Origin of the sequence: Candidatus Hecatella orcuttiae (assembly GCF_002009985.1) — an archaeon.
Classification (GTDB): Archaea; Thermoproteota; Bathyarchaeia; order Hecatellales; family Hecatellaceae; genus Hecatella; species Hecatella orcuttiae.
On record NZ_MTLX02000002.1, the window covers coordinates 390261 to 445101 of the forward strand.

At 56.9% G+C, this 54841-nt stretch carries 67 protein-coding genes and 1 tRNA gene (2 of these 68 only partly in view); 44 read left to right on the forward strand and 24 right to left on the reverse strand.

The window, feature by feature from the left end; translation table 11 throughout:
• The 10 genes from BWM17_RS02270 to BWM17_RS02315 all read left to right on the forward strand — a co-directional run.
• Nucleotides 1-656, forward strand: partial view of an ABC transporter ATP-binding protein gene (locus BWM17_RS02270; protein WP_309492267.1) — the 3' portion only. Its footprint begins 79 nt before the window's first position; 656 of the gene's 735 nt are visible here — the last part of the coding sequence; its start codon lies off the left edge, out of view; it ends in the stop codon at nucleotides 654-656.
• Complete coding sequence (locus BWM17_RS02275; protein WP_414641312.1) at nucleotides 646-1353, forward strand: ABC transporter ATP-binding protein; 708 nt, start codon at nucleotides 646-648, stop codon at nucleotides 1351-1353. Before BWM17_RS02270 ends, BWM17_RS02275 begins: the two co-directional genes overlap by 11 nt.
• 177 nt (nucleotides 1354-1530) lie before the next feature.
• Complete coding sequence (locus BWM17_RS02280; protein WP_309492269.1) at nucleotides 1531-3876, forward strand: xanthine dehydrogenase family protein molybdopterin-binding subunit; 2346 nt, start codon at nucleotides 1531-1533, stop codon at nucleotides 3874-3876.
• A gap of 7 nt (nucleotides 3877-3883) precedes the next feature.
• On the forward strand, nucleotides 3884-4750 hold the full coding sequence (locus BWM17_RS02285) for a xanthine dehydrogenase family protein subunit M (RefSeq protein ID WP_309492270.1): 867 nt from the start codon (nucleotides 3884-3886) through the stop codon (nucleotides 4748-4750).
• Nucleotides 4747-5205, forward strand: coding sequence for a (2Fe-2S)-binding protein (locus BWM17_RS02290; RefSeq protein ID WP_414641313.1), 459 nt, complete (start codon nucleotides 4747-4749; stop codon nucleotides 5203-5205). The genes BWM17_RS02285 and BWM17_RS02290 overlap by 4 nt, the downstream gene beginning before the upstream one ends.
• Before the next feature lie 209 nt (nucleotides 5206-5414).
• Nucleotides 5415-5807: a biotin/lipoyl-containing protein gene (locus BWM17_RS02295; protein WP_309492272.1), complete on the forward strand. Its 393-nt coding sequence runs from the start codon at nucleotides 5415-5417 to the stop codon at nucleotides 5805-5807.
• Between the two features lie 44 nt (nucleotides 5808-5851).
• Nucleotides 5852-6109 carry an OadG-related small transporter subunit gene (locus BWM17_RS02300; protein WP_309492273.1) on the forward strand — a complete coding sequence of 86 codons (258 nt, stop codon included), beginning with the start codon at nucleotides 5852-5854 and terminating at the stop codon, nucleotides 6107-6109.
• Nucleotides 6110-6259: 150 nt separating this feature from the next.
• Nucleotides 6260-7306, forward strand: coding sequence for a sodium ion-translocating decarboxylase subunit beta (locus BWM17_RS02305; RefSeq protein ID WP_342766488.1), 1047 nt, complete (start codon nucleotides 6260-6262; stop codon nucleotides 7304-7306).
• A gap of 143 nt (nucleotides 7307-7449) precedes the next feature.
• Nucleotides 7450-8853: an ABC transporter substrate-binding protein gene (locus tag BWM17_RS02310; protein ID WP_309492275.1), complete on the forward strand. Its 1404-nt coding sequence runs from the start codon at nucleotides 7450-7452 to the stop codon at nucleotides 8851-8853.
• Nucleotides 8854-8942: 89 nt separating this feature from the next.
• A complete protein-coding gene (locus BWM17_RS02315) occupies nucleotides 8943-9977 on the forward strand; it encodes a type II glyceraldehyde-3-phosphate dehydrogenase (protein WP_309492276.1) in 1035 nt (344 codons plus the stop codon).
• Between the two features lie 56 nt (nucleotides 9978-10033).
• On the opposite strand, the gene BWM17_RS02320 is transcribed toward BWM17_RS02315, so the two are convergent.
• The 6 genes from BWM17_RS02320 to BWM17_RS02345 form a co-directional block, all read right to left on the reverse strand.
• Nucleotides 10034-11296 (reverse strand): phosphoglycerate kinase, encoded by a 1263-nt coding sequence (locus BWM17_RS02320; protein WP_309492277.1) that lies wholly within the window; start codon nucleotides 11294-11296, stop codon nucleotides 10034-10036.
• 184 nt (nucleotides 11297-11480) lie between these two features.
• The gene (locus tag BWM17_RS02325; RefSeq protein ID WP_309492278.1) at nucleotides 11481-11807 is read right to left on the reverse strand and encodes a MoaD/ThiS family protein; all 327 of its coding nucleotides are present in this window, start codon (nucleotides 11805-11807) and stop codon (nucleotides 11481-11483) included.
• Between the two features lie 79 nt (nucleotides 11808-11886).
• Nucleotides 11887-12198 carry a Rieske 2Fe-2S domain-containing protein gene (locus BWM17_RS02330; RefSeq protein ID WP_309492279.1) on the reverse strand — a complete coding sequence of 104 codons (312 nt, stop codon included), beginning with the start codon at nucleotides 12196-12198 and terminating at the stop codon, nucleotides 11887-11889.
• Nucleotides 12199-12262: 64 nt separating this feature from the next.
• Entirely contained in the window at nucleotides 12263-12874 is a 612-nt protein-coding gene (locus tag BWM17_RS02335) for a LysE family transporter (protein WP_414641314.1), read from the reverse strand.
• Between the two features lie 67 nt (nucleotides 12875-12941).
• Nucleotides 12942-13718, reverse strand: a complete 777-nt coding sequence (locus BWM17_RS02340) for a 5-oxoprolinase subunit PxpA (RefSeq protein WP_309492281.1) — start codon at nucleotides 13716-13718, stop codon at nucleotides 12942-12944.
• A 103-nt stretch (nucleotides 13719-13821) separates the two neighbouring features.
• Nucleotides 13822-15090, reverse strand: a complete 1269-nt coding sequence (locus BWM17_RS02345; RefSeq protein WP_309492282.1) for a hypothetical protein — start codon at nucleotides 15088-15090, stop codon at nucleotides 13822-13824.
• 158 nt (nucleotides 15091-15248) lie between these two features.
• Here BWM17_RS02345 and BWM17_RS02350 point away from each other — a divergent pair, with 158 nt between their 5' ends.
• Nucleotides 15249-16370: a DegT/DnrJ/EryC1/StrS family aminotransferase gene (locus BWM17_RS02350; protein WP_309492283.1), complete on the forward strand. Its 1122-nt coding sequence runs from the start codon at nucleotides 15249-15251 to the stop codon at nucleotides 16368-16370.
• Here BWM17_RS02350 and larC read toward each other — a convergent pair.
• Complete coding sequence (larC, locus tag BWM17_RS02355) at nucleotides 16363-17637, reverse strand: nickel pincer cofactor biosynthesis protein LarC (RefSeq protein WP_309492390.1); 1275 nt, start codon at nucleotides 17635-17637, stop codon at nucleotides 16363-16365. The genes BWM17_RS02350 and larC overlap by 8 nt on opposite strands.
• Before the next feature lie 58 nt (nucleotides 17638-17695).
• Between larC and larB the strand changes: the two genes are divergently transcribed.
• Nucleotides 17696-18505, forward strand: a complete 810-nt coding sequence (gene larB, locus BWM17_RS02360) for a nickel pincer cofactor biosynthesis protein LarB (RefSeq protein ID WP_309492284.1) — start codon at nucleotides 17696-17698, stop codon at nucleotides 18503-18505.
• A gap of 35 nt (nucleotides 18506-18540) precedes the next feature.
• Here larB and BWM17_RS02365 read toward each other — a convergent pair whose 3' ends face one another.
• The 3 genes from BWM17_RS02365 to BWM17_RS02375 are packed head-to-tail and all read right to left on the reverse strand — an operon-like array spanning nucleotide 18541 to nucleotide 19344.
• On the reverse strand, nucleotides 18541-18939 hold the full coding sequence (locus BWM17_RS02365; RefSeq protein WP_309492285.1) for a type II toxin-antitoxin system VapC family toxin: 399 nt from the start codon (nucleotides 18937-18939) through the stop codon (nucleotides 18541-18543).
• Complete coding sequence (locus BWM17_RS02370; protein ID WP_309492286.1) at nucleotides 18932-19195, reverse strand: hypothetical protein; 264 nt, start codon at nucleotides 19193-19195, stop codon at nucleotides 18932-18934. The genes BWM17_RS02365 and BWM17_RS02370 overlap by 8 nt, the downstream gene beginning before the upstream one ends.
• On the reverse strand, nucleotides 19174-19344 hold the full coding sequence (locus BWM17_RS02375) for a hypothetical protein (RefSeq protein ID WP_309492287.1): 171 nt from the start codon (nucleotides 19342-19344) through the stop codon (nucleotides 19174-19176). Before BWM17_RS02375 ends, BWM17_RS02370 begins: the two co-directional genes overlap by 22 nt.
• Nucleotides 19345-19485: 141 nt before the next feature.
• Between BWM17_RS02375 and BWM17_RS02380 the strand changes: the two genes are divergently transcribed.
• From BWM17_RS02380 to BWM17_RS02390, 3 genes are read left to right on the forward strand one after another with little or no spacing between them, the layout of a single operon-like run.
• Nucleotides 19486-20946, forward strand: coding sequence for a B12-binding domain-containing radical SAM protein (locus tag BWM17_RS02380; RefSeq protein ID WP_309492288.1), 1461 nt, complete (start codon nucleotides 19486-19488; stop codon nucleotides 20944-20946).
• Between the two features lie 58 nt (nucleotides 20947-21004).
• Nucleotides 21005-21595 carry a hypothetical protein gene (locus BWM17_RS02385; RefSeq protein ID WP_309492289.1) on the forward strand — a complete coding sequence of 197 codons (591 nt, stop codon included), beginning with the start codon at nucleotides 21005-21007 and terminating at the stop codon, nucleotides 21593-21595.
• Between the two features lie 44 nt (nucleotides 21596-21639).
• Entirely contained in the window at nucleotides 21640-23172 is a 1533-nt protein-coding gene (locus BWM17_RS02390; protein ID WP_309492290.1) for a radical SAM protein, read from the forward strand.
• On the opposite strand, the gene BWM17_RS02395 is transcribed toward BWM17_RS02390, so the two are convergent.
• The 4 genes from BWM17_RS02395 to BWM17_RS02410 all read right to left on the reverse strand — a co-directional run bounded on the left by BWM17_RS02395 (nucleotide 23169) and on the right by BWM17_RS02410 (nucleotide 24579).
• Nucleotides 23169-23750, reverse strand: a complete 582-nt coding sequence (locus tag BWM17_RS02395; protein ID WP_309492291.1) for an NTPase — start codon at nucleotides 23748-23750, stop codon at nucleotides 23169-23171. The two genes, BWM17_RS02390 and BWM17_RS02395, sit on opposite strands and share 4 nt — an antisense overlap.
• An 83-nt stretch (nucleotides 23751-23833) precedes the next feature.
• Entirely contained in the window at nucleotides 23834-24079 is a 246-nt protein-coding gene (locus tag BWM17_RS02400) for a type II toxin-antitoxin system RelE/ParE family toxin (protein ID WP_309492391.1), read from the reverse strand.
• Between the two features lies 1 nt (nucleotide 24080).
• Nucleotides 24081-24299, reverse strand: a complete 219-nt coding sequence (locus BWM17_RS02405) for a hypothetical protein (protein WP_309492292.1) — start codon at nucleotides 24297-24299, stop codon at nucleotides 24081-24083.
• A 25-nt stretch (nucleotides 24300-24324) separates the two neighbouring features.
• Entirely contained in the window at nucleotides 24325-24579 is a 255-nt protein-coding gene (locus BWM17_RS02410; protein ID WP_309492293.1) for a DUF2283 domain-containing protein, read from the reverse strand.
• 103 nt (nucleotides 24580-24682) lie between these two features.
• On the opposite strand from BWM17_RS02410, the gene BWM17_RS02415 reads away from it, so the two are divergent.
• Nucleotides 24683-24817 (forward strand): hypothetical protein, encoded by a 135-nt coding sequence (locus BWM17_RS02415; protein ID WP_309492294.1) that lies wholly within the window; start codon nucleotides 24683-24685, stop codon nucleotides 24815-24817.
• Here the strand turns inward: BWM17_RS02415 and BWM17_RS02420 are convergent.
• On the reverse strand, nucleotides 24804-25775 hold the full coding sequence (locus BWM17_RS02420; RefSeq protein WP_309492295.1) for an MEDS domain-containing protein: 972 nt from the start codon (nucleotides 25773-25775) through the stop codon (nucleotides 24804-24806). The genes BWM17_RS02415 and BWM17_RS02420 overlap by 14 nt on opposite strands.
• A gap of 17 nt (nucleotides 25776-25792) precedes the next feature.
• Nucleotides 25793-27208, reverse strand: a complete 1416-nt coding sequence (locus tag BWM17_RS02425) for an ATPase domain-containing protein (protein ID WP_309492297.1) — start codon at nucleotides 27206-27208, stop codon at nucleotides 25793-25795.
• A 133-nt stretch (nucleotides 27209-27341) separates the two neighbouring features.
• Between BWM17_RS02425 and BWM17_RS02430 the strand changes: the two genes are divergently transcribed.
• From BWM17_RS02430 to BWM17_RS02515, 18 genes are all read left to right on the forward strand, one after another.
• Nucleotides 27342-27551, forward strand: coding sequence for a hypothetical protein (locus BWM17_RS02430; protein ID WP_309492298.1), 210 nt, complete (start codon nucleotides 27342-27344; stop codon nucleotides 27549-27551).
• A 319-nt stretch (nucleotides 27552-27870) separates the two neighbouring features.
• Entirely contained in the window at nucleotides 27871-28881 is a 1011-nt protein-coding gene (locus BWM17_RS02435) for an RsmD family RNA methyltransferase (protein ID WP_309492299.1), read from the forward strand.
• Entirely contained in the window at nucleotides 28838-29236 is a 399-nt protein-coding gene (locus BWM17_RS02440; RefSeq protein WP_309492300.1) for a hypothetical protein, read from the forward strand. Before BWM17_RS02435 ends, BWM17_RS02440 begins: the two co-directional genes overlap by 44 nt.
• Complete coding sequence (locus tag BWM17_RS02445; RefSeq protein ID WP_309492301.1) at nucleotides 29202-29774, forward strand: hypothetical protein; 573 nt, start codon at nucleotides 29202-29204, stop codon at nucleotides 29772-29774. The genes BWM17_RS02440 and BWM17_RS02445 overlap by 35 nt, the downstream gene beginning before the upstream one ends.
• A 20-nt stretch (nucleotides 29775-29794) precedes the next feature.
• The gene (locus BWM17_RS02450) at nucleotides 29795-30001 is read left to right on the forward strand and encodes a hypothetical protein (protein WP_309492302.1); all 207 of its coding nucleotides are present in this window, start codon (nucleotides 29795-29797) and stop codon (nucleotides 29999-30001) included.
• Nucleotides 29928-31241 (forward strand): terminase large subunit domain-containing protein, encoded by a 1314-nt coding sequence (locus tag BWM17_RS02455; protein ID WP_309492303.1) that lies wholly within the window; start codon nucleotides 29928-29930, stop codon nucleotides 31239-31241. Before BWM17_RS02450 ends, BWM17_RS02455 begins: the two co-directional genes overlap by 74 nt.
• On the forward strand, nucleotides 31238-32449 hold the full coding sequence (locus tag BWM17_RS02460; protein ID WP_309492304.1) for a hypothetical protein: 1212 nt from the start codon (nucleotides 31238-31240) through the stop codon (nucleotides 32447-32449). Before BWM17_RS02455 ends, BWM17_RS02460 begins: the two co-directional genes overlap by 4 nt.
• Nucleotides 32442-33188, forward strand: coding sequence for a hypothetical protein (locus tag BWM17_RS02465; protein WP_309492305.1), 747 nt, complete (start codon nucleotides 32442-32444; stop codon nucleotides 33186-33188). Before BWM17_RS02460 ends, BWM17_RS02465 begins: the two co-directional genes overlap by 8 nt.
• A 116-nt stretch (nucleotides 33189-33304) precedes the next feature.
• Nucleotides 33305-33727: a capsid cement protein gene (locus BWM17_RS02470; protein WP_309492306.1), complete on the forward strand. Its 423-nt coding sequence runs from the start codon at nucleotides 33305-33307 to the stop codon at nucleotides 33725-33727.
• Between the two features lie 14 nt (nucleotides 33728-33741).
• Nucleotides 33742-34731 (forward strand): phage major capsid protein, encoded by a 990-nt coding sequence (locus BWM17_RS02475; protein WP_309492307.1) that lies wholly within the window; start codon nucleotides 33742-33744, stop codon nucleotides 34729-34731.
• Nucleotides 34732-34823: 92 nt separating this feature from the next.
• A complete protein-coding gene (locus tag BWM17_RS02480; RefSeq protein ID WP_309492309.1) occupies nucleotides 34824-35096 on the forward strand; it encodes a hypothetical protein in 273 nt (90 codons plus the stop codon).
• Nucleotides 35097-35293: 197 nt separating this feature from the next.
• Complete coding sequence (locus BWM17_RS02485) at nucleotides 35294-35611, forward strand: phage protein Gp36 family protein (RefSeq protein ID WP_309492310.1); 318 nt, start codon at nucleotides 35294-35296, stop codon at nucleotides 35609-35611.
• A 17-nt stretch (nucleotides 35612-35628) separates the two neighbouring features.
• Complete coding sequence (locus tag BWM17_RS02490) at nucleotides 35629-36057, forward strand: HK97 gp10 family phage protein (protein ID WP_309492311.1); 429 nt, start codon at nucleotides 35629-35631, stop codon at nucleotides 36055-36057.
• Nucleotides 36058-36132: 75 nt separating this feature from the next.
• Complete coding sequence (locus tag BWM17_RS02495) at nucleotides 36133-36333, forward strand: hypothetical protein (protein WP_309492312.1); 201 nt, start codon at nucleotides 36133-36135, stop codon at nucleotides 36331-36333.
• Nucleotides 36323-36553 carry a hypothetical protein gene (locus BWM17_RS02500; protein WP_309492313.1) on the forward strand — a complete coding sequence of 77 codons (231 nt, stop codon included), beginning with the start codon at nucleotides 36323-36325 and terminating at the stop codon, nucleotides 36551-36553. Before BWM17_RS02495 ends, BWM17_RS02500 begins: the two co-directional genes overlap by 11 nt.
• 19 nt (nucleotides 36554-36572) lie before the next feature.
• Nucleotides 36573-37499: a phage tail tube protein gene (locus tag BWM17_RS02505; protein WP_309492314.1), complete on the forward strand. Its 927-nt coding sequence runs from the start codon at nucleotides 36573-36575 to the stop codon at nucleotides 37497-37499.
• Between the two features lie 27 nt (nucleotides 37500-37526).
• Nucleotides 37527-38051, forward strand: a complete 525-nt coding sequence (locus BWM17_RS02510; protein ID WP_309492315.1) for a hypothetical protein — start codon at nucleotides 37527-37529, stop codon at nucleotides 38049-38051.
• 80 nt (nucleotides 38052-38131) lie between these two features.
• Nucleotides 38132-38377 (forward strand): hypothetical protein, encoded by a 246-nt coding sequence (locus BWM17_RS02515; RefSeq protein ID WP_309492316.1) that lies wholly within the window; start codon nucleotides 38132-38134, stop codon nucleotides 38375-38377.
• Here BWM17_RS02515 and BWM17_RS02520 read toward each other — a convergent pair.
• Entirely contained in the window at nucleotides 38374-38526 is a 153-nt protein-coding gene (locus BWM17_RS02520) for a hypothetical protein (protein WP_309492317.1), read from the reverse strand. The genes BWM17_RS02515 and BWM17_RS02520 overlap by 4 nt on opposite strands.
• Between BWM17_RS02520 and BWM17_RS02525 the strand changes: the two genes are divergently transcribed.
• The 6 genes from BWM17_RS02525 to BWM17_RS02550 all read left to right on the forward strand — a co-directional run bounded on the left by BWM17_RS02525 (nucleotide 38525) and on the right by BWM17_RS02550 (nucleotide 43737).
• Nucleotides 38525-38737 carry a hypothetical protein gene (locus BWM17_RS02525; RefSeq protein ID WP_309492318.1) on the forward strand — a complete coding sequence of 71 codons (213 nt, stop codon included), beginning with the start codon at nucleotides 38525-38527 and terminating at the stop codon, nucleotides 38735-38737. The two genes, BWM17_RS02520 and BWM17_RS02525, sit on opposite strands and share 2 nt — an antisense overlap.
• Nucleotides 38734-40080 carry a hypothetical protein gene (locus BWM17_RS02530; RefSeq protein ID WP_309492320.1) on the forward strand — a complete coding sequence of 449 codons (1347 nt, stop codon included), beginning with the start codon at nucleotides 38734-38736 and terminating at the stop codon, nucleotides 40078-40080. The genes BWM17_RS02525 and BWM17_RS02530 overlap by 4 nt, the downstream gene beginning before the upstream one ends.
• A complete protein-coding gene (locus BWM17_RS02535) occupies nucleotides 40081-41913 on the forward strand; it encodes a phage tail protein (RefSeq protein WP_309492321.1) in 1833 nt (610 codons plus the stop codon).
• A 1-nt stretch (nucleotide 41914) separates the two neighbouring features.
• On the forward strand, nucleotides 41915-42130 hold the full coding sequence (locus BWM17_RS02540; protein WP_309492322.1) for a hypothetical protein: 216 nt from the start codon (nucleotides 41915-41917) through the stop codon (nucleotides 42128-42130).
• 1 nt (nucleotide 42131) lies between these two features.
• Entirely contained in the window at nucleotides 42132-43586 is a 1455-nt protein-coding gene (locus BWM17_RS02545; RefSeq protein ID WP_309492323.1) for a carbohydrate binding domain-containing protein, read from the forward strand.
• Nucleotides 43587-43640: 54 nt separating this feature from the next.
• Nucleotides 43641-43737 (forward strand) — tRNA-Ala (locus BWM17_RS02550).
• Between the two features lie 7 nt (nucleotides 43738-43744).
• Here BWM17_RS02550 and BWM17_RS02555 read toward each other — a convergent pair.
• From BWM17_RS02555 to BWM17_RS02565, 3 genes are all read right to left on the reverse strand, one after another.
• Nucleotides 43745-45232, reverse strand: a complete 1488-nt coding sequence (locus BWM17_RS02555; protein ID WP_309492324.1) for an ATP-binding protein — start codon at nucleotides 45230-45232, stop codon at nucleotides 43745-43747.
• Nucleotides 45233-45429: 197 nt separating this feature from the next.
• A complete protein-coding gene (locus BWM17_RS02560) occupies nucleotides 45430-46269 on the reverse strand; it encodes an FTR1 family iron permease (RefSeq protein WP_309492325.1) in 840 nt (279 codons plus the stop codon).
• 121 nt (nucleotides 46270-46390) lie between these two features.
• Entirely contained in the window at nucleotides 46391-47170 is a 780-nt protein-coding gene (locus BWM17_RS02565) for a carbon-nitrogen hydrolase family protein (protein ID WP_309492326.1), read from the reverse strand.
• A gap of 75 nt (nucleotides 47171-47245) precedes the next feature.
• Here BWM17_RS02565 and BWM17_RS02570 point away from each other — a divergent pair, with 75 nt between their 5' ends.
• Complete coding sequence (locus BWM17_RS02570; protein ID WP_309492327.1) at nucleotides 47246-47536, forward strand: MazG nucleotide pyrophosphohydrolase domain-containing protein; 291 nt, start codon at nucleotides 47246-47248, stop codon at nucleotides 47534-47536.
• Between the two features lie 37 nt (nucleotides 47537-47573).
• Here the strand turns inward: BWM17_RS02570 and BWM17_RS02575 are convergent, their stop codons facing one another.
• From BWM17_RS02575 to BWM17_RS02590, 4 genes are all read right to left on the reverse strand, one after another.
• On the reverse strand, nucleotides 47574-49139 hold the full coding sequence (locus tag BWM17_RS02575; protein WP_309492328.1) for a radical SAM/SPASM domain-containing protein: 1566 nt from the start codon (nucleotides 49137-49139) through the stop codon (nucleotides 47574-47576).
• Nucleotides 49140-49238: 99 nt separating this feature from the next.
• On the reverse strand, nucleotides 49239-49511 hold the full coding sequence (locus BWM17_RS02580) for a winged helix-turn-helix domain-containing protein (protein WP_309492329.1): 273 nt from the start codon (nucleotides 49509-49511) through the stop codon (nucleotides 49239-49241).
• Between the two features lie 27 nt (nucleotides 49512-49538).
• Nucleotides 49539-52982 (reverse strand): DNA polymerase II large subunit, encoded by a 3444-nt coding sequence (locus tag BWM17_RS02585; RefSeq protein WP_309492330.1) that lies wholly within the window; start codon nucleotides 52980-52982, stop codon nucleotides 49539-49541.
• Nucleotides 52983-52992: 10 nt separating this feature from the next.
• Complete coding sequence (locus tag BWM17_RS02590; RefSeq protein WP_309492331.1) at nucleotides 52993-53235, reverse strand: hypothetical protein; 243 nt, start codon at nucleotides 53233-53235, stop codon at nucleotides 52993-52995.
• A 166-nt stretch (nucleotides 53236-53401) separates the two neighbouring features.
• Between BWM17_RS02590 and BWM17_RS02595 the strand changes: the two genes are divergently transcribed.
• The 3 genes from BWM17_RS02595 to BWM17_RS02605 all read left to right on the forward strand — a co-directional run.
• Complete coding sequence (locus tag BWM17_RS02595) at nucleotides 53402-54205, forward strand: SIMPL domain-containing protein (protein ID WP_309492332.1); 804 nt, start codon at nucleotides 53402-53404, stop codon at nucleotides 54203-54205.
• Between the two features lie 91 nt (nucleotides 54206-54296).
• Nucleotides 54297-54743 (forward strand): hypothetical protein, encoded by a 447-nt coding sequence (locus BWM17_RS02600; RefSeq protein WP_309492333.1) that lies wholly within the window; start codon nucleotides 54297-54299, stop codon nucleotides 54741-54743.
• Nucleotides 54737-54841, forward strand: partial view of a hypothetical protein gene (locus BWM17_RS02605; RefSeq protein ID WP_309492334.1) — the 5' portion only. Its footprint extends 219 nt past the window's final position; only the first 105 of its 324 coding nucleotides appear in the window; its start codon is at nucleotides 54737-54739; the stop codon falls past the right edge of the window. The genes BWM17_RS02600 and BWM17_RS02605 overlap by 7 nt, the downstream gene beginning before the upstream one ends.

The following is a 54841-nucleotide window of genomic DNA, read 5'->3' on the forward strand; positions in this document are numbered from 1 at the left end:
AAGAAGCTAGCATTGCAGGCATCGTAGGGCCGAATGGAGCTGGGAAGACAACTCTTTTCAACATCGTGACGGGCTACTATAAGCCGGACGGAGGTTACGTCATCTTCGACAACAAGAACATCACTGGGTTAAAGCCTCACCAAATCTGCAAGATGGGCATAGCGAGAACCTACCAGATCGTTAGGCCCTTTAAAGATATGCGGGTTTTCGATAACATTATGGTTGGAGCTAAATTCGGTAGACCTCTGGATAAAAGGAACCCTGAGAAATGGGCGAGAGAAGTGCTGGAGTTCACAGGCCTCATCAACAGGGCGAATGAATTCGCAAGAAATTTAACATTCACAGAGTTGAGGAGATTTGAAGTAGCAAGAGCCCTTGCATGTAACCCTAAGATTCTACTGCTTGACGAGGTTCTTGCCGGTTTAAACCCAGCCGAGGTTACGGTGGCCTGTGAAATGATTAAAAAAATAAACAAAGAGTTCAACATCACCATAGTCATCATCGAGCATGTGCTCAAGGGCGTCTGGGCTTTGGCGGAGAAGGTCATGGTTTTACATCATGGCGAAAAAATAGGGGAAGGTAAACCTGAAGAAGTATTTAAAATGAAGCAGGTTGAAGAAGCTTACTTGGGCACTAGGTGGGAAGCTGTTGCTTAGGGTTGAAGACCTTTATGTGGACAGAGGATCCATCAACGTCCTTCATGGGGTCTCAATAAAAGTTGAAAAAGGAAGCATAACGTGTGTCATTGGCCCCAATGGGGCTGGGAAGACAACTCTGCTTTTATCCATAGTCGGGATTTTGCCTCCTAGGAAAGGAAGGAACATTTTCAAGGGCAAGGACATAACATTCCTGCCTTCCTACAAGAGGGTTGAAATGGGTATGTCTCTTGTTCCAGAAGGCCGAGGGCTCTTCCAAGGTAAGACTGTTGAGGAAAACCTTTTGAGTGGAGCCTTCCGAAAGGAAGCCCGATTAAAATGCCGAGATAACTTGGATAGAGTGTACTCCCTTTTTCCAATTTTGAAGGAGAGAAGAAAACAACTTGCCTCATCTTTGAGCGGAGGCGAACAGCAAATGCTTGCGGTGGCCAGAGCTCTTATGTCAAATCTTGATTTTTTAATGTTGGATGAACCGTCCCTCGGTTTAGCGCCTATTATTGTCTCTAAACTCTATGACACTGTTAAAAGTATAAGGGAAGAAGGCGTCACGGTCCTAGTTGTCGAGCAGAATGTTCACCAGATTTTAAGAGTTGCTGATTTCGGCTATGTTCTAGAAAATGGAAGAATCGTTCACGCTGATCCTTGTGATAAACTTATCGAAGCCCCTGAAATTAAATCAGCCTACCTAGGATTATAAGGTGGCTTCTTTTCGAAGTTTTCTTTAAATCTACAACTCTATATGGCTTTTAGTTTTCACAATAGGTCTTGGTAAATATTAAATATATTTTTGTTAACGGCGCAAATTGAGAACCATAAGCTTTTTAGGTGGAGTTCTGATAAATAGAAAAATGGAAAGATTATGGGTGCCTAATAAATGGGAGATTTTCTGTTTGTTGGAAAAAACGTTCCCCGCATAGATGCTGAAGCCAAAGTGAAGGGAGAAGCTGTCTACTGCGACGACATTGAAATGCCCGATATGTTATGCGGGAAAGTGAAGCGAAGCCCCTATCCCCATGCTAAAATTATAAGCATCGACACGAGTAAAGCCGAAGCTTTGGAAGGCGTAGAGGCTGTGGTGGCAGGCAGAGACTTGCCGGACTTAAGATATGGCCTAGGAGTTTGGGACTGCCCTGTTTTCGCTAGGGATAGAGTTAGATACATCGGAGAACCCGTGGTTGGGGTTGCGGCTAAAGACGAAGAAACAGCTCAGCGAGCGATAGACTTGATCGAAGTGAAGTATGAAGAGTTACCTGCTATCTTCGATCCTGAAGAGGCTATGAAACCTGATTGTCCCGTGGTCATCCATCCAGACTTTTGGAAGTATAAAATAGTATGGCCGGGGGGCTGTTCACCCACTCTGACGAAAGCGCTGGAAATACCCAATATCACGAACTATTTTCGAGTTCGAATAGGAGATGTTGAGAAGGGGTTTAAAGAGTCGGACTTGATTGTTGAAAACGATTACACTTATCAATGGGTTCATCCTTCTGAGCTAGAACCGCACTGCTCTATAGCAAAAGTAGATCCGGCGACAGGAGATGTAACTGTCTGGACTTCAAGCCAGTGCCCCTACATGGTTAGAACTGAGATATGCGACGGCCTCGGGCTTTCACCCTCGAAAATAAGGATAATTGTACCCTACGTAGGCGGCGGCTTTGGAAATAAGCTTGAGATGGTGACAGAGTCGATGTGTGTTGCGTTGGCTCAGAGAACTGGAGGTAAACCTGTAAAGCTGAGGTGGAGCAGAGAGGAAATGTTCACAATAACAGCTCAGCCGGCGATAATCCACATCAAGGATGGTGTAAAGAAGGACGGGACACTTGTTGCTCGAGAAATGAAAGTAATCATGAATATGGGCGCCTATGCGGGTTGGACGCAGCTGAAAGTTAAAAATGCCATGTATGGCGGTATCGGAAACTATAAGATACCGAATTTTAAGTGGGATTCCTATGGTGTGTACACCAACAGTCCTGTGACTGCATGCTTAAGAGGCTATGCTGCAAGACAGCCCGTCTTTGCCATCGAGTGCCAGATGGATATCATTGCTAAAGAACTTGGAATGGACCCCATAGAATTAAGGCTGAAGAATTCGCTTGAAGAAGGAGACAGAAATATCATAGGAGAAAAATTGACGAGTGTTGGTGCTAAAGCATGCCTGAAAGCCATAGCGGAGGAGATGAAGAAATGGGGCGCCTTAAAGAGAGTCGACGGCTCGATAAGAAGAGGGAGAGGTGTGGCCATAGGAAACAAATACAGTCTTCTTCCCATAGCAGACAGTGCCATCGTCAAGGTTCACGAGGATGGAACGGTGGAGGTTAGGACCAGCGGGATTGACATGGGACAAGGATATTACACGTTGGCGGCGATGGTGGCGGCGGAAGAGTTTAAGCTACCTCTTGAAAAAGTTAAGGTGGTGATGGCTGATACTGCTATTACGCCCTTCGGCTTCGGAGCCAGCTCCAACTCGCAGACTCAGGCGTGCGGCGTCGCCATCAGGGAAGCATGCCGGGATGCCAAAATGCAAATTTTCAAAAAAGCTGGCGAAAAATTAGATGTGAAGGCTGATGAACTTGATATGGAAAACGGCAAGATCTACGTTAAAAACGATCCCTCAAAATCGATGATGATCGGGGATCTATTCGCCTACATGCCTCTGGCAGGTACTTTCTATGAGGAGGGGGAGATTCTAGGTAAGGCAACCGCCTACTGGAAACCCGCCCCCATGGATCCTGAAACAGGCAAATGTGAGAGGGCCGCAAATTATTATGGATACTCAGCGCAGGCTGTAGAAGTGGAAGTGGATGTTGAAACAGGAGAAGTGAAAGTGGTGAAACTTGTTAATGCTTTGGACTGCGGTAGACCCATTCTTCCCTTTGCGGTGGAAGGGCAAGCGGAAGGCTGTGCAAGCATGAACTTAGGCTTCGGCTTATTCGAAGAGATCTATCTAGATAAAGGGAAAGTTCTTAACCCAAACTTTACAGACTACAAGATCCCGACCATTCTAGACCATCCTTCAGTTGAGTATTATAAGGCTATACTTGTGGAAGCACCCCACGAGCCTGAGCGAGTTTGGGGAGCTAAAGGGGTGGGCGAAGCGGCTAACACCGTAGGAGCACCAGCCGTAGCCAACGCGATAGCTGACGCCCTAGGAATCAGAATCCATGACCTCGCAATAACGCCTCAAAAAATTCTCCGTGCGTTAAAGGCCGGAGGCAGGTGAAAGGACGATGTGGGCTGGGTTTGAGTATTTTAAGCCGGCAACCTTGAAAGAAGCCTGTCTCCTTCTCGCCAAGTACAAAAGTGAAGCAACGGTCTTCGCAGGCGGAACAGACTTATTGGTGAGTATGAGAACAGGTGGGACTAAGCCAAGATATCTGATAGATATAAAAGCGATTCCGGAGCTCAGTCGAATAAAATATGAAAACGAACAGTTAACCATCGGGGCCGCAGTCACAATCAACGCCTTGGCGCAATCGGATGTTATCGGAAAAAAATTCGACATTATCACCGAAGCTACAAAGGTTTTCGCCTCCGTTCAGATTAGGAATAGGGCAACAATAGGTGGAAATCTCTGCCGTGCATCTCCCTCCTCCGATATGGTGCCACCGCTCTTAGTCTTGGATGCTATGCTCACAGCGATAAGCGATAAAGGAGAAAGAGATATTCCAATCAAAGATTTTTTCATAGGCCCTGAAAGAACATCTCTGGAGCAAGGTGAAATGCTGAAAGAAATTCGAGTACCAACTCCTCCCCAAAACATGGGCGCAACGTTTTTGAAAGTTAGGAGAACAGGGGTTGACCTTGCTGTAGTTAATGTTGCTGTAGCTGTGGAGCTCAGCGAAAACAAATTTAAAGATGTTAAAATCTCTCTGGGCGCTGTTGCTCCAACGCCGATGAGAGCTTTAAAGGCTGAAGCGTTGCTCAAAGGTGAAGCATGCACGGATGAAAACATTGAGAGAGCTGCGGAGATGGCGTCCAGTGAAACCAGCCCCATAACCGATGTGCGTTCAACCGCAGAGTACAGGAGGGAAGTAAGCAGAGTGCTGGTTAAGCGGGCTCTAAAAAATGCAATTCAAAAAGTGGGAGGTCGATAAGCATGGAAATAAAGACAACTGTGAATGGGCGTCTCTATAAGCTTGACATACCTCCCAATTGGAGTTTGGCTTATGTCTTGCGGAAAAAACTCGGATTGATTGGAATAAAACTTGGCTGTGAAACAGGTGAATGTGGTTCATGTACGGTTCTTCTCAACGGGGAACCAGTTAACTCTTGTCTTGTGCTGGGGGTTGAAGCTGATGGTAAAGAAATACTGACGATAGAGGGTCTCTCGAAAAATGGTGAACTTCATCCCTTGCAAAAAGCCTTCATCGAGCATGGAGCCGTTCAGTGTGGATTCTGTACGCCTGGAATGATCCTATCGGCTAAGGCTTTGTTGGATAAAAATCCAAATCCCACAGAACAGGAGATCAGAGAAGCTTTGGCCGGAAACCTTTGTCGGTGCACAGGCTACGTTAAACCAGTGAAAGCTATTCTTTCGGTGAGAAAATAGGCTCCTATTTTTTTCCTCAGGAGAATACGCCCGAAATTTAGAAAAAACCCTCTAGAGCTCAATGATGGATGAGATTGAAAACTGAGCCTGAGCTGCCTTACGCTTAACTAAAAGACGTGAAAATCGAATAAGTCCCCTTCTCTTAGTTTAGGTAAAACTTAAATTTCTAATGTAGTTATGGAAAGACGAGGACTTGGCGGGGATAACTGGTGAAGAGAAGTTTCAGAGTTAACGTTGAAGGAAAGATATTTACTGTGGAGGTTGAGGAAATAGGCGGAGAAGAGGCCGCGGTTAAGCCTATTTCGGTGGAGAAACCCTCACTGGAGGCTCCAGCACCTTCAGCCAGATTGGTGGAGGAAGCTCCTGCCCCTCCTTCCGCGAAGGTTATGGAACGAGTGGTTACAGCTCCTCTAGCTGGAGTTGTCGCCTCCATAAAGTGTAAGGTTAACGACAATGTGAAAGCCGGAGAGCCTTTACTGAGTTTAGAGGCTATGAAGATGGAAAATGAAATCCTATCCCCAGTGTCAGGGATTGTTAAGAGAATAGCCGTGGCAGAAAAGCAGGATGTAAACGAAGGCGACGTTCTGGTAGAGATCGGATGATACTGAAGTAAAATTTTGCCCTATAATCCAGCTGGATGGAAACCATGGATTGGAATTTTGCCTTACGAATAATGAGTTCAGGGCTTTCTGCTGTTTTTATCACCCTTTTCCTCCTTTACTTGGTGATGAAGGCAGTGGAGAAGATTTTCAGCAAGCTTGAAGCCCCCGCTGCTCCTCCGGAGCTGGAAGCTGGTGAAGTGGTGGTGGACATGAAAGAAATCGCAGCTATAACCGGAGCCATCTACGCCTACTTGGAGGGGAAGGAGAAAACACCTTCCAGTTCAGCTCTAGATAGGAGGTAAGAATCTTGGTTATCTTAGTTTTTTCGGAAGTAGATACAATCTGGGAGAAGTTTATGATGGAAATAGAGCGGTGCGAAGAGAGGAGGGCGAAGTAGCTTGTTTGGGGTTTTTGAGACAGGCTTTGAGGTGTTAACCCTAGGCCAGATAATAATGCTTCTCATCGGGTTGCTTCTCATCGGGTTGGCGATTAAAAAGGAAATGGAACCCCTTATATTGCTGCCCATAGGGTTCGGAGTAATCATAGCCAATCTGCCTCTCACCGGCCTCACGGAAGAGGGGGGGCTTCTTCAACTCATATACAATTATGGGCTTGCTTGGAATTTCATACCACCCCTCATCTTCTTGGGACTAGGTGCCTTAACTGACTTTTCCCCGTTGCTGGCCAATCCGAAGACAATTCTTCTCGGCGCGGCTGCGCAGGTTGGAATCTACGTTGCCTTCTTCGGAGCCTTGCTATTGGGCTTCTCTTTTGGAGAAGCAGCTTCTATAGGGATAATCGGCGGCGCCGACGGGCCGACGACGATCTATGTCACGTCAACGCTGTCTCCGCATATTCTGGGTGCTACCGCTGTGGCTGCCTACTCCTATATGTCATTGGTGCCCATAATTCAACCCCCCATCATGAGGGCGCTTACTACGGAGCGGGAGCGGAAAATTGTAATGAAAAGCTTGCGCCCAGTTAGGAAGACTGAGAGAATAGTCTACCCGCTGGTGGCGACTGTAATAATTATACTGCTGGTTCCCCACTCCGCGCCGCTCATCGGCATGTTGATGTTCGGAAACCTCCTGAGGGAAAGCGGCGTCGTGAAAAGGCTTGCGGAAACAGCGCAAAATGAGTTGATGAACATACTGACTATTTTCCTCGGAATCGCCGTGGGAGCGTCCATGTCAGCTCAAGTTTTCCTAACGCCTCGAACCATCCTCATCTTTGCCTGGGGCATCGTTGCCTTCGCTGCCAGCACCGCCGGAGGGGTGCTTTTCGCCAAACTGATGAACCTCGTCTGCAAAGAGAAGGTGAATCCTCTGATAGGCGCGGCGGGAGTCTCAGCCGTGCCCATGTCAGCTCGAGTTGTGCAGAAGGTGGGCCAGAAAGCAGACCCCGACAACTACCTGCTGATGCACGCCATGGGGCCCAACGTGGCCGGGGTTGTAGGTTCAGCCATAGCCGCAGGTATCTTTCTGGGAATGATCGGGTAAAGTTTTTTCTTATCTTTTCATGCATAATTTTATTCAATTAAACCAGATTGTCATCGAAGTAGGTGTCGAAAACAAATTTGTAATGAATTGATAACAATATTTAGATACTAAAACCAAGTTAAGTTCTTTTTGGTGCTTTAAGCATGTCCGAGAAAGTTGATCAGCCACGTAGAAGTGCGTTGAAATATGGTGTTGCGGCTATCGTTGCTGCTGTAGTGGCAGGTGTTGGCGGCTATGCCGCTTGGCAGGCTACAAAACCTGCGCCAGCTCCCACTCCTACCCCTACTCCTACTCCTACCCCTACACCTACACCAACCCCTACACCCGCGCCTCCGGTCGAAGCTCCTGAAACAATAAAGATAGGTTTAAGTCAAGCGTTAACCGGTTGGCTGGCTGACATTACTCGAAGGGTTGAAACTATCAGGTCGATGATGATCGAGTACATCAACACGGAGCGGGGAGGGGTTTATGTTGAAGAGTACGGGCAGAGTATACCGTTGGAGCTTATAATGCTCAACGACGAAGGAACAACCGAAAAGGCCATAAAAAACGTTGAACGCCTCATCACCGTGGAGAAGGTTCATCTCCTTTTCCACTCCTACGGAACCTTCCAGTCTATGGCAGCTTACCCTGTGGTTCAAGGATATGAGGTACCGATGATTCTAGACGACCACTGCCCCGTTCAGGTAAGCTGGCGGGATATCGTTGAAGAAAAGAAAGTAGTTCCCAAGAGCATGTTCTGGACGATGGACCATTCTTATAGGGCTATGGAGGCTTTGATGAACTTCATGAAGGAAGTAGGCGTTTCTGATATAGCCATTCTGGAGATAGAAACGCTGTTCGGAGCAGTTAACAGGGAGCCGCTGGAATACCTATGCGAACAGGAAGGCATTGACATAGTTCTCCACAAAACTTACCCCATCGACGTAAAAGACTTCACAGGTGTACTTCTGGATATTCAGGCCAAAGACCCAGACGGCCTTGTAGGGTTAACTTATCCAAGAGATGGGTGGTTAATGACGGAGCAGCTCATCGAGTTAGACGTGAACCCCAGAATGTTTTACAATGCCCTTGGAGTGCAGAATCCTGACTTTGTGAAAAGGTTCGGTGAGCAAGGAGAAGGCATCATCGGAATGGGCGGCTGCATGTACGCTCCCTTCGCCCCTTGGAAGAGCCCTACAGGCCTGGGCTGCAAAGATGTTTGGGACATGTACTTGGAGAAGTTCGGCGAAACCTTAGAATCCCAAGACGGGGCATGGGTTCTGATGTCTCTTGACGCTGCGGTCTCAGCCATCGAGAAAGCCGGCACACTGGACCCCATAGCGATCTCCGACGCTTTGAGAAATTACGATCATGAGACATTGGGAGGCATCTGTCACTGGAAAGATACCGAGTGGTCCAACACGGGCTATAACGTACCTCAGTACATGAGCGCTGAAGCGGCTGCTCAAGGAATCTTCGAAGTGGTGGCGCAGTCTTGGAGCTACGCGGGAATCGATACCACAACCGCTAAGCCACTGTATCCGAAGCCCAAGTGGAAGAGGTAGTCTCAATCTATCTCCCCTTTTCTTTTTTTTAGAAAAATTTTTTAGCTGATGCCAAGATACTGGTTTCCCAGATATAATGGGTGTGAATCATGGCTGTCAAGGTAGGTGTTTCCGGTTACGGGACCATTGGGAAACGTTTGGCTGAAGGTGTTGTGGCTCAGAAGGACATGGAGCTGGTGGGGGTAGCCGATGTAGCTCCCACTCTACCCGTCAAGTCGTTAAAAGCTAGGGGAATGCCCTACAAGCTCTACTGCGCAGACAAAAACAGGCTTCCCGACCTAGAGAAGGCCGGAATCCCCGTTTCCGGCATGCTGGAAGACCTCCTGTCGCAGGTGGATATCATCTTGGATTCTACACCTGCGGGAGTCGGCGCCAAGATGAAGAAGTTCTACGTCGAATACGGCGTCCCCGCGATCTTCCAGGGAGGCGAAAAGGGTGAAGTTGCAGATGTTTTCTTCCACGGCTACGCCAACTATGAGAAGGGTCTGGGGAAGAAATATCTCCTCCTAACCTCCTGCAATACCACAGGCCTCATCAGGGCTGTGGACTGTCTGGATAGAGCCTTCGGCGTCGAGAAAGTAGCCATCACCATCATTCGCAGGTGTGCGGATCCAGGGGACCTTCACCGAGGGTATGTGGACTTGGCTAAGGTGGACCCTGTTCCAAGCCACCAAGCCACGGATCTCATGGAGATCATGCCGCATGTCAAGGCTACGGGGCTGTTGGTGCATGTTCCCATAACTCACGGTCATATCATAAATGTGGTGGCAACGCCGAAAAGGAAAATCACCAAGGAAGAAGCGTTGGCGGAATTCCACAGGCATCCCAGGATCCATGTGGTTAAGATATCTGAAGGTTTCGCCTCTAACACAGCGCTCTTTCAGTTCTCTAGGTTCACCCACAGGCCTTGCGCAGACATGTATGAGATAGCTGTCTACGAGGAGACCATAGGCTTTTCCGGAGATGACATAACCTTCGCCATCTACATACCGCAGGAAGCTGTAACCATACCTGAAACCATCGACGGCATCAGGGCTTCGCTGCAAATGCAGAAAGACCGTCTTGAGGCTGTATCCGCAACTAACAGGCATCTTGGACTGGAGCCCAAAAAGCCCCTCTATTAACCAGCTCCCTCAGGTAGCCGTTAGGAAGACAGTTTCTCCGCAGGGGGAAACAGCTTTTAAGAGGAGCGGCTCAGATATCTTTTCGCCGCTTTCTTCAGCGCGGTTACCACCGGAAGCTCCTCGCCTGAAAGGTATCTGACTAAGGCCCCTCCGCCTGTGCTTACGTAGGAAACCTTATCGCGGAGGCTGTATTTTTCCAGAGCAGTTACGGAGTGCCCGCCTCCCACAACTGAGAATACTCCGGATTCCACTATTACTTTCAAGAGTCTTTCTGTGCCGGAGGCAAACTCTTCCCTTTCAAACATGCCCGGGGGGCCGCTGAAGAAAACTGTCTTCGCTTTCTTGATCATCTCCGAATATTTTTCAACAGTCTTCTTGCCTATGTCCATCACAGGACTGTCGGTGGGCAGGGAGGAAGTTTCTATCTCCATCCTGCCGTTCTTGTCGACGGCTAGGTCCGTTGGGAATTCGATTTTATCCCCGTAGGTGTCCAGCAGGTGCTTGGAGGCTGAAACGTATTTCTCGTAGTGCATTTCCTTGATAAGCGACTCCGTGGGGTCGCCTAGGCTATATCCTGAAGCCTTCAACATCAGCAAGCCGATGATTCCGGAGGTCAGCAGCTTATCGGCCACGCCTCTCTTAAGGACAGGTTCCATCATGACGTATCTGTCGGAAATCTTGCTCCCGCCTAGGAAGAAAACACACGGCCTTTCAGGGTTATCCCTGATCTTACTGAGGGCTCTCAGCTCGGCCTCCAATGCTCTCCCCGCCACCGCGGGAAGAACCTCCGCAAAGCCGACGAGGGAAGGCTGGGATTTGTGAGCCGCAGCGAAGGCGTCGTTGATGAACACATCCGCCAGCGGGTAGAGCTTCTGAACGAGCAAGGTTTGAGCCTGTTCCTCTGGAGACCGGGTGATGGTGTCTTCGAACAGCCTGGTGTCTTCGCTGAAGTATCTGGTGTTCTCCAACACCAGAACCTCCCCCTCTCCCAGTTTCCTTATCGCCTCCCGGGCGGCAGGCCCGAAGATGTCGTCGATGTACTTCACCTCTCTGCCCAGTATGCCGGAGAGAATCCGCGCGTGCTGCTCCAACGGTATGAACTGGTCTAGAAACAGGGGGTCTCCTTGGTGCGCTAAGATTACCACCTTGGCTCCTTTTTCCAGAAGCTCCTTTATGGTTTTTTCATGCGCCCTGATCCGGAAATCGTCTAGAATTTTTTTAGTTTTAGGATCTAAGGCGGAGTTGAAGTCCACCCTGAGAAGCACGGTCTTACCGTGGAAGTCGAAATCGTCCATGGTTAAAATTTCTCCGTCGATCATTCTTCGTTTACCTCCAAGATTTCAAGGCCGCATGTTACATGGTTTATTGACAGCTTCTCAGATTATAAAAGTTGCCATGGTTTATGGCGCCCACTGTAGCGGTATCCTATTGAAGTGTTTCCTTTCCTAGAACTGTTGAGGGAAAGGTACATTTACTATCTTTTTTGAGGTTTCTGGGTTTTCTCTAACCGCCTTCTATCGGTGCTAAGATTTTCACCCATTCTCCGTCTTTCAGTTTTTTGGTAGGCTTATCGATTCCCGCTATCAGTTCCCTGCTGATCACAAAAGGGTACATTTCTAGGTATTTTTTGGCTTCAGCTCCATACTTTTCACCGAGATGCTCTATCAGAGTCTTCACGGTGGCTCCGGAAGGCAGCGTAATGCTCTCGCATTTAACGCCCCCTACTATAGGTGAAAACCATCCGTACTCTATGAACACTTTAATCTGTGTTGGACCGCTGTTTTCACCCAATCTATTTTCCCGGAGGCCGTAACCCGCGAGAATTTTCATTCTACCCTCTTATTAAGGTAACGTCCGTTTTCTCTTGACCTTTCAGCTTGTGGGTGTGCAAGAATTTCCCAGGCTGTGTTCAGAGGGCGTAGACGTCTTGGTTTTCGTCGACCTTGAGCTCTATCTTGGTTAAGCTTTTGTTCAACTCGAAGAGGGAGCTGTGCCTGTACACGGAGCCGTCTTCTACGTTGAACAGGGAGAGATGGCATTCGCAGAGCATTTTGTTGAGCTGTTCATCCCATTCGATGTTTCCCCCTTCATGGGGGCAAACGGTAAGGTAGGCCACCAGCTTGCCCCCTTTGGTTCGAACGAGAATGGCTTTTTCGCCCTTATAGTTGAAGGTTAGAGAGCCTCCGGGTTTAACGTCCTTAAGGTTGGCTATTTTCTCCAAGGATCTCCCTTCTCCCTCAGCGCTTCTTAGCGAATAAAGATAAGGATGTAACTTAAAAGGTTCCCTATAAAACAAAGACTGCTTGGGCTCCGTACTTCAGCAGAAAGTATGCACCGAAAAAGAACAGCGCTCCAGCGCAGCCTAACGTTAGAGGTTGATGAAGACTCGAGAGCATGCCCCTCCCACGCCAGACAACTTGGGAGAGGCCAGAGTACCAAGCGAGGTCGGCGAGAAAGTGCCCCGCCACCCAGAAGCTCAGGCCTAGGACAGCGGAGACAGCGTAGGCTTCCATCATCATCGCCAACCCAACGGTGGCCCACCAGAGAGCGACACTGGGATTCAGCGCGGTGCTGAAAAGGACGCCGCCTACCACTGGGTGGGTTCTCAATCCGAGGCTCTGCGCGGGAACAAGGAGGCTGCGCTGCCTTCCAGCCTTCAACAGAGTGAAGAGCGCGAAGGTAATGAGGAGAATACCGCCGATGATGCCCACAGCGGTTTGGAAAGCCCAGACGCTGAGGATGAAGCCGAGGCCGGTGAAGATAAGGGCGATGATTCCCCCTTCTACTAAGATGTGCCCTAGGGCTGTGAGGGGCCCTGCCTTGGCTCCGTAGGAGGGGGTTTTAGTTAGGAGGAAGACGGAGAGGGGGCCGGGGATGAGGGCGCCTGAAAGAGCCACTACGAACCCTATGCCTAGTTGGTATATTTCTATCAACGTAGGGCCCGAGGCGCTTTCGTAGGCCGGATTATTTTTTTAGAACTTCCCTGAGGGGGACTATTTCTATTCCTTCTTCTTCCAGCCTTTTTCTCACGGTTCTGACGACTTCAGGTGCGTTGGACGGGTCTCCGTGCATGGTTAAGGTTTCTGCCTCCATCTTGATGATGGTTCCGTCTATGGCGGGGATTTTCCCTTCCTTGACAACCATCAAGGCTCTCTCAGCCACAACGTTCGGATCCCAGTTTTTCTTCACCCTTTCGATGATCCAGTCTCCCTGCTGGCTGTAGTGCAAGTCGACCATGGCGTCGCGTGCCACCCTCACGCCTTTTCTTTTAGCCACCACATGCGCCTTAGATCTTTCCTCGCTTTCCGTGATGAATATGAGCTCCGGGTCGACGTCTCTAACGCCCTCGATTATCGCCTCAGCTAAGGCTTCATCTCTTTCCACCATGGCGTAGAGGGTGCCATGGGGCTTAATATGCTCAAGCTTAAGCCCCTCCGCTTCTGCGAAAGCCTTCAAAGCACCCAGCTGGTAAACGATGTAGTTTCTCAGCTCATCGGGTGTTATTTTAATCTCTCTCCTACCAAAACCAGCCAAGTCCGGAAGCCCAGGGTGAGCGCCCACGGCTACGCCGTATTTTTTTGCAAGCCTGACTGTAGCCCTCATGACCATGGGGTCTCCGGCGTGGAAGCCGCAGGCGATGTTCGTGGAGCTCACATACTTCATGACTTCTTCGTCATTTCCGATCTTGTATCTTCCGAAGCTTTCACCCATGTCGACGTTTATGTCAATCCGTTTAGCCACTTCAATCCACCTATCTTTCACTGGTCTTCAGCGAATTTAAATCTTAGCTCACGGGTGTGCCGCAAAACAGGTTGCGGATGAAGTTAAAGATTTAGAAAAAATATTAACCTAAGAGGTAGGCTTGGAGGCCCAGTTTTTTCGCAGCCTTTACCAAAAAGTCGCTGTGGTCTCCGTAGCTTAAAACTTGATGGTTGCCTGAGTTCTCCAGAAAATCTCGGGCTTCACAGTCCAGTTTAACGTCGGCTTGAGTTCGGCAGAGCTTCCAGTGGCCGAGCTGAGACTCGGTCAGCCTTCCAGTGGCAATCACAAGCTTCGGAGGGTTGAGGGTCAGGTGGGCTAGGGTTACTTTCCCCCTTCTCATAGGGACGTCCAACGCCACACCTGAGCCGGATTCGAAATGGTTTCGGATTCGAACCAAGCCTGCTGGCTCTGAAAGCTTGAGGGGAGCTGCGCAATGGGTTAGGGCTACAACTCCGTTTATCTGGTCGAGTTTGGCGGCGTTGGCCATCCACAGGGGTTCGGGGGTTACGTATCTGAGGAGAAGCATGAGGAGGAGGGACGGAAAATCAGCTTCGCAGACTCCGGGGATGCCTTCGTCGCTGAGGAATGCCAGGGGGACGCAGGGGTTCATGCCGGTATGCCTCAGAAACCTGTAGCAGTCCACGGTTACCGCTTTCAGGTCTTCCTCCAAGGCCACCTGCCTCATGGCTAGGTAGAGTTTAGCCATTTTCTCTAGGTCTTTCCGAGAAGGCTCCACCACCTCCGCATTCTTCAGTTTACTCTTCAGAACATGTTCAGCAGACTCGGCTGGAATCTTCGAGGTTGTCGCCTTCAGCACCTCCACGGAAACCGGAACTGTTTCCACTTGAAACCGGTCTCTGAAATACCGGATCACAGCTTGATAGGGGGGAAGTTCTTCTTCCTCCACGAAAAACCCAACCTTGATGTTTCTGAGGGCCTTCGCCGCGCCGGAGGCGTAGGTTTCTGAAACTATCTCCCGGGGGGCTGCGGACAGGTTGTTGTAGACGAAGGTGGCCTTCCAAGCCTGTTTCTCCATCAGCTTCTCTCTGGCGTCCAAGGCGGCTGGGAGGCTGTTGTTTTCATGATAGCTCCACATCGTCCATTCCTTACCGGCCATGAGCTCCGTGGCTAGGGTGCTGGTGCCGCCGCTGGCGATGAAGATCACCACCGCGTCGAACTCTTCGGTTTTGGCTGAGGGAAACTCCCCAGCCTCTCTGATGGGCTTCCGGGGGCCGAAGACTTTTATTCCCGATTCCTCCAGCAGAGACCTAGCTCTGATGATGGGGCCGGGAACCCTCTCCACATGTAGTGGGGAGGCTATGGGTATCAGGTAAACAGAAGGCTTTTCCAACCTTGGGCTCCCTCGGTTATCCTTCCCTTTTAGAGGGTTTCAGTTTTAGGTCTTTCAGCACTGCGAGTAAATAAGGTTTTTCAAGGCTACTTTTTTGTCGATGGTAATTTTTAAATCGTTGAACCACAGCTTAGCTAAGGATTGAAGGCGGAGACGCTTTGAGAAAGATCATCACCATAGCACAGCCCATCATAGGGAAGGAAGAAATAGAAGCCGTGGTCGGGGTTTTGAAAAGCGGCATCCTCACTTCTTCCCGCGGAGATGGGCCTTATGCTAAAAAATTTGAGGAAAGCTTCGCCAAGTATGTGGGCGTAAAATACGCGGTGGCCATGAGCTCCGGGACGGCGGCCTTGCATGCTGCCCTCCTGGCCGCGGAGCTGAGCCCTGACAGCGAAGTGATCGTTCCCAGCTTCACCTTCACGGCTACTGCCTCCGCTGTGGTTTTGGCGGGGGCTAAACCTGTTTTTGTCGACATCGACCCTAAAACTTTCAACATGGACCCTGTCTGCTTCGAGGAGGCCATAACCAGCAAGACTCAGGCTGTCATCCCCGTGCACATGTACGGGTTGATGGCGAACATGGAGGAGATTGTCAGAATAGCCAAGGAGAACGACCTAGAGGTCATCGAGGACGCAGCCCACAGTGTGGGAGCTGAGCTGAAGGGTAAAAAGGCGGGGTCCTTCGGAGACTACGGCTGCTTCAGCTTCTATGCCTCCAAAAACCTCACCACAGGGGAGGGAGGCATCGTCACCACCAACCGGCGGGAGAACATGGAGGCTCTCTGCTCCATTAGGGCCCACGGCTTCGGAAGACATCAGTCCAGCGAAATCCTCGGCCACAACTACAGGATGTCCGAGCTGGCTTGCGCCATCGGCTACTACCAGCTTCTGAAGCTTCCCAAGTTTCTGGAAGCCCGGAGGAGGAACGCTGCCAAGCTGACCTCCCTTCTGGAAGGGTCCGCTCGGCTGGAGCTTCCCGAGGAGCCGGAGGGCTACAAGCATGCTTGGCACCTCTACACCATCAGGCTTCGGGGAAGCAGGGCTGGGGAGAGGAACAAGATCGTCAACAAGCTGGTCAACGCGGGCATTCAGGCGGAGGTCTTCTACAGCACGCCCCTCCATTTGGCGCCCTTCTATCGGAGGAAGTTCGGCTTCCGACCTCGCTCTCTCCCCCGGACGGAAACCGCGGCTAGGCAGGTTTTCTCCTTGCCTGTGCACCCGGAGCTGAGCGATGAGGACCTCCGCTACATGGCCCAGCGGCTGACCAGAATCGTCAGGTAGCCGGCTGGTTGTTTCGGGTTTTCTTTTTCTTTCCTTCCTTTTTGGCGGTTTCCCGGACCTCGCGGAGGGGTTGCCTGGTTTCGAGGGAGATCCTTCGCACGTCTTCGAATTCAGGTTTAACCTGCACTGTTTTCCCTTCCCGGTCTTGGGCTATTTTGACGTGGGCGGTAAACTTTTTCCCCGCCACCTCCACTTCCACTAGGCGGGTTCGACGGGAGAGCGTAAACCTGCGGACGGGCTGAACCCGGATGCCTAGGGTGCCGGTTTCCCTGAAGACCAAGTCCGCCAGCCGGTCTAGGTTTTCCCTCCCAGCTAGGACGCCTAGGAGGTGGACGGGTCTCCCCTTCTTGCCCGTGCATGGGATGATGTAAAAGTCTCTGGCGCCCTCCTCCATCAGCCTCTCCCCCAAATAGCCTAGGGTCTCCCCGCTGACGTCGTCCAAGTTAGTTTCGAGGAGGTAGACCTCCTCTTGGGCGAAAGGGCTCTCCCACCGTCGGCCTAGGTAGACCCTCAGAAGGTTGGGGACGGCTTCAGGGTCCCGGGCTCCAGCTCCGTGGCCCACCTTGTAGGGCTGAGTCAGAGGGAGCGCCGCCGCCGGCTCAGCAAGGTTCACGAGGAGGGCGACGCCGGTGGGGGTTGACCGCTCCTCTCCTGAGCGGCCTGTTTCGAAGGGGAAGTTTTTCTCCCTCAAAATCTCGAGGACGATGGGAGGCGGCTGGGTTAGGATGCCGTGGGAGGTCTTCACCTTGCCGCTGCCCACCACCACTGGAAGGGAGTAGACTTGGGTTTCCAGCAGGCCTAGGTCCTCTAGGGCGGTGGTGACGCCTACGATGTCGGCTAGGGTGTCGGCGGAAGCCATCTCCCCCAGGATGAGCTGCTCCTCCGAGGTGGCGTGGAGGTAGGTTTCCCCCTTCAGCAAGGTGGACAGGGTGCGGAGGGCGTAGGCCTTAGCCTCGTCGGAGAGGGTGGAGGCGGCCAAGTAGCTCTGCAGGGCTTCCTTCAGCTCCCGCCCTGTTCTACTATCGAAGCGCTCCTTGACTTGGATGTCTGCTCTCACACCTCTTATCCCATGCCTCAGGACTTGGGAGACCTTCAGCTCTAGGTCTTCGCAGCCGGGGATAACCGCGCTTAGCCTCCGGAAGGCTTCTTGGATCTTTTCAGGGGAGGCTCCTAGGTCGATGAGGGCTCCTAGGAGCATATCACCGGAGACACCGGCCAGCTGGGGGTCGATGACGGCCACGGTTTTCCTGCTGGGCAAGGGAACCATCACCTTAAATTGAAGGTTCCCCGGATTAAAATACGTTTATAACACGGGGAAACGCAGCATGAGCCTAAGGGACCTGCTGAGGAAGGTGAAAAACGGCCGGCTGTCGTTGGGGGAGGCGGAAGCTCGGCTGAGGCTGGACATGGTCAAGGCTGTGGAAGACTACGCCAAGCTGGACGTGCACCGGCCTCTGCGGAGAAGAGTCCCAGAGGTCATCTTCGCCGAGAACAAAACCCCTGCGGAGACCGCTAAGATCGCCTCCGAACTCGCCGGCCAGGTGGGCGCAGCCTTGGTAGCCCGACTGTCCGAGGCCCACTGGAGGGAGCTGAAGAGGCTGGGGAGAAGGGGCTTCAAGGTGGAGCGCTGGGAAAGAGCCCGCATGACTGTGGTGCGGAAGAGAGGCGTAACCCCGCCGCCCAGTAGCGGAGGCCGGGTGATGGTTCTCACCGCCGGAACAGCCGACGTGCCCGTGGCCGAGGAGGCTCGGGTAGTGGCGGGGGAGATGGGCTGCGAAGTCTACACCGCCTACGACGTAGGCGTCGCCGGCTTCCACCGGCTTCTCCAACCCCTGAAGGAAAGCCTCCGGAGGAAGGTGGACGTCATAGTGGTGGTAGCGGGAATGGAGGGCGCCTTGCCTTCGGTGGTAGCCAGCCTAGCCGACTGCCCGGTGATAGGCGTGCCCACCTCCACCGGCTACGGCCTGGGAGGCGGAGGCCAAGGAGCCCTGATGTCCATGCTCCAGTCCTGCACCTTGGGGCTGGCGGTGGTGAACATCGACAACGGAGTGGGCGCCGGAGCCCTCGCAGCCCTCATCGCCAACCGGGCGGCTGAGGCCCGAGCCTCCGCGTCCGGGAGAAAAAAGTGGGGCTGAATCTCGGTGTCCGGGTCTGGTAGGTCTGCGCTGTTCTATTGTTCGCGCATGATTTCGTCGGGGGTTCTGACGGATTCTCTCATCCACTTGAAGTGTTTCTTGTTCTGGGTGACTAGGACTGCTCCCTGCTGGAGGGCGGTGGCGCCTATGAGGAAGTCTCTTCCGTGGTGTTTGAAGGGTAGCCTAGGATTCTTCACCGCCTCGTCTACGGCTCTTTCACCCGCCGTCCTATCCAAGGGAGTGACGGAAGCTCGGATGCCGAGTAGAACGGTCTTCAACTCCTTAAACAAGCTCCGTCGAACGCTGCGAAGGTAGACTTCCACGTAGGCGACGACGGGCACGCATACGTCGATTTCGCTTCTTTTCCTGAGCCAAGCTAAGAATTTTTTATGGTGGAAGACATTGGAGTCTAAGAGAAGCCTAATCCTATGCATCTAGGCCACCCAAGGCCTTCCGCAGCTCTGCCGCTTCCTTAACTTCCACGTCCCTCATTCCCGGGCAGAACCTTGCAAGAGCTTCTTCAAACTCCTTATCGCTCACTCCAGAAGGCTTAGGGGCAAGCTCCGTCAAAAGGCGAATGGCCTCGTTGAGGGAGAGGTCGCGGCCTAGCTTCGACTGGGCTTTAAGCCTGCAGCTTAACAGCTGAGCGTAGGTTTCGTCATCCACCTTTATCGTCGAATATCCCGCCAACCTGCTTCACCCTCCGCCAGACCCAGAAGATAGCGTAGCACATCGCTGTAGCTACATTTCCTCCCCCACTGTAAAGACATTTCCCTTTTAAGCCTCCCCAGCCGCTTTTTAACCTCCAACTCCACCGTTACAGTTTTCACGGCATCCACGGATAGTTAATACCATTAATACTTTAAATACTCTACGGAACACGTTTTCAGCAAAAACTTGACAGGATCCGGCATCGATACTTATTTATGCTTGTGTTGAAGTTTATAGCTGATCCCAGAGCCTTTAGGGGATAGGTTAAAATGAGGGTCCTCCTAGTCCAGCCTCCCACCCCCTTGGAGGTGGAGACCCTCTCCTCTATCGACATGGTCGCCCCCTCCATGGGCCTCGCCTACCTGGCCGCGGTGCTGGAGCAGCACGGCTATGCGGTGGAGATCCTCGACGCCCCCGCCCTCCAAGTCACCCACGAGCAGCTTCCCCGGGAGCTGGAGCGACGTAAACCCGACCTGGTGGGGGTCACTGCCACCACAGCTGTCATAGGCAGCGCGCTGAAAACCGCGGAGACAGCCAAAGCCGTCCTGCCCGAGGCCACGGTGGTGCTGGGCGGAGCCCACCTGACTTTCACCCAGGAGACCACCATGAGTCTCTGCCCCTCCGTGGATGTGGGGGTGGTGGGGGAAGGCGAGTACACGCTGCTGGAACTGGTTCAAACCCTTGAAAAGGGCGGCAGCCTCAAGGATGTTAAAGGAATCATCTACCGGGAGGACGGTAGGTTGGTTAAGACGCCGCCTCGGCCTCTCATCGCCAACTTGGATGAGCTTCCCTTCCCAGCCCGCCACCTGCTTCCCATGGACCAGTACCGGGCTTTTGGCAAGAAGCGAATCCTAGGCACTATCTTCACCAGCCGGGGCTGTCCTTTCAGCTGCATCTTCTGCTCCTCCTCCCTCCTCTTCGGCAAGAAGTTCAGAGCCCGAAGCCCCAAGAACGTGGTGGACGAGATCGAACAGTTCCAACGGGAGTACAACAGCAAGTTCGTGGAGATCATCGACGACATCTTCATCCTCGACAGGAAGAGGGCAGAGGCCATCTGCCGCGAGCTGATGGAGCGGAACCTAGGCACCGTCTGGGTCTGCTCCGCCCGCATAGACCTGATGACCAAGGAGCTGATGCAGATGCTGAGGAAAGCCGGCTGCGTCATGATCTACTACGGCGTGGAATCCGGCGTCCAGAGGGTGGTGGACCTGATGAAGAAAGGCATCAAGGTGGACCACGCTTTCAAAGTCATCCAGTGGGCTAGGGAGCTGGGCATGGAGTCCGTGGCCTCCTTCGTCGTGGGAATCCCCGGGGAAACCTGGGAGGAAGCCGTGCAGACCATCAAGTTCGCCAAGAAGCTCAACGCTGAGTACGCCCAGTTCGCCATCGCCACCCCGTTCCCTGGAACCGAGCTCTATGAAATGGCGAAGAGGGAAGGCCTCCTCCTCACCGAAGACTGGTCCCAGTACACGGTGTTGAAGCCTGTGATGAGAACCCGGGAGCTCTCCGCGGAGCAGCTTAAGAAGCTCATCCGGAAATGCTACCTGGAGTACTATCTCAGGCCCCGGATCATGTGGAACTACATCCGCCGAGGTCACGCCAGGGAGCTGCTGGTGAACGTCATCGGCCACTACCTTTGGCAGGCGGTGAAGGCTGGGGTGAAGGGCCTCTTCAAACCCGCGGCTTCCACCCCGCCTCCGGTGGACTCCGAGCTGAGGGTGAAAACCTAGCCGGCTGCCAAACCTAATTATCCCCTGCGAGAAACCTTAGAGAAGGGCGTGGTGAGGTTTGTTTGACCTTGAAGGCTACGGGATCCTCAGCCTTTTCCTAGTGGCCTTCGCCGTCAACCTGCTTCCCTTCACCAGCCCCTCCAACCTTTTCATCGCCTTCAACTTCGCCCTCCTCACTCCTGTTCAGCCTCTGGCCGTCGGCTTCCTCGTGGCCTCCGCGGCCTCCGCAGCCAAGCTTCTCCATTATTATGTGGTCTTCTTTCTGAGAAGCGCCATGGGAGCCTCCCGGAGAGCCTCCTTGGAGAGGCTGGGCTCCGCCCTCGGGCGTTGGAGTCTCCTAGCCGTGGTCGTGGCAGCTGTGACGCCCATCCCCGACGACCCCGTCATCCTACCCTTGGGCCTGCTCAAGTACAGCCCTCTGAAGCTGGCCCTAGGCTACTTCGCCGGAAAAATGGCTGTGGCCAGTGTAGGCGGCTACTTGGGGAAGGTGGGTGTAGCGGTCTTCCAGCCGCTGGTGGGAGGAACCGCCCTGATGGCCGTCTCCCTTGCCTTAACGGTGGCGGCTGCCGTGGTTTTGGTGAAGGTGAACCCGGAGGAGCTGCTGAGAAGGCTGAAGAGGCCTCCTGCAGGGAGGGGGGAAAAAGCCTGAGGCTAGGCAGCCCCAAGATAGTTCTAACCGCCCCTGCCACGGAGATGAGCACCCACCACCGGAAGGTCTTCCTAGGCTTCGGAGCCTGCCTTTCCAACCCCCCCTTTCCCCCCTGGTTTGTGAAGCGGCTTTTCTATCCGCCCGTCTCCCACAGCCGGGGGAAAGCGGACTTCGCCCCCTACAACCTGAGGAAGGTGGAGGCCTGTCTCTTGGAGAAAGGAGGCTTCCGGGAGTCCGAGGTGGCGACGGTGCACCCCCAGAGGCTAAGCCGGGTGGTGGGGTCTGAAACCCGGGTGGTAGGTGTCACGGTCATGGACCCTCTAGGCCTAGGGCCCACCAGCCTCACCTTCGCCTCCCTCTTCCGAGGGGAAACCGCCACCTGCCGGGAGTTTCGGAGGCTGATGGCTCAGGAGCCCCTTGCCTCCCGTCGGCTGCCCGTGGTGGTGGGCGGTATGGGCGCTTGGCAGCTCTATTACACGCCTGGGGCTCGAGAAAAGTACGGTATCTCCACGCTGGTCTTGGGGGAGGGAGAAAAGGTGGTGCCGGAGCTCTTCGCCAAGGCCGTGGAAGGAGCGCCTCTGCCCCCGGTAATCTTCGGAGAAGACGCGGAGGTAGAGGCTATTCCCACCATCCGGAAGCCGGCGGTAGGGGGCTTGGTGGAGGTGGCTCGGGGATGCGGGAGAAACTGCCAGTTCTGCTCCCCCACCCTCCGGGGGAGGAGGGACATGGCCCTCGGCCAGATAGTGGCGGAGGCCAGGCTCAACGTGGAGGGCGGCTGCCCCCGGCTCTGCCTCCATGCGGAGGACGTTCTGGGCTACGGCTCCGACGGCTGGAGCCGGTTTAAGCCCAACCGGGAGAAGGTGCTGGGGCTTTTCCGGAGGCTGGCGGCTGAGGTCGGCGCCCACCGGCTGGGGGTCAGCCATGTGACCCTTTCCTCCATAGCCGCGGACCCGGGGTTGGTGGAGGAGGTTTCCCAGCTTCTCCAAGTGGGCCCGGGGGCGCCTCTCTTCGGCTATCAGACAGGCATTGAAACCGGCAGTGTGAGGCTTATCAGGAGGCTGATGGCTGGGAAGCCTCTGCCCTTCAAGCCTGAGGAATGGCCTGAGGTGGTGGTTCAAGGGTTCGGAGTGTCCAAGGACTGCAGCTGGGTTCCCGCGGCCACCCTCATCATGGGCCTCCCGGGGGAGAGGGAGGAAGACGTCAACGCCAGCCTCGACCTGCTGGACGGGCTGAGGGACTGTCCATCCTTCGTCATCCCCCAGTTTTTCATGCCCATCACCGAAACCCTGCTGGAGAAGGCGCCGCGGTTCGATGTGGAGGCCATGGGGGAAGCCCACGGCCTGCTACTCCTCCGCTGCTTGGAGCATTCCGTCCGCTGGGCTGACCACCTGAGGCAGCGGCTCTTCCAGAGGGACGCCCCCTGGCTCAGGCTGGGCTACTGGCTGGGCTACAGGCTGCTCTACTTCTTCGCTTGGCTGGGGGGAAAGAAAATAGCGGGGAGGCTGGGGCTGAACTGGCGCCGCCTCCAAGCCGCCGGCCTCCCACGGGAAAGCGGAATCCAGCCTTCCGGAGATTAGAGCTTCTCCCCGCTTGGAAACTCCTCGGCCAATTCCCGAGCTAGGCGGCTGCGGTTGTCCGTGGTGACCTCCAAGAGGCGGGCTGCAGGGTGGGCTCTGAGCCTCTGGATGAGGGAGTCTCGAGCTCGGTGGTGGACGGTGACCACCAGCGGCTTCCCGCTTTCCACCGCCTCCTCCACGGCCTGCTTGAAGCTGGGAGAAAACAGCTCCATGGGGCCGACTTCGTCGACGAAGACCACGTCCGCCTCCGCCACCGCCCTCCGCACAGCCTCCACGCCCACCGCCTCCAAGTCGGCTAGGTTGACCCGGTATTTTCCCAGCCGCGGCCCCTGAGCTTGGTGGACGTGGGCTAGGACGCCCCGGCGGCCGGTGGCCAGGTCGGTGACCTCGAAGCCTAGGCGGGTGGAGCCTTGTCGGATTTCGCCGGTGGCCATGCCGCCTACCCGGTAGCCTCTCTCGGCTAGGAGCTCGGCCAGTTTCCTGAAGACGGTGCTTTTCCCCACGCCGGGTAGGCCTGTGAGGAGGAGGATGCGCGGCCGCATGGCTTGGGACCGAGAATGTTTAGTCTGAGAAAACATAAAAACCAACCTTCCGAGGATGTTTTTGTCGCCGCAAATAATTTCAGGAGTTTGACCGTGAATTCAGGGGTCTGGTTGGCGGTTTATGGCTTGTAGATTTTCTTCCTATGCCCGACGGCTATGAGGGTTATGGTTTTGGTCTCTTCGTCGACGGCGTATATGACGTTGTAGTTTCCGATTGTCAAGCTGTATCTCCCTTTTAGGTCTCCGTGGAGGGGTTTGCCTAGGTGTGGGTTTTCTTGCAGCTGGCGGATTTTCCGGTCAGTTCTCCGCTTGGATTCTAGGCTTAGTTTTCGGAAGTCTCTTTCAAAACTCTTCGTGGAGAGCAGCCTATATTTCGTCGGACTTTCTGAGCTCCTCGACGAATTCTTCGTAGCTTCTCGTCCGCCCGGCTTTAAGGTCGGCCTCCCCCCTCCGAATGGCCTTCACCATCTCACGGTTGGCTAGGATGTCCAGTGTCTCGATAAGTTCCTCGAGCAGGTTTTTTGTCCGAACCAGAAGCTCCGTCTGCTCGCGGTTTAAGACCACAGAATCCATCTCGATCAGCATTCAAAGCGTTAATCTTGTTCATATGTTATTGTTCTGTTTTCTCCGGTGATGTCTGCAAGCGATTCAGGAGGCTGTTAGCGGCTGCGGCTTTTATTTCTCTGGCTATTTCTTGGGCCAAGGCTTTGGCTAGGTTTCTTCGGGTGTTTATGATTTCGATTCCCGCAACCTCGCCGTCCCTGCCGTATTCCAGTCGGATGTCTTCGTCGTTCTCCTTGCTGTCGAAGACTCGGCTGTCTCTGGCCACGATGTACAGGCTGTCTTCTTCCGGGTTGTAGTTCACCTTTAAAGCCGCGTTCCCTTTTATTGGGAGGCTGCCTCTTCGATTTTAACGTTTATGAAAGGTTTAAGCTGGTGTTGAAGCAAACCTACTTGGAGTGTTCTGGGTGGGCGAATCTGTCACGTTGGAGATGGTCTACAGGGAGGTTAGAAGCATCAGGGGGATGCTTGAGAAGGTTCGGAAGGGAGAGTACGTGGCGCTCGAAGAGGCTGAGAAGAAGCTGGGTTTTACTCGGATTTGACTAGGCCGGTTTTGGGGCCTAGGATGATGGCGGTGGAGTGGGCTTTGAGGAGGGCTGGAAGCAGCTTGGGTTTCCCTTCTCTGGCCACTACCTCCGAGTCGTAGGCGCAGATGGCCGTCAGGGGGATTTCCAAGGTCCGATGGAGGGCGCGCTCGTAGGCTACCAGCTCTTTGACCATTCCGTGGTTGAAGAAGCAGGCCATCTCCCCGGCGACCCGGAGGCCTTGGAAGCCCCGGGCTTTCGCCTCCTCCAGCAGCTTCTTCCACAGCCTCAGGGTTTTGGCCATGTCGAACTTTCCGTCGATGATGTACCATTCTTGGTAGGGGATGACCTTCAATGCGCCTTTTCTCTTGTGTCTCTCCACGTCGATTCCGAACTTCTCCATAGCCCGCCTGACCTGGTCGCAGGCCTCTTGGCCGGCCACGTAGGCGGCGGCTTCCTCCTCCTCCAGCCCGGCTTTCAGGTAGGTGAAGAGGACGCGGTGCTTGTCTTCGGGGTCTGTGTAGAAGAGGGCCACGTGGTCGGTGGGCTTCATCTTCTTGACAAACTCTAGGATTCCCGCCTTCTCCATCTTCGCCTCCCGGTCCCTCGGAGGGGCTGGAAATGGGAGGTAGGCGGTTTGAGTCCAGAGGCCCCGGGCTTGCTGTACGTAGTCGGCGAAGGCATAGCCTTCTTTTTCCTCGAAGTTCAGCCCCATCCTCCGGTAGAGCTTTCTGAGGATGGCTCTCAGGAGGACTGGAGCTCCGAGGCCGAACAGCCTTTCCAGCCCTTGGGCGAAGGCTTCGGGCTTTCGGGGAATATCCCTTCTTCTGAGGTGGAGGTCTCTCTCCAGATGGTAGTAGATGGCTTGGGCGGGGGGCTTTCCCACCACGGCGACTAGGCCTTCGTCCACGACCTCCAGCAGAAGCCGTCGGAATTCAGTTTCCCTCCTCCTTTCCACTGGTCTGTGCTCAGACAAACCCTTCATCTCCCAGACTATATCATGGGTGTCAGCTTCACCCCGGAGATGCCTTCCCGGGTGACCACTTGGAAGTAGTAGAGAGGCGTCTTTGGCTTGACCCCGTACATGAAGAGGGCTCCGTCGATCTCGTCGACTTTGAAGTAAAGGTCGGATACGGCTCTCAGCTGCTCCGCTAGGGCGATGGTGGGTCTGATGACGTTCACCCTCACGTCTTCAAGGTTTCTGACTAGCGTGATGTCTTGGCCGAGAATCTTCAGTCCCTCCTCCCGGCCGTAGATGTACTCGAGAGAGTCGAAACCCACCACCGACAACACCGGCTTCCCGGTTTGCTCCCTGAGCTGGGAGGCTCCGTTCCAGAAGGTTTCTATATCCTCCTCGATGGACTCGCCCTTCAACTTCAGGATGTAGGGGTCTTCGACATCGTCGCCGAAGTCCGCCACCCTCACCAGCTGCTGGAAGGTTTCCTCCTCCAAGGGAGGCACCAGCCGGGTTTTTATTCGGGGGGCGCTCAGCCCTCGGGGTGGGAGGATGAGGACTCCGTGGCCTTGGTTGGTGAAGTTGCAGACGGTAGGCCGCACGAGGCGGATGAGCGGAAAGGCCACATCCCGCCCGACTTCGACGAGGTTGTAGGTGCCTTTCCTTATCCCTCCGCCCAGCGCCTTGTCCATGTCTGGGATGCCTGTGGACAGGTGGGTTTGGGTGGAGGGTATAACCTCAAACTTCACCGGTTCCTCCACAGGCCGGAGGGTCAGTGGGGGGAACACTTGAAAGCCTTCCTTCAGGGTGAAGGGAATCCGGTGCTGGGTTATTTCCGCTCCCCTGAACTTCAGCACTTCTATCTCCCTCACCAGCCGGTCGTTGTGTTCGCGTCTGTTCAGCTTCAAGGTTGCGTCAGCTACAAACTCCTCCACCCCCAAGCCCAGTCTTTCCTCGCCTAGGGGGATCTCCACCACCATGAGGGTGGTACATCCGATTTGGCGGACGATCTTCCCCAGCACGGTGTGAAGGATTATTCGAGCGTCGATGCGGTTCTTGAAGGCCTGAACCAAAGCCGTGAAGGAGTCCATCACCAGCCTTCGAGCCTTCAGCGAATACACCTGGTCCAGTATCTCCTCCAGCAGCGTGGAGACCCCTTCCTCCCTGACGGTGAGCGCGTCGAGAAACTTGAACTTCCCCTCCGCCTCCAGCTTCTGGAAGTCGAAGCCGAAACTTCGCATGTGCGCGTAGAAGCTCTCCCGGCTCTCGGCGAAGCTGACGTAGAGGCCGTTCTCCCCGTGGTCCGCGGCGCCGGAGTGGAGGAAGCGGGCTGAGAAGATGGTCTTTCCCGTCCCCGGGTTTCCCGCCAGGAGGATGAGGCTGCCTCGGGGGAAGCCGCCTCCGATGAGGAGGTCGAGGCCGGGGATACCTGTCCCCACGCGTTTTAGGCTCAAAAACTGGCACCCTCAGCAGTCTATTCTCACCAGCCTCTTATTATCTTTTATTTCAGCCTCCGCGCGGCTTAGTTTCACCTTCCTCTCAAGGCTATCTAGCGGAAGGACGCTAGAACTCTGAGGGGTCCCTTCCATGCCTGTCCCCAAGGGCTACCCTGTGAGGATCACCCGGTGGAGCAGCACCAGCCGGGTGAAGAGAGGCCGGAAGAAATACTGGAAGCTCGTCTTGAACTTCCCTCAGAAGATGGCCCCGGAGCTGGAGGACCTCTTGGGCAGGCCGGCTGTGGCTTGGAGGGAAGGCAGCAGGGTCATCATCCAATTTCAGCTAGCTGGGAACCCCTGAGGGAGAACACCCCGCCTCCACGCCTCCTTCCACACGTCCATGTAAATCCCCCTCATATCCTCACACCCCTCCCGTTTTCCCAAGGGGGCTTCTCGCTAGCGGAGGCAAATTCCCCCAGCCCCCGACTTCCCCACCCTTCACAGGGCTGTGTCGAAAACCCTAAAAGCCCACCCATGCCCTAGGGAGGTTGCTGAAAAGGGTCGGGTGCACCGGAAACCCAGCCGCTGGAACCCGCAGGCCTTGGGGCCGGCGGGGCATGGGGCGGCCTTCCGCCTAAGCCAGCTTCCTTTCTCACCCGGCCTTCAGGGTTTTCTCCGAGGTGACGGCTTCTGGGAAGTCATCGGAACCTCTACCTCCGCCACCTCCGCCGGGAGGCGGAGAGGCTGTTCAAGGAAGCCTACCACGACCGGGAGAAGGCGGAGCTGGTGGCCCTAGCCGACTACCCGCTGCTGGACATCCGGAGGGGGGAGGTGCTGCGAAACCCCCACTACGTCAACCCCAGCCTGGAGCGCCTCCTCTGACAGCCCGGCCCAAAGGCCGGTGGGGTCTCCCCCACAGGCTTTTCCAAGGCCCCGCCTACCAGGGCGCCGCCGGGCCCGTGGCTGTGGAGGCGGACGAGGAGAAGATAGCCCTCCGTCTTCAAGCCTACCGGCTCTGGCCCCAGCGGACGGTGGTGGACCTCTACGCGGGGAAGGGCTTCCTCAGCTGGCTCTACGCCCGGGAAGGCTGTGAGCGGCTCATCTGCGTGGAGAAGAACCCTGAATATTTTGCGGTGTTGAAGCGGAACTTGGCGGAGTTCGGTGAGAGGGTGAAGCTGGTCCGGGCGGACAACCTCCGATGGCTGGAGCGAGGTGGGCTGTCCCCCGAGGAGCCGGTGACCTTCGTGGACTTCGACGCCTTCGGCATCCCCGCCCGGCTGCTGCAGCGGTTCTTCACCGTCCACCCCATTCGGAGGGCTTTGGTGATGGCGGTCACCGACGGGCTGCTGTTCAACTTCCGGCGGATGAGCAACGCTGACCTCCGTAGGCTTTACCTGCAGGATTTTTATTTGGGCGGCGAAGCCGGGCGGCCGCTGAGCATCCAAGACCTGGGGGAGTACGCTTTCCAGATCCAGCGGACGCTGCTGGACATCTTGGCCATGCGCCACGGAGCCCAAGCCTACCCTCTCTATTTCAAGGTGAACCGCCGCTGCACCGTCGCCTACTCCGCCTATTTGGTCCTGCCCAAATTCGTGGGCGCTGTGGACTTTAAGCGCTATGTAGGTTTGAGGAGGGTGAAGACGGGGAGTGCCGCAGTATCCTTCGAGGGAAGTCTTGGACAGGCTGGCTAGGCTTCAGCCGGACCACTACGTGGAGGTCACGTGGAGCGACGCCTGCGAGATGCGGGACGCGACTCCGGAGGACATCGAACGCGACTACCACACCACCATCCTGTGCTCAGGCCGGGTGTACGGGGTCCGAGGCGACTACCTCATCCTCGTCAGCGAGGAAACCTTCTACGGCTACCGGTTCCTCAGCATCCCCATCGGCGTCATCCAGAAGCTGCGCATCCTCACCCGGAAGCCGCGGAAGAGGCCCCTCCGCATCCTCAAGGCCGGAGTCGCCTACAAGGTGGTCTACGTCTATGTCAAGCCCGGGGAAAAGTCTCAGGTTGACGTTAAAGGACTTCGCCTTGTACGAGCATGACTGGAGGGGCATCATCGCCCTCACCCTCGTCGCAGGGTACATCCTCCTCCTCTGGGCTCAGGTTCCCGGCATCGAAGTCCTCTCCGTGGCCGTCGGCCTGGTGGTAGGCTGGTACTTCGGCCTCCAGCAGCACCCCCAGCCCCGGCCGTGGGCGGAGCCGTCGGTTCCCCTCAAGCTCCGGCGGGCGACGGTGAAACATCCGGCGTTCAAATCCATCAAAACCCGACTGGTCGAAGCCCTCCGGCAGACGGGCTGCTACGACCCTGCCTTCGACGATATGGTGGTCGACGAGGTTGTTAAGTCCATCATCGACATCCGCACTGTTGACCGCTATGTGGAAGGCGCCAAAGACCTCCGGGAGCTCGCTGAGGCCTTCAACGCCAAGGCGACTATAACCCGAATACTCTACCAAGCTGTGGAGCAACTGGCCGTAACTCGGCGAGGCCGGCTGAAGAGAAAAGACATGGAAGGCTTCAAGGACACTCTCTTCACCCGTCTCAGGGAGCTGACATCCGCATCCGAGAACAATGCGCGATAGTGGCATATGGTGGCATGGTTTTGGGCGGAAAGACGAGGGTTAATTTAACGCTCGACAGCCTTCTGGTCAAAGCCATCGACCAGGTTCGCGGCCCCATCAGCCGGAGCAGCTTTATTCAAGCGCTGATCGAGGAGGCTCTGAAGAGTGTTCCCCGTGAGCGTCGAAGAGGCTTGGCTAAGGGCGAGGAGAGATCCAAGCTTCTTCGCGGGGTGGCTGCTCAGGCTTAGGCCCACAGCCTACCAGGCCAGGTTCCTCACCGACATGAGCAAGCGGCAGGTGTTGAAGTGGAGCCGGCAGAGCGGAAAGTCCACCTGCCTCGCCGTCAAAGCCTTGTGGTTCGCCATCTTCCACCCTCAAACCACCACCCTTATCATCTCTCCGTCTCTCAGGCAGTCGATAAACTTGAGGGATATTGTCGCCGGCCTCGTCGAAAGGCTGCCCCAAGATGCCAGGAAGAACTTGGTGGAGAAAACCTTGAGAACGACCCTCTACCTCTGGCGGGGCAGCCGCATCCTCGCACTGCCCGCAAACCCAAACACGCTCCGCGGCTTCACGGCTCACATGGTCCTCGTCGATGAGGCGGATTTCTTCCAAAACCCTGAGGCCATCTTCTACGGCACCGTTTACCCCATGCTGACCACCACCGACGGCTGGCTGATAGTCAGCTCCACCCCATGGACCACCAAGGGCTTCTTCCACCGCATCTGCCAGCCCGGCAGCGGCTACACGCACCACTTCATCAACTGGCGCGACGCGGTGCAGGCGGGAGTGGCCCGGGAGGCGGTTATCCGCGAGGCCATGGAACGCAACCCGCCGGAGGTCTTCCGCAGGGAGTACGAGTGCGAGTTCGTGGAGGACGTCGACGTCTTCCTGCCCTCGGACCTCATCGCCCGCTGCATCGACTCGCAGCTGGAGTACACGCCCTTCGAGGCTGAAGCCCGGGGTGAGTTCTACGTGGGATGCGACTTCGGCAAGCACCAGGACTACTCGGTGGTGGCCGTGGTGGAGAAAAAGGACGACGTGATTTCCCTAGTCCACCTTCACAGGTTTCCACTGGAGACCCCCTACGCCTCGGTCATCGGCTACGTGAAAGCCCTGTGCGACCGGTGGCGCAGCGTCGCCGCGGTGCGCCCTGACATGACCGGGGTGGGCGACTTCATCGTGGAAGAAATGCAGCGGGCTGGAATCCCCAGCGTGGAAGGCGTCAAGTTCACCCGCGAAAGCAAAGAGGCCATAGCCGTGCCGGTGAAGCAGGCTATGATTTCAGGGCGTGTTCGCATCCCCTACGACCGGGACCTCATCGCTGAGCTCAACGTGGAACGCTATGAGATGTCGAAAGACGGCCACTATGTTTTCAGCCACCCCGAGCGAAGCCACGACGACCGCTTCTGGGCCTTCTGCCTCGCCGCCCACGCCGCCCTCGGCAGGGGCGAAGGAGGAGCCATCATAGGGGGTGTCCGTCGATGACCCTGTGGGGAAAAATCAAAAACTGGTTCACCGCCAGCGAAGCCCAAGGCTTGGAGGAGAAAGCCCGAGGCCTCGTCGCCGGGGTCCCTTCCGTCTGGGGCCGAGGGCAGAAGGCACCCTTCAGCTTCCAAACCTGCTTCGAACGCTACGAGAACGTAGGCTTGGTCACCGCGGCTGTGGACGCTACAGCGGAGATGATCGCAGGCCCAGGCTACCACACCGAGGGCGTCGGTGAAGCCAAGCGTGTGGTGGACGACTTCGCGGAGGAGGTCAACCTCGACGGCCTGCTCATGGACGCGGTGCTGGACTGCGCCATCTGCGGCAACTCGTGGGTGGAGAAGGTGGTGGAGGACGGCCTCATCGTCGGCCTCAACTACCTCGACCCACTGAGCATGGAGCAGAGCATCATCCTCAAGAAGGCCCCCGGAGGCTTCGACCTCTACCACAACCAGGTGGAAGGCTACGTGCAGACCGTCCGAGGCAGGAAGACAGCCCAGTGGCCTGCGGACCGCATCATCCACTTCACCTGGAACCGGCCCCGCGGCAGCCTCTACGGCACAGGCATGGTGAAGCCTGTGGAAGCCTACCTGCAGACCATCCTCGAAGCCGAGCAGGACATGGGCAAGATCATCAAACGCTACGCCGCCCCCAAGGTGGCTTGGATGCTGCAGGACGCGGGGAAGACGGTTTTCGACGAGGTGAAGCGGCAGCTCCGCACCGTGCAGCCGGACGAGGACTACGTCATCGCCACCACCGGGAAGACGAGAATCGACGCCCAAGTCATCCAGATTGACCCCCGCAGCCGCTTCGAGTACTTCTTCAACCACATCACCAACGCCATCATGGCCGGGTTGGAGTGCCCCATCACCTTCCTCTTCCGCGGCGACGTGAGGGTCTCAGACGCCTCCGCCACGGCCATGCTTCAAGCCTTCGACCGGAAAATCCGCATGAAGCAGCGCCGGTTCAAACGCATCATCGAAGCCCAGCTTTTCCGCCCGCTGGTCCGGCAGCACGGCCACAGCGAAGTCCCCCGCCTGGTCTGGGGACCTGTGGAGGTGGAGACCTTGGAGGACAAGCTCAAGAAGTGGACGGAGCTGCTTTCCAGCCGCCTCAGCCTCAGGGATGAAACCCGCCGCGCCCTCGAGGATGAAATGATGAAAGACCTAGGCCTTCAGTCTACCGCAGAAGAGAGGAGTGAAGATGCCTAAGCATCCTGACTTCGAAAAAATCCACCGCGACTTCCTAAGCCGCTACGGAGCCGAGGAGGGGGAAAGACGCTACTACGCCTGGCTCCGCAGCCGCAGCCTCGACGACACCCAGCCCTTGGGCTCCCAGCGCGCTAAGCTGGAGGAAGGCACCGCCTTCCAGTGGGCTAACACCCTCGACTGGGTGGGGCAGCCCAACCGCATCCGAGGCCTCGCCCTCACCCCCGGCTCCAGCCTCAACCGCAACCTCTACCCGGAGGAGGAGCTGGCCAAGGCAGCCAGAACGCTGGCGGGGAAACCCATCTACGTCAACCACCTCCACACCGGGACAGCTGTCCCCGGGCAGGCTCAGCCGCAGGTAGGCCGGGTGCTGGACGCGGAGTACATCCCCGGCCGAGGCATCGAATACGTGGGCGCCGTCGAAGACCCCGCTGTTTGGAGGCTCATCCGAAGCGGCCTGATCACAAAGGTGAGCGTGGCGGGAAGATGCCGCTCCGCCCTCCCCGTCGACGGGGTGAAGCCGGAGGGGCTCATGTTCGAGGAGCTGAGCCTCCTCTGGGGGGAGGAACAGCCCGGTGTCCCCGGCGCCTACGTCCAAGTTTGGGAAAAGCTCAGCCCCAGGGGAAGGGCGAAGCCGCTGGGCCTAGGCCTCCGGGAAGGCCCTGAACCCGCGCAGCCGCCCACTCCAGACCTTTGGGGGGCTAGGCTGAGGGACGTGCTGCCTTCCAAGGCAAGGCGGTGAAGCTGATTTTTCACGGTCACAGCCATGACGGCAGCCCAGCCGCGTCGGTTGGGCCTACGCCGGAGCTTGACGGCTGAGGGGGATACTCCCCTGCCTTAGTGTGGGAGAGCAAAAGTTTGGGAGAAAGAAACATGACCAGTCAAGGCGACGTGTACACCCTAGGCATCGTGCTAGACCTCAGAGCCGGAGGAGCCATCGCCAAAGGAGAACCTGTCAAAACCGGCGCCGCCGACGGCAAGGTTGTCGCAGCCTCCGACGGAGACGACCCCGTAGGCGTGGCCCTGAAGGCCGCCAGCGCCGACGGAGACCCCGTGCCCGTCATGGTTTCCGGAGCCGTCTACCTGACGGCCGCCGCGGCCATCAGCCGGGGGGAAGCCGTTCAGCCGGCGGGGTCCCAGAAGGTGAAAGCCCTCGCCGACCAGCCGGTGGACGAAGGAGGCACCGCCACCTACACTGTCTACTACCAGAAGAAGCTGGGCATCGCCTTGGAAGCCGCTTCCGCGGACGGAGACGTCATCCTCGTCCAGCTGGCCCTCTAAGGCGGTGAAGCGCCGTGCAGAAGATTCTAGAAACAGGAGTTAAGGTGGCTAAGGAAGACATGGCTGTTCGAAGGCTGGAGGAAAAACTTCAGACTCCCCTGCTTTCAGGGCGGACCCTCCACGAAGCCCAGCGGGTCCTCCACCAGCGCACCGAAGCCATGCTTAAAGACCGACATCTCCGCGAGGTCCTCCTAAGCGACCAGTCGCAGGCCACGGCCAAGGTTCTGGACATCGTCTGGGAGGCGGCCAAGCCCCGGCTCATCGGCCGGGAGCTCTGCGCGGTCTTCGTCAAGGAAGACCCGTCCCTGAAGGTGCCCCGGCATAAGACCTTGGTCTCAGCCCGCTACCCGGTGGCGGAGGGCGCTGACATCCCTGTGAACGTGGGAGCTTTCGACTCGGTGACCCTGACCCCTGAAAAGTCCGGGGTAGCCGTGCCCATCAGCCGGGAGATGATCGAAGACGCCGCGTGGGATGTCGTGGAGTTCCAGCTCCGCGAAGCCGGCCGAGCCATGGCCGAGGTGGAAACAGAGCGGATCATCGCCCAGATGATCGCTGACGCAGGGAACTCCGCGGCTGCAGCCACAGCTGGGACGCTGGCCTACGACGACATCGTGGGCATGATCAACCTCATCCAAGCCGACAACTTCCTCCAAGACTACATCCAAACCGGCCGAGGCTACTTGGTGGTGCACCCCGACCAGTACGCCGACCTCCTCAAGGACTCCAGCGTGAAGCAGGCTCACTCTTGGGGCGGCATCGCCGTGGCGCCCACAGGCCGCTTGGAGACCATCTTAGGCCTCAACCTCCGGGTGACCACCAAGATCACCAGCGGCACCGCCCTGGTCGTCGACGCGGAGCACGCGGGAGCTCTGTTTATCCGAAGGGACATCACCGTGGAAAACTACGAAGACCCGATTAAGGACCTGGCCGGAGCCGTGCTGACAGCCCGGTGGAAGTACGCGACGATGCAGGCGAACGCCATAGGCAAGATCACAGGAGCCTAAGCCTAAACCACCCGTTTTCTTCCGGCGGTTCTTTTCCCGTGAAAAAGCAACCGCCCCTTTTTTTATCGCTTCCAAAAATCACGTGAGTTAGGTTGAAGGTTAAAACCGGCGTCTGCCCCCGGTGTGGAACCCGCTACTACCAGCGAGGCGACCGCCTTTACATCTGCGACTGCATGCTCACCAAGCCCGACGGGTCCCTCATGGCCGCCTACGACCCCGCCGTCGACAGCCTCAGCTACGGCTCTAGGGCTATGCAGAAAATCCGAAACCCTGAGGACCGGAGTCGGAGAAGTTGGAGGGTTCACTTCTGGGACGGCGGCGAGAAGAACGAAGAAAACCGCCCGGTGGAGGTGAAGATGAAATGACCTCCCCGAGGGAAAAAATCTTTAAGCACAACCCGCGGATATATTACCCAGCCGGGTGAAAAATTCTGGCTAAGAAAAAAGCTAAGAAAACCAAGGCTAAAGGCTCCGCTAAATCCAAAGGCAGAAAGTGCTAGCCGGACCGCCTTCAACCTCCCTCCCCTATTTTTTTTCTTTCCCCGTCCACTCGAGGTGAACTCATGGGCTATTCAACTCTGAACGCTGTCAAAGAGCGCTTGGGCATCGACCCAGCGGACACCACCCAGGACACGGTGCTGACCAACAAGATCGCCGCGGCGGACGCCATCATCGACAACGTCCTCCAAGCCTACACGGACGTACCTCTGGCTTCGCCGCCTCAGCTCATCCAAGACATCAGCGCCGACCTAGCCGCAGCGCTCTACCGCGAAGACCGAGGCCCCCCGGAGGCCGGCGGCGCATTCCGCCAGCGGGCTGAGAAGGCTTTGGAAGCCTACATCACCCAAACCTACCGCCAAGTAGGATTCGAAAAAACTTAGACGGCTGAAGGCTGAAGATGGCCACCGTCAAGGTTGATGCCTCCGCAGCCCGCCGCCTGCTGGAGGCCTTGAAAGAACACTCCGACAGGGTTCAGGCTGAGTTTCTCCGGCAAGGCGCCCGGCTGACGGTGGAGGAGATGAAGCGGAAGGCTCCCGTGCGAACAGGCGCCCTGAGGCGGTCGATAGGCGTCAGGGCGGTGGAGGGAGGTAGGGTTGCCGTCAGCCCCGCGGTGCCCTACTGGCACGCGGTGGAACGAGGAGCCAAGCCGCGGGTAATTCTCCCCAAGCGGGGGAAGGTTCTTGCCTTTGAAGTCGACGGCCGGCCGGTGTTCGCCCGCCGGGCCCGGTGGCCAGGGTTTCCGGGGCGTTTCTTCGTCAGGGCGACGGAGCAGGCTGTGAGACCCAAGCTCCGGCAGCTGCTACTCCAGTTGATGAAGAAGCGTTGACATCTTCCGCATGGTCGGATGAAAATTTCCTTTCGAACATACTAAACAGTTCTTTTCCAGTGGACGGGAGACATCATGTACAAGGAGATTGTGCAGAAAATCATCGACCTGCTGAAGGCGGACGCCGCCCTCTCGGAGCCGGCTAAGGTGAAAAAGTATTACTTCGGCATCCCCCCCGGAGGCGAAGGCCGGCTACCCGTGGGTCAGCGTCCGCTGGGCGGGGGGTCCCGTCGAAACCGAGACAGCCCGGAAGGAGCGGTACCAGATGGATTTTGAGATCAGGGTGGTGGACCAGTCCTACCGGGAGGACACGGCGGAGAAGTCGGTGATGGACCTGGTGGAGGACATCGACCGGGTGCTGGACGCTAACCCCACGCTGGACGGGCTGGTGGACGACTGCCGCATCGTCAACATCGCCTCAGAGACCATGGCCTCAGGCTCCTACGCCCTAGTGGGCGCCCTCATCACCCTCACGGCTAGGAAAACACAGCTCTAAAAGGAGGTGAAACAGGCAAATGGCTGAAAGATACATAGTAGTAGGCGAAGAAACCACCTTCGGCTCGCCGGTGACCCCTGACAAGTACATCGACATCCGCCGGGAGGCTGTGGTTTTCGACGTCGGCGTCATCCCCGTCGAAACCGTGTACAGCCGGGACACCCGCAAATACGTGTTCGGCAAGGCCCTAGCCCGAGGGCCCATCGACTTTGCCGTGGAGCCGGAGAACGTGGCCCACCTGTTCAAGTGGGCGCTGGGCAGTGTGACTACCAGCGGGGCAGGACCCTACACCCACGACTTCACCCCGGCGGACACCGTGAAAAGCTTCACCGCCATCATCAACCCGGAGCAGGAGACCTACGGCTTCTTCCGAAAACTCAGCGGCTGCCTGGTGGAGCGGCTGACCCTCGAATCCGCCCTCGACGTGCTCACCGGCTCCGTGGAAATCGTGGCAGCAAAGGAAGAAAAAGACACAGCCTTCACTCCGTCGGTTTCCCTCTCCCCGCTGGCGCCCTTCGTCTTCCACGAAGCCACCCTGACACTGGGCGGTGCCGACAAGTCCAGCGTCCTCAAAGCCTTCAGGCTGACGGTAGGCAACAACCTGCCCGTCGACGACATGTACGCCCACGGCGACAAGCATCTACGCCGCATCCTCGTGGGCCGGCGGGAGGTGGAGGTGCAGATGGAGCTGGCCTTCGAGGACTCCGCGGACTACGACCGCCTGCTGGCGGGGACGGAGGTGGCGGCTTCCCTCAGCTTCGTCAAGACCGCGGGCAGCGCTGAGCTGCTCATCGACCTCCCCCGCATGGTCTACCACAGCGACGTGGCGCCGCACATCGCGGGAAGGGACCCCTTCACCGTCGTGGCCCCCTGCCAAGTGCTCTACGACTCCGCCGCCGGCTATGAGGTGAAGATTCAGGTCAAAAACAACGTGGCCGGCTACTGACCGCCAAGAGTTTTCAGGTGAACGGACATGTCTGCGGAGACGCCTGCAAGAAGGCTCAGTGTGAAGGAATGGCGGGAAAGCCTAGTCCGCACGGTGGAGGCGCCCAGCGGGCTGACCTACCAAGTCCGCCTGCTGACCTCGCCCCTCCCCTTCCTGAGGCTTCTCCGAAAGCACGGCTTAGAAGGCGTGGGGGAAGCTCAGGCGGAAAGCTTGGATGTGGCTGAGAAGTCCGACGCCCTGCTGAGGGACCTCTTCGCCGAATACGTCCTAAACCCCAAGGTGGCGGAGGGCGGGGGAGCTGAAGGCGAAGAACGCTTGGCTTTCTCGGAGATGCTGGAGGAGGACAAGGCAGTCCTCTTCAACGCCATAGCCGAGAAGTTCCGTTTTCTTCGCAGCGAAGACAGCCAGCCCCCTCACCCCAGCCCTGCTGGGGGAAGCTCTCCTCCTCCTAGGCGGGCTGCTGGGGGAAGCCTACCACCGCCTCCCCAGCCGGGTTCTCGCCCTCCCAGCCGAGGAGCTGGCTCTCAACTGGACCTGCCTCCAAGAGGCTAAGAGGGCCTTGGCCCAAGCCTCCAGCCTCAGCGCTGAGATCCGTCGACGCCGGGGGGAGCTGGGCCTCTAGCAGGTGGACGGTGGAGGATGTGAAGCTTCGAACCGGCTTGGGAGCCGTCTTATGGGCGGTGGGCGTGGGGCTCATGGCGGAGAAGCTGCTTCGCTACGGGGCTCTCTACACCTATCCTCCCCACCTCTTGGACCACGGCCTCTACGGCCTCATTTTGGTCGCCTTATCCCTGCTCCTGCTGTCCAAGCAGGAGAAGCCGGTCCGGGGTGGGGCTCTCCGAAGGCCGGAGGACGGAGTAACCGCGGCCGGAGGCTAGGTTTTCAAGTCTGGAAACCAGATGGCGTAGCTTCCGCACTTCCAGCAGCGGCTGCCGGTGACGACGAACAGGCGGCCGCCTTTGATTTCAACCTTGGTGTCTCCTGGTATTTCCCTGACCTCCCCGCAGGAGGCGCATTTGACCTTCATGGCCTCCCCTAAAATGATTCGCGAAACTCAGCCCTTTAACTCTTTCAGCAACCCCGGTCCTTGGGTGGTGAAGACGGCCGCGGAGCAGATAGGTGACATTCTGAAAAACGCCAGGGACCTAGGCTACAGGCTGCTGGTCATCCAAACCCGCAGCCGGCTGTTCGCTGTCCCCCTCAAATCCATCCGAGAGGTTAGGCTGGTGAAAAAATGAGCGCAGAGCAAGCCCGCGTCGCCATCATCCTCGAAGCCCAGAACAAGGCCAAAGCCGTCCTAGCCGAAGCCCAACGGGACGTGCGCAGCTTCAGCCAGCAGGCACAGGCCTCAGCTCGAGGCGCCGGCCAAGCAGCCGACCGCATGGGCCAACGCATGGCCGCGGCCGCCCGCACCAGCCAAGTCAGCTTCAGCCAAGTCTCCATGGGCATGACCACGCTGGCCGCCAGCGCCATGAACCTCTACAACGCCTACGACCGCATCGGCACCGTGCAAGCCCGGGTGGCCGCCCTCCAAGCCAGCTACAAGGCGGCTCAGGACGCTGTGGCCGCCGCCCAGCTGAGGCTGAACAAGCTGGCTGAGGCGGGAAAAGAAGGCAGCGAGGAATACCGCATCGCCCAGGAGAAACTGGCCACCGCCCAGCAGCGCCTCGCCGCCTACGAGGTGAACAAAGCCTACATTCAGATGGCCATGTCGGTGCTGCCGGCGGTGATGGGCAGCATGCAGGCGCTGCAGGGCATGAAGGGCATGGGCGGCCTGGTCTCCGTCGCCCCCAAGGTGGTGGCGGCCATGCACAGCATCCGCACCGCCTCCTACGGAATGCTCGGCCCCTTAGGGCTGCTGATCGCCGCTGCTGCGACCCTCTACCTGGCGTGGACCCAGAACTGGGGTGGGATCCGCGAAAAGGTCGGCGCGGTGGTGGAGTGGTTCAGCAGCGTCTACACCCACTACATTCAGCCGACGTTGGAGGCGATTGTGGGTGGTTTCCAGTGGCTGGCGGACAGGGTGACGTGGCTTTGGGACCGCACCCTCGGCCCCATCGTGGAAGGCGCCAAGAGGCTCTACGACGCCTTGGTTGGACGGTCCGTCTTCCCTGAGCTCATGCACCGTCTCGAAGCCGTCACCGCCAAGGGGCTGGGGGAAACCGTGGCCCTCTGGCATTTCGCCTCCCACCGCATCGCCGCCTACACCCAGGCCATCTTGGCCAAGATGACCGTGTCCCAGAAGGCAGCTAGGTTCTTCGCTGAAACCGCTGTGGCTCCGGCCTTGGCTCGGGGAGGCTTCGCCGGGGTCACATCCCGCGGCCAAATCCTAGCCGCCAGCATCCCTCGGGCTGAGTATCTCCGGGGCTTGGAGGAAAGCCTCCGCGTCAGCCGGGAGGTCTACGGCTACGGCCCTGAGCATCCTGCGGTGCGGCGCTATGAGGCCGCCATCGCCGAGGTCAGAGGCATCACCATCATCATGAACAACCAAATTCAAAGCCCCGCCGACGAGGTCCGCCTTGCCAAGCGGGTGGGCGTGGCGGTGGTGGACGCTGCAACCCTCAGGAAGGGACCCCTCTAAATGGCCCGATTCACCGTCAAGATAGCCGGCGTGGACTACCCGTTCACAGCCCTGACCCTCCGCCAGTCGGTTGACCCCCCTGACGAGTTCACCGTGGAGCTGCCCAAGGTGGAGGCAGCGCCGGCCTTCGAAGACCCCGTGGACATCTACAGGGACGGGGTGAAAATCTTCAGCGGCCTCCTGGAACGCCGGCAGGCGGTGTTCGGGGAGGAAGGCGAGAGGCTGGTCCTAGGGTCTAGGGACCTCAGCCAGAAGCTGTTCCGCCACCTCACCGGCGCGCAGACGTGGACTGAGACCAAAGTCCGCACCATCCTCCAAGACCTCATCGCCGGCACAGGCCTGACCGAGGGGGCGATCGCCGACCCCTTCCAAGTGTGGCACCGGTGGCTTCAGACCACGGACGCAGACTTCGGCGGCGACGTCCTGACGGATGTGGAGGTTGCTGGGACGGGGACGGCGGCTAAAGTCGTGCTAACCTACGCGGGTGCAACCAAGACAGGAAACATCAAGTCGACGTTGATAGCGCCTGTAAACTGGCAAAGTTGGATTGAATTTAATGCTGCTGTGGATGAAAAAAACCAAACCATCACCTTCGACATCTTGGATTCGGCGGACAACACGCTTGTAGGCGGCATCACACCAGCTCAGCTGCCCTACGACCTATCCGCCCTAGCAGAGTCATCCCTAAAGGTCAGATGCAACCTGACGGCAGCCCCTTGGGTTGATGGAACCGCCCTAGAAAGCAGCACGGGTGTCATTTACGCATCATATCCTCGGCGAGGCCAGAAGATTACTGTGCCCAACAAAACCCTCCACACAATAATTTTCGCCATCCACAAGGAAGGCAGCCCCACCGGTACGGCGTATCTGAGGATAAGAAGAACCTCAGACGATTCGATTATCTACGAGGAAAGCTTCGACGTTGCCTCTCTTCCTACCGATTCTGGGAATTGGCAGGTTTTCAAACTCACTAATCCTCCTACCGTCAACGAAGAAGTTAGAATTATGGTTGAATATTATGGCGGCTCCACTGACAACTGGATCAGGATGAGACGTTACAGAAACTCCTACGGGGAAAACTGGGAAGGCGTCGAAACAAGCTACGATGGAACAGCCTACACGGACGACAGCACCGCCGACAGCAACATCGTCATCCACGACAAACCCAGCCCCGAACTCCTAGAATGGTCCGTCACCCACCACAGCGACTACACCGACTTCACCGTGGACTACGAATACCGGTTTGAAGCCGTCAACCGGCTGGCCGCCATGCTGGGAGCCGAATGGTGGGTGGACTCCGCGGGAGCCCTCCACTTCCAACCCCAAAGGGGCTCCGACCTTTCTGGGACGGTGCGCTACCAAGCGGAGCGGGATGTAACCGTCTCCCGGGTTACGGAAACCTTCCAGCTGGCCAACCGTATCACCGTCATCGGAGCCGGGGAAGCTGCCAGCCGGGTGGAGGAGACGGAGGAAGACCCGGCTAGCCAGGCAGCCTATGGGCTGCATGAAGCCGTCTACGTGGACAAGGAAATCGACACCGCGGACGCAGCTAGGACCACGGCTCAGAACCTCCTAGCCAAGTACAAGGACCCCGTGGAGAAGATCGTCCTCCAAGTCCTCCCCGTCTACGACTTCCAAGTAGGCGACATCATCACCGTCACCGACCCCCACACCGGGCTGGAGGGCAGCTACCGGGTGAAGGTCAAGACCATCAGGTTCACAGCCGAAGAAGGGGAGCAGTGGGAGCTGGAGCTGGCCACCCGCCTCACCGACCTCCCCGACGAACTGCTCAAGACAGGCCAGCTGCAACGCTGGCTCAAGGGGTTAGCCTGAGTTGAAGCTCCGCAATCCCCGCAGCCGCCCCTACCAAGTCACCGTCCGAGGCCGAAGGTGGGTGATCCCGGCTAAGGCGGTGGTGGAGGTCCCCGACAGGCTGGCGGAGGCCATCCTCGCCACCCGGGCCTCCCGCTTTCTCCAGCAGGAGAACCCCCCTGTCTCCGACCTCCAAGAGGAGGTAAGGAGGATCAAGGCCTACCTGAGGTTGAGGTAGCATGACGGCTCCCAAGGTCAAAATCGGCATGGACAGCAACACCCTCGACCTGCTGGCCGCGGGCAACGTCCACCGCCTAACCCGCCATCCGCTGAAGACCTTCAGCCGCCGGAAGGTGGCCGGAGGCGAAGTGCACCTGCCCAGCCTAGGCCCCGCTGAAACCCTTCACATCCTCGAAGGCTGGCTGGACGGGTCGGAGGCGCAGGCCAACCTCCAGAAGCTGCTAAACCTCTACCACAGCCAAGAGCTCACCGCCTTGGAGACGGCGAAATACGAGGCCTTCGGCAAGCTTACGGACTTGGAGATTCCCTACCAAGGCGGAGAGACCGCCGTCCGCTACCGCCTCGAACTCACCGAGCTGCCGGCTTGGGGCCGCACAGCGGTCAACCAGGGCACCGACGCCTACTTGGCTGACTTAGACTACGCGGCTCTGCGCAGCCAGCTGTTCAGCCCCCTCTGGGCCCGGCATGGATGGAGCTGGGACCGCGGCGGGAAGAAGTTCGCCTACGAATTCATCCTCGTCAACGCCCTCGAGGAAACCTCACCTGCGGTTCTCTACGACGACGATGAGGCGTTTTGGTCGACGACGGGATGGGGCTCAGGCTCCAGCGCTGCCTCCCTGACCGAGGAGTCAACCGTTGTGAAGAAGGGAACTTCGTCAGCCAAAGTCTCCCAGACATCCGGCTCCTACGATGTGTTCGGAATCTACCACAGCTGGGCCGCAGGGCAGGACTGGTCTGGCTACGAGTTCGTCGCCCTCTGGCTTTACGGCTCCAACAGCGGCGGAAAGATGGCCCTAGACATTAGGGCGCCTGATGCCTCCAACAAATACTTCGCTTACATCGACGACACTTGGACGGGGTGGAAGCGGCTGGTTTACCCGTTGAGAGCTATGCCGAAAGTCGGGTCGCCGGATTTGACAAACGTCAAAGCCGTCTATCTCACCACCGACGAGGGCAACCCATGGGCTCCCTTCTACCTCGACCGCATGGTGCTGGACGTGGGCCAGTGGGTTGCGGTGGAGGTCTTCGTCCCTGACACGCTAAACACGGCCGATATTAATGTGCGCCTGTATTCATGGGATGGGTCCGGCTGGGTCGTCGGCCCCGGGGTGGAAGCCACAGACCTGAGCCCTTGGTCTGCCGGCGTAGACCTGTACTTCCTCGACGGCACAAAGGCGAGCGAAGCCTACGGAGGCAACTGGTACAACGACCAATTCGCCTACTACTCTCTAGGGGAGAGAGGCCAAACCCCCGGCAAATGGTCTTCACCGCCGCCAGACATCACCTACTCCCTCAACTACGGCTGCCTGAAACGCCTAGGCTTCGCCGTCAAAATGCCCCCCAGCACGCTGGCCCGCGACACCAGCGGCAGCCAAGCCGTCAACAAAACCCAGCTCAAGCTGGAAATCACCTACAACTCAGAGCACACCACCTACGTCGACGGAAGCCTCTAGCCCCTCCGGGGACAGCGGAAAGGTTAAATTTTCCACCTTTTCACCCTTAAGTTGGGGCCGGTAGTTCAGCGGCATGAAAGACCTGAAAAAGGCCTGCGCCAACGCTCGGTTTGCAACCGAGAGGTCCCGGGTTCAAATCCCGGCCGGTCCACTAACTCTTAGCACATGATTAAAAACAGCCACAGTGGAATGCGGACTGTGTTTCCTGAAAGTTCGAGTTTTTCCCGTGTGACAACTAGGCTGAAGGGTGGTCTGTGTTTTTGAGCGAAGTCCCTTAAACCTCTCAAGTCCTTTTCGCTTATTCTGTCCTTGTATTTCACTTCTATGGGGATTGGTCTTTGAAGTAGCTCTATTATGATGTCGGTTTCGTATCCTTGGCTTTTCCAGTAAAAAAGTTGCAGCTCTGAGGCAGGCTCAAGGTTGAACTTAAGCCGTTTACAATGGTCTGCCACCACACTTTCAACTACTTTTCCCAGTTCCGCGCTGTCTTTCAGAAGGTATTCACTAAAGGCTGCAACAGTAACATTTCGTATACCAGGGTCGTTGACGTAGACTTTCTTTTCCCTTCGTATTCTCTTCATTCGGCTGCGAGAGTAGTACTCGGATTCGGATATTAAAAAAGCAGTTTTGAGATAATAGAGATAGGCTTTCAAGGTTTGCCTCTTAAGCCCTAGGGTGTTGGCCAGTTCAGAATAGTTCATCCGGTGGGAGCTCTCCTTTGCTAAGACCGTGATAAGTTCTTCGAAGGCTACTGGGTCTCTGATATTGAACGTCCGAACTATATCTCTGTATATTGTCAGGTGGAGATAATTCCTGAGGTTCTCCGCGGATTGGTACAAGTCCTCGGCTGCTACAACTTCAGGATATCCTCCTTTTACTAAATAATCCTGTAAAGAGAGGATGAAGCGATCTATGTCTCTTGCTAAAATGTTAGCATTATCTTGAAGCGCGGAGTAAAAGATGTACGGGTTCTCTCTGCGAATTCCGTCTTGAAGTGATTTTCTGACCTGCCAGTTGACATTATCGAGGCGCTTTTCAAAGCTCTTCTCTTTCACGCGAAACCTAACTGTCTCTAAGAATTTCATGGGGAAAACTATTTGAGGAGCAATTCTTCCGACAAGCGATTCTGCGGTCCCCGTCAAAATGTTAACGCTTGAGGAGCCTGATATGAAAAATTTTACATTATATCCTAGGTCAAACCAGCGTTTCAGGACGCTTTCCCAGTTTTGGAGGAACTGTATTTCATCCAAGAAAAAATAGACCGGTTTTTCTAAGCGGAAAAGGGATTCCTTAAGGATGTATTTTGAATACAGGTCAAAAATAGCTTTCAAGGATTCGATCGTGATCTTGAGATACAGGTCGTCCAAGGAAACATACATAACTCTTGACGGTCCAACCTTTGAAATAACGTGCTCGATTAACTGATACATTAAAGTGGTTTTTCCGATCCTTCTTGCTCCCACAATGGCTGTTATCTTTTGATTTTCAACCGTTTTGAGAAGTTTATAATAGTCCCGCCTTTTAAATTCTGGAGCTTTGGTGGAAGGAACTTTCCCTGAATCCCACCAAGGATTATATATGTACAGGACCCTTAACAATTCAATTTCATCGAGCTTACATGCCTCGCTGTTTCCGCTTCTAACCAAATCCCTCACCAATAAATTGTACAGTATAATGGTCGAGACTTATTGTAATTTGACCATTATAATGGTCAAATTACAATATAAACATGATCTGTGTAATGGCCAAAACGAAATCATCCAGATTGCAATGATTCTCAGTACTGTCTAGAAGGCTTGATAATTTAAATGGATGCCTGGGGAATCTATGTTTCTCCGGCAAGTTATAGGGGCATGTGGTCTTTTCGGTAGACCCAGACCACCAAGGGGATTGCCACCGCCAGGTAGGCGAGGTGGACGATTATTCTAGCCCATTCCGCGTTGGTGGTGTAGCCGAACATCACCGCCAGCACCGAGCCTAGGATGCCCTTGTGGTGCAGCAGGCTGCCTTTCGCTATGTTCAGGGTGTAAGCGTGTTCCCCCAGCCAGCCTGCTTCGACGCCGGTTTGCTCGTAGAACTCCAGCAGTTCGTGAACCCCATAGCCAGCGAGGCCTCCGGCTAGGAGGATCAGGAGGATGCTGGTGAAGTAGAAGAACCTGTGCAGGTTGATCCTCATCCCGGCCACGAAGATGCCGTAGGATAGGATGAGCGCTGTGGCTGTTCCGGCGGCGATCCCGGCGAAGGTGCCTAGGGCGTCCTTCAGCAAGAAAGGCGTCAGGAAGAGCACGGTTTCCAGGCCTTCCCTGAACACGACGATGAAGGCTATGGACACCAGGCCGAGGATGGCGCCTTTGGTGACAACAGCCTCGATACGCCTCTCCATATCCCTTTTGATGTACTTCCCTTTGGCGGCCATCCAGTAGACCATGGAGGACAGCACCACCACGGCGACGAAGGCGGCGGTGGCCTCGAAAAGCACCTGAACGGTCTTGGGCAGCACCCCGTAGGCAAGCCAGATGGATGCCCCTAAGCCTAGGCTCAGGGCCACTGCCAAGTAGGCTCCGTACCAGATGTAGCGGGACAGCGGCCGCCTGCCAGTTCTGACCAAGTAGGACAGTATTATGGCTGTGATGAGCGCTGCCTCAAGGACCTCTCGAAAGGTTATCAAATACTGTCCAAGCATAGGCGTTCTCCCTTCGACGGTGTAGCCGGACCTGTGAACCCGCTGGCTGTTTTTGGTTAGGAATAGTTAGGCTCGCCTAATATATAAATATTTAGGTTAACCTAACTTCTCGGCAGGAAAACTAACGGAAGAAACCCTGCCTACGTCTAAGCCTTTGCACGTCAGCCAAGTAGGGCCAACGTTTCCGAACTCTGTTCACGGAGGCTAGGTCTAGTTTCACCTTCAAGCATTCCTCCCCCCCGCCGGCTTGGGCTACGACCTGCCCTTGGGGGGAAACGATAAAGCTCCCCCCCTCCACCCTCCTCCCGTCGGAGTAGGCTGTGGCGGTGTTGTTGACGAAGGCGTAGAAGACGGTGTTCTCCGCCGCCCGAGCCGCAGCCACATGCCTCCAGAGTGCTAGCCTGTCCTCGGGGATGTTGGAAGGGTTGAGGAGCACCCTCGCCCCCCGAAGAGCTAGGCTTCTGGAAACCTCCGGGTACAAAGCGTCCACGCAGACCACAGCCCCCACACCGGTTCCCTTCACTTGAAAAACCGGAAGCCTCCGCCCCGGGGAGCAGAAGGCCCTCTCCCCCACCGCCTGGGAGGGAAAAAGCTTGTCCGAGAAGCCTAAAACCTCCCCCTCCCTACCTAGGAAAGGCGCTGTGGAATACACCTGGCCTCCCCGTCGGAGGAAGAAGGCTCCGGCTAGAAGGTGAAATCCGCCTGCCTTAGCAGCCTTTCCCAGCTGGGAAAGAAGGGAGGCAGCGTCCCGCGGGGAGAGGATGTCTCCTCCCAGCCAGACCTCCGGAAGGCAGACGAGGTCTACGCCTCTGATTCCTCGGAGAGTCCGCAGCATCTTCTCGAGGTTCTCCCGTTTCTCAGGAAGTCTGGCAAACTGGACGAGAGCTATCTTCAGTTTCACCGCTTCCTTCCCCTGGTTGCCGGTAGTTTTAAGGCGGGGCTCCGCTAATCCTTTTACGTTTAAGGGGTTTAAACCTTGGAGCTCTCCCAGTTTCAGAGGATGATGCACCGTATCTACTTTCACAGGGACCGTCGGAGGGGCCTCATGCCCACCTACATGTGGCTGCTGGAGGAAGTCTCAGAGCTGGGAAAAGCCTTGGTGGAGGGGGACAGAGAAGCGGTGGAGGCCGAGTTCGCCGACGTCGCCGCCTGGCTGAGCTCCCTGGCCAACGTGGCTCAGGTGGACTTGGAGAAGGCAGCCCTGAGCAAGTACAACGGCCGGTGTCCCCGGTGCGGGGCTGAGGTCTGCCGGTGTCCCTTCCGCTAAGGGAAGCGCCGCGTTTCAGGGTGAAGGCGGAGGGGGTCTAAGTTTTTCTGTAGAGGATGAGGTCTCCTTGGCAGGTTTCTTGGACGGTGTACTCGGTTTTGACGGATTCTTTAAGCTTCACCCAGTACTCCCGGTTGAGGATGCAGCCGGGGTCAGGGGCTAGGACGTCCTTATAATAATTGTAGGCTCGAGCCCTGCAGCCTCCGCAGGTGTAGCGGAACCGGCATGAGCCGCAGTAGTCAGCCAGCCGGTCCTTGTCCCTCACCTTCCAGAGGAACTCGGAGTTTCTCCAAAGCTCTTCGAAATCATCCTCCAGAAGGTTCCCCACCTTCACCTGCTCTTCGTGGGGGAAGAAGACGCAGGGATAGAGGTCTCCGTTGGGCTCCACGGAGAGGTAGAACCTCCCGCAGCCGCATCCCCCGATGAAGTCGGCGAGTCTCCTCAGCTGGCCTGAGAGCTTGGGGTTGTAGAAATGGGTGGGCACCACGTCGCTGTCTCCCCCTCCTCCCCCAGCCTGCTGGGCCATGCGGGCGAGGAGTTCGTCTTGGCTGAGGTCCCCCAGCTCCGTCTGCTGGGCTATGCGGGCGAAGTAGGGAGCCGTGGATAGAACGTCGATCCTCATGGTCTTCATCTTATTCCAGCAGAGGGTTAGGATTTCCTCCCGCTCCTCAGGGCTGAGGTCCGCCTCCACCATCTCCGCACCCCGCCCAGTGGGGACGAAGTTGTAGAGCATGAACCAGTCGGCTCCCAGCTTGTCGGAAAACTCGATGAGAGCCGGGATCTCCTTGTAGTTCTGCCGGGTCAGGGTGGTGGCGATCTCCACGAAAAGCCCCTCCGCGACGCAGTTTTTTATGCCCTCCACGGTTTTCTCAAAAGCCCCGGGAACTCCCCGAAACTCGTCGTGGGTTTTGGGGTTGACTCCGTCGAGGCTTATCTGGGCGAACTGGAGGCCGGCTTGCTTGTACTCCTTCAGCCTCTCCCGGGAGGAGAAGACCAAGCCGTTGGTGGCCATGGCCACGTACATGCCTCTCTCCGAAGCGCGTTTCACAAACTTGAGGATGTCGGGGTGAACGGTGGGCTCCCCCCCGGAAAAGGCTAGGATGAGCACTCCCGCGTCGCCTAGGATGTCTATTCCCCGGAGGATCTCCTCAGTGGAAAGTTCATCCTCTCCAGGGGCCCCTGCGTTTTCATAGCAGTGAACACAGCGCATGTTGCAGGCTCGGGTGATGTTCCAGACTATCTGGAAGGGGGCTCCCGGCACGTAGGGGTGGGTGACCCCGAACCAGCCGATGCCCTTGATGACGTTGACGAGGCCCCGCCGCCAGTAGGGGTCCTTAAACTTCTCCTTCAACCTCTCCTCGGTGACTCCGAAGGCCTTGGTGGCGGCCTTGAGGACGGGCATGAGGAGCTTCTTGGCCACCCGGCATCGGAAGCAGGCTTCGGAGCGCACTCCGGTGTAGAGCTCCAAGGCTATTTCCAGCCTGTTTCCCTCATCTCGGCTGCAACGCTTGGAGAGGGCTGAGAGAGTCCGTCTCATGATGGGGTTGTCGGCCACCAGCTTGAAGACTTGAACAGCGTCGGTGGTGGTAGCTGATTCTCCCATTTTCCTATCCTCCTACTCCGGAAAGAAAAAAATGTCTGAGGGTAATTCGGTATAATATTTTTTAAAGAAAAGCTTGTATTTAACGTTAACCTTCAACCGTTAACTCACGATGGACTGCTGACCTAGCCCTGTGGCAGTCCACACCGTCTTCCCCCTACCCGCCGGCACCCTCCGAACCAGCCTGTGCTCCTCCAAAAGTTTCAGGTGGTAGTTGAGGGCTGAGGAAGTGAGCTGGGTTTCCGAGCGGAGGTCCCTCAGGGGAAGCTGTCTTCTGTCCAAGGCGTAGAGGATGAGGGTTCGGGCTCTAACCCCCGCCTTTTTATTCCTCCACCGGGGGAGGTACGCGTTGGGGTGGAAATGCTCCTCCGACATGCTTCCACCGGCTTTCCCCGACGGCGGCTACATGAACTCCGTCAGCTCCAGGGTCTTTTTCCCCGCTTCACCTTCTCCCTCCGAGAAGACCGCTGCGATCTCCTCGGAAACCACTTCTATCCGCTGCCGGTAGTAGTCTTTGATCCCGTAGGTTTCAGCCAGCCACTCTGCTACTTTGAGGTATTTTTCCACGGAGCCCTTGTAGACGGTTAGGGATATTTCGCCTCCGCACTTGGAGCATCTACCCCTCAAAGGGATGCGCCTGTGTTTTGCGTTGCATTTTTTACACCGGAAGGCTTGGGAGGCGAAGACCTTGAGGTTGCCGACGATGTCCCTCATGAAGTGAACGGCCAAAACTCTTTTGGCCACATCCTTCACGTCCACTCCCTCGATTTTCTCCATCAAGGCCATCTGCTGCCGTAGCTTCTCCTCCATGGTCCCCAGCTTCTTGTAGACGTTCTCCCCAACCCCCGAGTTGATGTCGGAGACCTCGTGGGAGAAGCCGTAGCCCTCATACTGGGCTGGGTTTCCCAGCCTGAACTGAACCATGTCTAGGAGGTTCATGACAAACCTGGGCGGCAGCTTCTCCCAGGTCCTCTGGAAGAATTCCAAGGGGTAAACATGGGAGAGGTCTAAGCTCCAAACCTGGTCGTCCACCTCCAAAGGGTTGACCAGAGGCGTCAGGAGGAGCGGCGCGTCCATGATGCCCCCTATCTGCGCGGGCAAGTAGTCTCGGGAAAAGTTGAGGAAGGCGTCCAACGCCAGCATCACGCAGTCTTCGTCGCCGTCGCAGTCCCTCCGCTTGGCGGAAATCCAAAGGGGATGAGCGTAGCAAACGTTCAGCTTGGAGAAGCCGACAATTCTGCCTAAGACCCCGGCTGAAGTGTGAGGTGAAAGCCCCACCACCAAGTGGCCTAGAAGGTCCCGTCTCTCTTGGGCGTTGTAAAACCTCGGAAGCCCGTAGAAGCGTTGGAGAAGCTCGTCCACAAACCCAGCTACCCGAACAAGGTAGTCGCCGCATTTCTCAGAGATTACAATGTCCTGAACCTTAAGCTCGCAAAGCTGGTCTGGGCCGGTGAGAGGGCGGCCTTCCCTGTCCACGGTGTAGCCCAGCCTCCGGAGGTCCTCCGCGGAAACCCCCACCTCCGAAGGGCGGAAGTGGGTGAGGGGAGCGTTGGTGAGATCATATCGGACGGTTCCATCCTTGAAGACGGTGAGGCCGTATTTCGCCCTCAGAAGCCCCTTCTCCAAGGGTTCAGGAATCCTAGTCTCGTTCATCAGCCCCTTAACTCCCTTCACCAGCTGGGGGAGAGACATCCCCAAGCGGGAGGACGCCTCCTTCAGCCAGCCCTCCAAGTCGATGTTCTGCCTCTCGTAGAAACGCCCCTCCACCCCGCAGGCTGCACACCTGTCGCCGGAGAGGGGCCTCCGGCATCGGGGGCAGAACCGGTGGAGGCTAGTCTTGGAGCCGCAGCTGGGGCAGAAGGGCAGGGGTGTGAGGCCGCCGCAGCCTCCGCATTTCCGCTTAACCAGCTCCACGTTCACCGCCTTCCCAGCTCCCTCCACGAGGTTCCGCTGAGCTCCCCCGCTGAGGCCTACGGGGAAGAGCACGTGCACAGGAGGCTTCATCTTTCTCTCCGCAGCCTTTTCAGGCCGCCCCATTCTGGCCCCTACGAAGCAGGAGTATTTGTCCCGAACCTCAAAACCCGCGGTGACGCTGACAGCTTGGAGAACCGTCAAGCCCTGTTCCAGCCGGGGGATTTCCCTGTTTAAGCCCAGGCACCAGGCTAGGGCGGCAGCGTCCCCGTCGGCCGCGATCAGCTTACCCTCCTCAACCCGGTGGGGTAGAAGCAGCCTCTCGAAGATCGTCTTAACCTGAGCGTCTAGGTCTAGGGTGATGGTCTCAGCCAGCTCTCCCCTCGTTTCGATTTCACCCTCAGCCAGGCGGCTTCTCAGCCGTAGGAACTCCTCCAAGCATATGTTCCGCCAGAAGTAGGTGTAGCGGGGGTGAAGGGGCACCCCCAGCTTGGAGGAAATTTTTATGGCCTCCGCCGCGCTGGGCTTGACAGCTAGGGGGCTGTCTGCTAAAGACTGGAGGCGGAGGTAGGGGATCCCTAGGTTTCCAGCGGTCTCCTCTCCCCTTTCTCCAAGGGCTTTTTTCAGCTCCCAAGCCCACCATTCCTCCACGAACCCTGAGGGTGCGAGAGGTTTTCCGTTCTCCAGAAACTCGGAAAAAGAAATAAGAAGGTCGCCTAGGAAGAGGATTTTGTCCACCTCCCCCTTCAAGGCTTGAGCCTTCTCCACGGTTTCCACCCTCACCACCGAGCCTGACTTCAGCCGGACCACAGGCGGCTCAACGGTGTCCACAGCGCTTACAATCCCCCCTTTCTCAGGGAACTCCAAGCGCAGCTGGGTTCCCACAGCCATGAAGCCTCCCAGCACCGTCATAGTAGCCGGATGCACCCCCACGCTGGTCAGGCCGGTGTTTCGGGCGCGGCCGTAGCGGAGCCTAAACCTGCTGCCGTACTTGGAGGTGGAGGGGAAGGAGAACACCGGCCGCCCGGCGATGATGTCGTGGAGGTAGGGGGACTCTGCTTCCTCCTCGCTTCGGCTGGCCGTGATCTTCCTCAGCCAGTCCCACCCTGTGAGGTTCAGCTCCCTGACCACCTTCCAAACCTTGGAAGCCCTGCCGACGATGCCGTCGTTGACCACCCGGAGGGCGCCTCCCCGCACCGCGTTGGTCTCTATCCCGGGGATGTTCCTGAAGTCCGCTACCTCCACCGGGTCTGTTCGGATGCCGGTGACCTCCACGGGAAGATGGTGGAGGACGTAGGTGAGGGTTTCGTCGTCCACGTGAAACTGAAACCGGGAGACCTCCCGCTCGTAAAGCCGGAGCTCCTCGATGAACCGGGAGACCTCCTCGTCCCTAGCCCTGTAGGCTTCCAGCCCCAGCAGCCTCCGAACATAATCCCCCAGCACAGCCACCAGCCCCAGCTCCGTCCCCCCCGCCGACCTCATAGGGCCTGCGAAGTAGATGGCCAAATGCCTCAGCGCCCGGCCTGGGCCTCCGCTCCGCTGCTTCACGGCCACCCTGTCTATGCCTTGGATGGGCGCGGCGGTGACTCCCTCGGTGAGGATGGCGGTTCCCGTCTTAACCGCCTGCTCAGCCGCCTGCTCAGGGGGGAGGACGCCGAAGGCGCCGTAGACGATTTCCTCCGCGACCTTGAAGGCCATGGGCGCTCTGTCCAAGCGTCCCAGCTCCCTGATCTTCCTGCCAACCCCCGGGGGGCCTACCATGTATTCAACCCGGTCGGCTAGGTCTCGGGATACGCGGATTTCCTCCTCCACCGAGCCTTTAGGGTCGAAGCCCTTGGCCTTGGCGGCGTCGGCTGTTTCGAACAGGCCCTTGAGCTGAGCCTCCAGTCGGCTGAAGTACTCAGCGTAGGCTGGGCTTCGGTCTTGCGTGGGCATGGAGGTCCCTTCAGGCGATTTTTCTCGCGTAGAACATGTCGCTGAACTTGCAGTAAACGTCCACAGGCTGGCTTCCGGGAGGCGCGGGGACTTCCCCCGTCAAACCGCAGAGGCTGCAGCGGACTGAGGCGTTTCCTTCCCCTGGGCTTATGGTTACGTGGATGGAGCGTCCTCCGCACCGGGGGCAGATGAAAAACTTGGGAAGGGTTCGCTTGATTATCTTTACTACTTTCTTCCTCCGCCTTCTACCCAAAACGATGCACCTAACCTTGCCATGTAGAATGTGGAGGTTATCTGAATTAAGCTTTAACCGGAGGCTTCCCCTGTTCACGGATCAGAACAGGCTGTTCTAAGGTGTAGGATTAAGGGCAAGCGGGCCGCTGTTATTTTCCGTGAGAAAGGGAGAAGGAGGTGAAGTCTTGAGCCAGAAAACCAACCGGTTTACCCTCACCACCGTGGCGGTAGCAGCCCTCATTCTCTTGGCTGCCAACATATCCCTGATGATTCCCCTCTACGCTGAAAGAGCAGCAGCCCCCAAGGGGGAGTTCCCCGCAGCGCCTTGGCAGCCGACCCAACTGGCGGAGCAGCGGGAAAATATCATATCCCTAACAGGAACCGGAACCGTCAAGGCGGAGCCTGATTTGGCCGTGATCCAGCTGGGCGTCGAGACGCGGGCATCGTCGGCGGGGGAAGCCCAAAGGCTGAACGCAGAGCGGATGGCCGGGGTGATCGCCGCCCTCCAAGAGGTGGGAATAGGAGAGGAGGACATGTGGACTGCGGGTTTCACCCTCACCCCTCTGACCAAGTATCCCGCGGGGGGAGGTGTTGCTGAAATCTTAGGCTACCTCTGTCGAAACAGTCTCACCGTCCAGTTAGACGACATGGAAGCTGTGGGGCGAATCCTCGACCTAGCCGTGGCCGCTGGAGCCAACCAGATCTCCTCGGTGTATTTCACCCTCTCCCAAGACCTGAGGAAAACACTCCAAGACCAAGCGACCACCATGGCGGTAGAGGACGCGGAGGCTAAGGCGCAGCTCCTAGCCGAAGCCGCTGGAGTCCAGCTCATCAGCCCTACCAGTCTCTCCCTCAGCGTAGGCTACCAGCCTGAATACAGGGTTTTCATGGAAGCCGCGGTGCCGATGCCTACTCCGGCTCCCACGCCCATCCTGCCGGGGGAAGTGGAGGTTACCGTAACCGTCTATGTGACCTACGCTTTCCAGTAGCCGTTTAAGGCTTCGCGTGGGAAGCCTACCCCAAACTTTTTACATCCGCTCCGTCCAGAGTTAGGAAGAAGGCGGACTCAGAGGGTTTTTGATGTCCAAAGACGAGGAGGCTTTCTTGGAGGCGGTGCTTCGCGGCAAAACCCTGCGGGTTTACTGGTATCTCCTCAAACGCGGCGGAGACCATCCCATCGGAGTTCGGGAAGTTCAGAGGGCCTTGGGCTTCAGCAGCCCCAGCGTGGCCTTACACCACCTGGAGAAGCTGAGGGACCTGAAGCTGTTGGACAAGACCGGAGGCGAATATCTTGTGGCCCGGGAGGTCAAAGTAGGCTTCCTCAGGCTTTTCCTCAAACTGGGCCGGCTGGTCTTACCCCGGTACCTGTTCTACGCCGTCTTCCTCACCACCATGCTAGCCGCCTACGTGGCCCTCTACCCTCAAAGCCTCTCCGCCCACAACCTCGTGGCTCTGATCTTCGGCGCCGCCGCCTCCCTCATTCTCTGGTATGAAACCTACCGCGTCTTGAAGGAGGCACCGTGGTGAAGGAGGCTGCCGGTTTGAAGCTCAACCTCAAGCTTTTATCCTCTGTTCTCCTAGCGGTAGCCCTAGGCTTTGGAGCCGTCGCAGTCCCCTGGGCGCTC

Bases quoted from the DNA above. Each gene is read 5' to 3' on its own strand.
- BWM17_RS02575 (WP_309492328.1), bottom strand. From the start codon at position 49,139: ATGGGAGAATCAGCTACCACCACCGACGCTGTTCAAGTCTTCAAGCTG.
- BWM17_RS02500 (WP_309492313.1), top strand. From the start codon at position 36,323: ATGGATTTTGAGATCAGGGTGGTGGACCAGTCCTACCGGGAGGACACG.
- BWM17_RS02545 (WP_309492323.1), top strand. From the start codon at position 42,132: ATGACGGCTCCCAAGGTCAAAATCGGCATGGACAGCAACACCCTCGAC.
- BWM17_RS02485 (WP_309492310.1), top strand. From the start codon at position 35,294: ATGGGCTATTCAACTCTGAACGCTGTCAAAGAGCGCTTGGGCATCGAC.
- BWM17_RS02530 (WP_309492320.1), top strand. From the start codon at position 38,734: ATGAGCGCAGAGCAAGCCCGCGTCGCCATCATCCTCGAAGCCCAGAAC.
- BWM17_RS02430 (WP_309492298.1), top strand. From the start codon at position 27,342: ATGCCTGTCCCCAAGGGCTACCCTGTGAGGATCACCCGGTGGAGCAGC.
- BWM17_RS02585 (WP_309492330.1), bottom strand. From the start codon at position 52,982: ATGCCCACGCAAGACCGAAGCCCAGCCTACGCTGAGTACTTCAGCCGA.
- BWM17_RS02535 (WP_309492321.1), top strand. From the start codon at position 40,081: ATGGCCCGATTCACCGTCAAGATAGCCGGCGTGGACTACCCGTTCACA.
- BWM17_RS02560 (WP_309492325.1), bottom strand. From the start codon at position 46,269: ATGCTTGGACAGTATTTGATAACCTTTCGAGAGGTCCTTGAGGCAGCG.
- BWM17_RS02405 (WP_309492292.1), bottom strand. From the start codon at position 24,299: ATGCTGATCGAGATGGATTCTGTGGTCTTAAACCGCGAGCAGACGGAG.
- BWM17_RS02460 (WP_309492304.1), top strand. From the start codon at position 31,238: ATGACCCTGTGGGGAAAAATCAAAAACTGGTTCACCGCCAGCGAAGCC.
- BWM17_RS02365 (WP_309492285.1), bottom strand. From the start codon at position 18,939: ATGCATAGGATTAGGCTTCTCTTAGACTCCAATGTCTTCCACCATAAA.
- BWM17_RS02395 (WP_309492291.1), bottom strand. From the start codon at position 23,750: ATGTTTTCTCAGACTAAACATTCTCGGTCCCAAGCCATGCGGCCGCGC.
- BWM17_RS02510 (WP_309492315.1), top strand. From the start codon at position 37,527: ATGTCTGCGGAGACGCCTGCAAGAAGGCTCAGTGTGAAGGAATGGCGG.
- BWM17_RS02305 (WP_342766488.1), top strand. From the start codon at position 6,260: ATGCTTCTCATCGGGTTGCTTCTCATCGGGTTGGCGATTAAAAAGGAA.
- BWM17_RS02390 (WP_309492290.1), top strand. From the start codon at position 21,640: ATGAGCACCCACCACCGGAAGGTCTTCCTAGGCTTCGGAGCCTGCCTT.
- BWM17_RS02280 (WP_309492269.1), top strand. From the start codon at position 1,531: ATGGGAGATTTTCTGTTTGTTGGAAAAAACGTTCCCCGCATAGATGCT.
- BWM17_RS02600 (WP_309492333.1), top strand. From the start codon at position 54,297: ATGTCCAAAGACGAGGAGGCTTTCTTGGAGGCGGTGCTTCGCGGCAAA.
- BWM17_RS02465 (WP_309492305.1), top strand. From the start codon at position 32,442: ATGCCTAAGCATCCTGACTTCGAAAAAATCCACCGCGACTTCCTAAGC.
- BWM17_RS02505 (WP_309492314.1), top strand. From the start codon at position 36,573: ATGGCTGAAAGATACATAGTAGTAGGCGAAGAAACCACCTTCGGCTCG.
- BWM17_RS02380 (WP_309492288.1), top strand. From the start codon at position 19,486: ATGAGGGTCCTCCTAGTCCAGCCTCCCACCCCCTTGGAGGTGGAGACC.
- BWM17_RS02320 (WP_309492277.1), bottom strand. From the start codon at position 11,296: ATGATCGACGGAGAAATTTTAACCATGGACGATTTCGACTTCCACGGT.
- larC (WP_309492390.1), bottom strand. From the start codon at position 17,637: ATGGTTCCCTTGCCCAGCAGGAAAACCGTGGCCGTCATCGACCCCCAG.
- BWM17_RS02315 (WP_309492276.1), top strand. From the start codon at position 8,943: ATGGCTGTCAAGGTAGGTGTTTCCGGTTACGGGACCATTGGGAAACGT.
- BWM17_RS02490 (WP_309492311.1), top strand. From the start codon at position 35,629: ATGGCCACCGTCAAGGTTGATGCCTCCGCAGCCCGCCGCCTGCTGGAG.
- BWM17_RS02520 (WP_309492317.1), bottom strand. From the start codon at position 38,526: ATGAAGGTCAAATGCGCCTCCTGCGGGGAGGTCAGGGAAATACCAGGA.
- larB (WP_309492284.1), top strand. From the start codon at position 17,696: ATGAGCCTAAGGGACCTGCTGAGGAAGGTGAAAAACGGCCGGCTGTCG.
- BWM17_RS02310 (WP_309492275.1), top strand. From the start codon at position 7,450: ATGTCCGAGAAAGTTGATCAGCCACGTAGAAGTGCGTTGAAATATGGT.
- BWM17_RS02285 (WP_309492270.1), top strand. From the start codon at position 3,884: ATGTGGGCTGGGTTTGAGTATTTTAAGCCGGCAACCTTGAAAGAAGCC.
- BWM17_RS02495 (WP_309492312.1), top strand. From the start codon at position 36,133: ATGTACAAGGAGATTGTGCAGAAAATCATCGACCTGCTGAAGGCGGAC.
- BWM17_RS02580 (WP_309492329.1), bottom strand. From the start codon at position 49,511: ATGTCGGAGGAGCATTTCCACCCCAACGCGTACCTCCCCCGGTGGAGG.
- BWM17_RS02525 (WP_309492318.1), top strand. From the start codon at position 38,525: ATGGCCTCCCCTAAAATGATTCGCGAAACTCAGCCCTTTAACTCTTTC.
- BWM17_RS02300 (WP_309492273.1), top strand. From the start codon at position 5,852: ATGGATTGGAATTTTGCCTTACGAATAATGAGTTCAGGGCTTTCTGCT.
- BWM17_RS02325 (WP_309492278.1), bottom strand. From the start codon at position 11,807: ATGAAAATTCTCGCGGGTTACGGCCTCCGGGAAAATAGATTGGGTGAA.